This window comes from Leifsonia sp. Y862, from assembly GCF_057669585.1.
Genome location: NZ_JBYHFR010000001.1, coordinates 170,410 through 228,080, shown reverse-complemented (window position 1 = coordinate 228,080; position 57,671 = coordinate 170,410). Strand labels below are relative to the sequence as shown.

Genomic DNA, 57,671 nt, shown 5'->3' with positions numbered 1-57,671 from the left:
TCGGTGATGGTGCTCATGAGCGTGCCTCCTGTGGTGTCGGTGATGTGCTGGTTTCTGAGTTGCGCTGGCTGTCCTGGCTGTCATCGCTGTCCTGGCTGTCATCGCTGCTCTGGCCATCATCGCTGCTCTGGCCATCCGCGCCCTGGGCAGCGTGCCCCTCCTCGCGGAGGCTGCGCCCGGTGAGCGCGAGGAACACGTCGTCGAGCGTCGGTTGCCGATGGGTCACGCCCACGAGCGGGATCTTCGCGGTGTCGAGCGCGCGCACGAGGCGCGGCACCTCCCGGTCGCCGTGCTGCGCGGCCACCGTGACAACGGTGCCCGCGGCCTGACCGCCGATCTGCGTGGCCGCGGTGGCGGCATCCGCTGGAGTGGCGAAGCTCAGGGTGATGGTGTCGCTGGCGACGTTTGCCTTCAGCGCCGCGGCCGTGTCGTCGGCGATGACGGTGCCGTTGTCCATGACCATGACGCGTTCGGCCAGCTGGTCGGCCTCATCGAGGTAGTGCGTGGTGAGGAAGATCGTGGTGCCGAACCGGTCGCGCAGGTCGGTGATGTGCTGCCAGAGGTTGGCCCTGCTCTGTGGGTCGAGCCCGGTCGATGGTTCGTCGAGGAAGAGCAGCTCAGGCCGGTGGATGAGGCCGAGCGCGATATCGACCCGCCGCTTCTGGCCGCCAGACAGCGACTGTACCTGGCGAGTGGCGATGGCCCCGAGGTCGAGGGAGCCGATGAGCTCATCGGCCCGCGCCCTGGTCTCTGCGCGCCCAATTCCGTAGAAGGCACCCTGGCTCAGGAGTTCGTCGCGCACCCGCTGGGTGTGGCCGCCCGACGCGCCCTGTCCGACGTAACCGATGCGCCTGCGCACGCCGGCGGGGTTCTGACGGATGTCGCAGCCAACCACGGTCGCCTCCCCCGTCGTCGCCGCGAGCAGTGTGGTCAGCAGGCGGATCGTGGTGGATTTGCCGGCACCGTTCGGCCCGAGAAACGCCACGAGTTCGCCGCGCTGGACGTCGAGGTCGAGGGAATGCACGGCGTTGACCGTGGCCCCTTTCACCGCGAACGACTTGCCGAGGCCTCGTGCCCTGATCAATGGTGATGAGCTGGTGTGAGTAGTCATAACGACAGACTAAAAACGCTATAGGACACCTATTGTCCTAATAATCGAGATACTGGGAACATGTCCGATACGACGTCGCGCGCCCTCGATCTGCTGTCGCTGCTGCAGAGCCACCGCCACTGGTCATGCAGCGAATTGGCCGATCGACTCAGCGTCACAGAGCGCACCGTGCGCCGCGATATCGACCGCCTGCGCGAACTGGGCTACCAGATCGATGCCGCCCGCGGCCCCATCGGCGGGTATCGACTGGGAGCGGGCACCGGGATGCCGCCCCTGCTCCTCACCGACGATGAGGGCGTGGCCATCGCGATCGGACTCCGGTCGCAGGCAACGGCCACCCTCCGCGGCGCCGAACACACCACACTGAGTGCGCTGGCCAAGCTCGAACAGGTGCTCCCGCCTGCCTTGAAGCGGCGCATCGACGCCCTGCAGTCGCACGCAACGCTCACGCCATCGCCCGCGCCTGGGCCGATCGTCGATGCCGACCTGCTGGCCCAACTCGCGCTGAGCTGCCGCGACGGCGAGCGCCTGCGCTTCACATATACGGATGCCACAGGGGCTGAGACCGTGCGAAGCGCCGAACCTCACATGCTCGTGCCGCAGGGCCGCCGGTGGTATCTCGTCGCCTGGGACAGGGAACGGGCCGATTGGCGCACCTTCCGCGTTGACCGGATCAGCACGCTGTTGCAGACGCGGGTGCTCTTCCCGGTGCGCGACCTCAGCGCTGCGGGCGCCGCCGCGCTGGTTGCCGCTGCGGTGAGCTGGCGCGAAACGTCGTACCAGCTCACCATCACACTGCGGATGCCGCTGGCCGAGGCCCGCGCGACCCTCGGCTGGTGGGGTCGAGACACCGTGGCACAGGACGCCGACCACACGCTCTGGCCGTTCGCCGGGGACTCCCCTGCCGCACTGGCCGGCGCCCTGCTGTGGATACCCGCCGGGGTGGAGTACACCGTGGGCGGTTCGCCGGAGGTGCTGGATTTCATCCGTCTGCAGCTCGGGCGGATTGCTGCCGCGCTGCCCACGGGTGCCGATGGCACGGCTCGCTAGGATCAGCAGAGTGGATTCTTCTGACGAGGCGCACGTTCGGGTCGCGATTCTCGGCCCCGTCCTGGTCGAAGATCGTCGCGGTGTGCTCGTTCCCCCTCATGGCGCGCGCAGCAGTGCCCTCGTGCAGGCGCTCGCGCTCTCGCGCACGCATGGTCTCTCCAGTGCGGCCCTGATCGATGAGCTGTGGGCAGACGAAGCGCCTGTCAACGCGCGGGCTGCCCTGCAGACACTTGTCTCGCGGCTGCGCGCTGTGGCCGCAGAGGGCCTGATCGTCTCGACCGAGAATGGCTATCGCTTGGCTGTTCCCCCAGGCGCCATCGACCTTGACCTCGCTCGTGCACGCCGCGACCGCGCTGATTCGCTGACATCCGCTGACCCGACCGGCGCCCTGATGCTGGTCGAGCAGGCTCTCGCACTGTGGCGCGCAGAGCCGAGCGGCATGTCGACACCGGTACTCGACCTCCATCGTTCGCTCACTCGCGCGCGCGCTTCGCTCCTTGCCGCGCTCGGCAACGACGATGCATCCCTCGCCGTCTGGAATGTCCTGTCTGAGGACTCCCCCTTCGACGAAAGCGTGACCCACGAGCGGATGCGCGCGCTCGCCAGACTCGGACGCCCTGGCGATGCGCTGCGTGCGTTCAGCGAATTCCGGTCCAGGCTGCGTGACGAACTCGGCAGCTCCCCCTCTGCCGCACTGGTGTCGCTCAATACGCGCTTGCTGCAGGACGACGGTGACGTCGCGACGCAGGAACCTCCAGAGTCAGTTCCGACACCCCAGGTACCGACACCCCAGGCATTGATCGGGCTCCGCAACCCGCCGAACCAGCTTGTCGGACGTGAGGGGGACATCCGTCTTATCGAGGTCGCACTCAAGGATTCACGGCTCGTCACGATTCTGGGCGCTGGCGGACTCGGCAAGACTCGGCTCGCTCAGGAGCTGGCGCGCCGTTCGTCGGCCGCTGCTGTGATCGTCGTCGAGTTGGCGAGCATCGGCACCGACGACGACGTCACCTTGGCACTGGCCTCCACGCTCGGGATCAGTGAGCGGGTGCCAGGACAGCGGCTCGCGGATGCCCCCATGAACGATCTTCGTTCGCTCATTCTGCGGCAGCTCAGCGAACGCGACACCCTTCTTGTCGTCGACAACTGTGAGCATGTCATTGATGGCGCCGCACGCTGGGTGGCTGACATCCTGGCGAGCACGTCAACAGTGCATGTGATCGCGACCAGCCGCAGCCCGCTGGCCATCGGCAGCGAACGGGTCTATCCGCTGGAGCCCCTCGCCAGCAGCGCAGAAGGCACGGACGACGCCTCGAGTCTGGGCCCGGCCGTGCGCCTGTTCTGCGAGCGCGCCCGCGCAGCTCGCCCCGGCGTCGCCCTCCCGCTCGACACCATCGCGCGGCTCTGCACTCGCCTCGATGGCCTTCCCCTCGCCATCGAGTTGGCCGCTGCCCGGGCGAGGTCAATGTCTGTCGAAGAAATCGAACGCCGCCTTGAAGACCGGTTCGCGCTGCTCGTCGGTGGCGACCGTGCTGCGGCAGAGCGTCATCGCACCCTGCAGGCGGTCATCGAATGGAGCTGGAACCTGCTCTCCCCCGTCGAGCAAGCAGCTCTCCGTCGGCTCTCGCTGTTTCCAGACGGCTTCGGCGAAGTGGCAGCCCGCCGCGTCGCATTGCTCGATGCTGCGCCCGACAGCCCCGCCGCCGTTCTCGACATCCTCGATGCGCTGGTGTCCCAATCGCTGCTCGGTGTGCATGAAGACGAGACGACCGGCCAGCTCCGCTATCGGATGCTGGAGACGGTACGGGAGTTCGGTATACGCGAACTCGGTCTGGCCGGTGAAGAACAGGCAGCCCAGCTGGCAATCTTCGCCTGGGCGGAGTCGTTCTCGCTCGCCGCATTCCCGCTGCTGGATGGCCACACCCAGCTGGAACAGTACGTGCAGATCCGCATCGAGCATGACTCGCTGCTCTGGACACTGCGGCAATCACTTGCAGCAGGCCGGTCGGATGTCGTGGCGAGCGTGTTCGCCGCGATCGGGTTCTACTGGAATATACGCGGGACGCACAGTGAAGTCGCGGCATTCGCCCCGAGTGTGCTGCGTGTCATGCGCGGCTACGAACCGGATGCCGTCCACGCGGAGTCAACACTGGCCTCCGCACTTCTTGTCAGCACCATTCTGTTGCTTGACAGCAGGCGCATTCGCGACGCAGCCGTCGCCATCAGCGCGCTGAGGAAACTGACAGCCAACGGGCATCCGGTCTCTCGAAGGCTTGATGCTCTTGCCCAATTCCTGCTGCACAGCTCCGACCGACAGAGTGCCGCTGCCGAACTCGCCGCGATGCAGAAGTCCAGCGACCCGTCGACCACCCTGATCGGCCACCTGATCGGCGTCCAGCTCGCGGAGAATGACGGCGATCTGGAGCTGGCCCAACGACTCGGCGCCAGAGCCTGGCAGGTGGCGACGGAGCGAGGCGATGTCTGGATCGCATCCACGTCGGCGATGCTGATGGGGCAACTCGCAAGCCAGAACAACCAGCCGACGGATGCCCTCAGCTGGATTGATCGCGCGACTGCGGGTCTGGGTGCGCTCGGCGCTGACGAAGACGTCAGGCAACTGCTGTGGATCAAGGGCACCAATCTCATTTCGATCGGCAAGCTCGACGAGGCCAGGGCCGTCTTCGACGGATTCAGCAGCAACGCCTCCCCGACGCCTAATGGATTGGACGTTCGCTCGGTGACGATGGCGGGGCACGCCGAGATCGCCAGGGCACTCGGCCGCTTCGATGAGGGAGCCGAGTTGTACGACACGGCGGTTCAGATGCATGTCACCGGCCGGGAGCGCACATCGCCGTGGTTCACCATGCTGTTGGCCGGTCTGATCACGGCTTGGGTGGGCGATGGCACGGGCGAACCGGAGAAGATCGCGGCACTCGCCAGGGTGCTGCGCGCCCGCACGCTCGGCGCGCAGAGGGCCAGGCCCGGGTTGGTCGACAAGCCCGTGCTTGGCACCGCGGCGATTGGCTACGCCGTCTGGGCTTTGACGGTGCCGGCCATGGCCGAGATCGGACTGGAGCTGCTCGTACTGGCCGAGGCCATTCATGGCAGGCAAGACCTGCCCGTGCTGCATCTGGATGCCCACATTACCCGGGCATCAGCACAGCACTCGGCGGAACGGATTGCAGACCTGCGGGCAGCCGCTGCCGCGCTCTCGCTCGATGAGCGCGCCCACCGCGCGCACGACTTGTTGGCCCGTCCTGTGCTTCTGGGGTGAGGCGGCGCAGCCCCAACCTGTAGCGAATACAGGATGAATCGAGCAGATGTCACCGAATACAGGACGGATCGCGCTCTCTGCGGCAACGTTTCCGGTTTTCGCGACATCGCGAACCAGGTGCCCAACCCGCAACGCGTACGCAGCCCGCCTCTCCAGGACGGAGAGACGGGCTCGGCTTGGGTGCGGCTCACGGGAAGCGATTGGGTATCGCAGGATTCCTGAGTGAGGGCTGCCGCCTTTCGCAGGGCCGAAAACGGCGCCCCGCGCCGTTTTAGGCCCTGCGCATGTAAGCCCTCACCGTCAGGGGTGCGAACACCAGAACGATGACGGCCGCGCCGGCCAGCGCGAGTGCGGCATCCACTCCGAAGGTGCCAGAGACTGTCAGCTCACGCACGGCGGTGACCAGGTGCGATACCGGGTTCGCGTTCACGAAGCCCTGCAGCCAGCCCGGCATGGTGTCGACCGGTACGAAGGCGTTCGAGAGGAACGTCAGAGGGAACAGCACGATCATCGAGATGCCCTGTACGCTGCTCGCGCTGCGGGCAATGACACCGAAGAAGGCGAAGACCCAGCTGATCGCCCATGCTGACACGATCACCAGCAGGATCGCGAGGATCACACCGCCAAGACCGGCTTCCGGGCGGAAGCCCATGATGTATCCCATGGTGAAGGTGAGCGTTGACGCGATGGCGTAGCGCACGGTGTCGGCCAGTAGCGCACCGGCCAGCGGCGCGATGCGGGCGATCGGCAGCGACTTGAACCTGTCGAACACGCCCTTGTCCATGTCCTCCCGCAGCTGCACGCCGGTGACGACCGACGTTGTGATGACCGTCTGCACCAGGATGCCGGGGATGATCACCGGGAGGTAGCTCGCCACATCCCCGGAGATCGCCCCGCCGAAGATGTACGTGAACATCAGCGTGAAGATGATCGGCTGCAGCGTCACATCGAACAGCTGCTCTGGCGTGCGCTTGATCTTCAGCAGGCCGCGCCAGGCCATCGTGAAGGAGTTGCGCATGGTCTGCTCGAGGCTGACGCGATTGCCCAGGGTGCGCGTTGCCCCTGGGGCGATGATGGTGGCGCTCATGCGCTGATCCTTTCGGGGGTGGAATCGGTGTCAGTGGAGGAGGCGGCGGTGGCCGCGGTGGTATCGGTCTCCTCGGCAACGCCGTGACCGGTGAGCGTGAGGAACACCTCGTCGAGGGTTGGCTTCTGCAGCGAGAATTCGGTCAAGCGGATGCCGGCCTCACGCAACACCACGAGCAGTTCGGTGACGCGGTCTGGGTTATTGATCGGCACGTTGATGCGGGAGCGCTCTGGCGAAACGGTGCCAGGGACGCCGAGGAGTGAGTGGATGGCGCGCAACGCGTCATCGGCATCCGTCTGGTCGACGAGGGTCACCTGCAGCGAGGCTTCGCCAACAGATGCCTTCAGCTCGTCGGCCGTTCCCTCTGCAACCACGATTCCGCGGTCGATCACCGCGATGCGGTCGGCAAGTTGGTCGGCTTCGTCGAGGTACTGGGTGGTGAGCATCACCGTCGACCCTGTCGCGACCAGACGGCGGATGGTGTCCCACATCTGGGCGCGGGTGCGCGGGTCGAGGCCGGTGGTCGGCTCATCGAGGAAGATGAGGGGCGGTTGCGAGATGAGGCTGGCAGCAAGGTCGAGGCGTCGGCGCATACCGCCGGAGAAGTTCTTGAGGGGGCGCTTGGCTGCTTCGGTGAGCCCGAATTCGTCGAGCAGGTCTGCCGACTTCTTTCGGGCGGCAGCGCGGCCAAGGCCATGCAGGCGGGAGAAGAGCACGAGGTTCTCGGTGGCGCTGAGGTTCTCGTCGACGGACGCGTACTGGCCGGTGACACCGATCAGCTGGCGAACGATCTGCGCTTCCCGCTGTACGTCGTGGCCGAAGACTCGGGCTTCGCCGGCATCCGGTCGGAGCAGGGTTGCGAGCATGCGGATGGTGGTGGTCTTTCCGGCACCGTTTGGGCCGAGCACGCCGTAGACGGTACCCGTGCGAACGTTGAGGTCGATCCCGTCGACCGCGCGGTTCGCGCCGAACGTCTTGACGAGTCCGTGGGCTTCGACGGCCCAGTCTGAGGTGGTTGTGGTTGTCATAGGCACCATGCTGGTCGCGGCGACTTTCATGGCGCTGTCACGGTGCTGTCACCGCGCTATCACTGCTGTCACTGCTGTCACTGCTGTCACCGCTGTCACCGCTGTCACCGCTGTCCAGGTTCGGGTTGGCCGATAGGTTTGCTGCCGCGTTGCCCGCGGGCGCTGAGCGCTAGGCTCCGACGCATGGCATCCGACCAATCGCCCGCGAGCAACAACTTCGACTGGGCGGAAAACACGCAACAAAATGCGATGACCTCTCGGTCGAAGCTCGTCTCGACCTGGGCCGGAATTGGGCTCGTGTTTCTCGCGATTTGTGTCATCGGAGCGCTAACGGTGGTGGGCGGTCTCCACTACCTTTGGCGATGCAGCGCAGCGCTGTTCGGTTGGGACAGAGACGAGATTCTCGAAGGCCAGCTGTGCCTCGCATCGCACGTCAGCGGGTATTTCTGGGCTCCCCTCGTTGCCCTGCTTCTGGCGGGGATCGCGGGGCTCTGCCTCATCGTGGGGTCGGGTCATCCACGACTCGGAATCGGACTTTCGCTTCTATTCGGTGCCCTGAGCGCAACCGCGTATTTCCTCCTCAGTCCCGGGGCTTAGTCCGCAGTAGCATGCGCGCCGGGTTCAGCGCGCCCGTTCCCGCTGGTCGCGCCCGCTGAAGCGGGCGCGACTCGCCGCAGCGGGCGCGGTGACGGCCCCCGGGGCGAGGTCCAGGCGCCGAGTTCACGTGCGCGGGTTCGGCGGGGCTTCAACTTGCGGGGCTTCAGCTTGCGGGGGTCCAATTCGCTGCGTTCCAGTTTTGGGGGCAGCGGTACGCGCGGGAATCCGCCTAGGATGATCACACGCTGCACCGCGGGACGATCCGCAGGTCAGAGACATATTCAGCGATGTTCTCAGCAGCGGAACAACCGGGGGATCACTATTTTCAGCACGACTAACCTGCGCCGCACCGTTGTGGCGGGCGCAGCATCCGTTCTTCTGCTCACACTCGTCGGCTGCGCAAGCGCCCCCGAACCGGTCGTGACAGAGACCATGACGATGGCACCGAAGCCGACCCCGACGAAGACCCCGAGCCCCACACCGACAGCGGCCCCCGTGCCCACCGCCGAACCGGCGCCCGTCGAAGAACCAGAGCTCGTGCCGAACCCGCCGCTCGGCGAAGTCGTGCCGAACGCGCCTGCGCCGCTCGTTGAACCTGGGCCGGCCGTTGAGCTCGGCTCGATTCCAGGGGCGACCGGATCGACGACCACCGACGGCTCCGGCAACCTGCTGACCTACACGGTGGTCAGCGGTGACTCATTCTTCGACATTGCGCAGCGGTTCGACGTTCCCGTGCAGCAGCTGCTGCACATGAACCCGTCGGTGCCCGGCCTCGGCGAGGAGATCTACATCAACCAGGTCATCAACCTGGACTGGACCACCAAGCGCTAACCACGTACTGATTCTCGCGCCGCATTACCCCGTGTTTCACCCGGAGGGGCGGATTCCGCGCCCCGGGCCTAGCGTTGCCGCATGACAGCTTCCGCCGCATCCGCCCCGCTCGATTCCACGCCGCTTGTTTCTACGCAGCTTGTTTCTACGCCGCTTGTTACAACACAGTGGCTGGCTGACCACCTCGGTGAGAACGACCTCGTCGTGCTCGACGCCACCGTGCTGCTCACCAAGGCGCCGAGCGGCGGATCGCGCTGGCTGAGCGGTCTCGACCAGTATCTGGTCGATGGTCACATTCCAGGCGCGGTCTTCGCCGACCTGCTGGAGGTGTTCTCCGACCCGGCCGGAGAATTCGGTTTCGCGCGGCCGAGTGCCGAGCTGTTTGAGCAGGCTGCGGCATCCGTCGGAATCGACAATGCGACATCCGTCGTGGTCTACGACACGTCGGTGGGGCACTGGGCCGCGCGGATCTGGTGGCTGTTTCGCGCCTTCGGCTACGACAACGTGGCCGTGCTCGACGGCGGCTACACGAAGTGGACGGCAGAGGAACGCGCCACCGAAACCGGCTACGTCGAGCCCCGCAGCGTCGCCGACTCGGCCTCCCGCTTCACGGCCGTCGAACGCGACGGCCTCTGGGTGGACAAGGCATACGTCGAGTCCGTGGTGGCCGGTGAAACGGATGCCGCGCTCGTCTGTTCTGCACCTCCGACCGAGTTCTCCGGCGAGGTGAGCTCGCGTCCGCGCGCCGGGCACATCCCGGGCAGCGTGAGTGTTCCGGCGAGCCGATTGGTCGACCGCGAGACCAATGCGTTTCTCCAGGGTGATGCCTTGGATGCCAAGCTCGCCCCCTTCGTCAGCGCACCTCGATTCGTGACGTACTGCGGGGGCGGCATCGCTGCGGCGTCGAGCGCCTTCGCGCTGGTGCGTGCCGGGCAGCAGAACGTCGCCATCTACGACGGCTCGCTCAACGAGTGGGCAGCGGATGCCGCCGCTCCCCTGACCGTGACCGTCTAGCTCTGGGTGCCCATCCGCAAAGTCAGCTTGACGTCACGTCGTGATCTGCAAGGAGCCGAAGGATGCGGCGGGCAACCTCCTGCATGCCGCGGGCGGTCGGGTGGAACGAACTCGACATCTTCGTGATTCTCAGCGGCGTGATCCACGGATCGCTCGAACCAAGCCCATGGGACTGGTTGTACGCCGAGGCGGGAATCACGTCTGCCCCTGTGCGGCGTGACGCCTCCATGAATGCTGCCGATAGCTGTTGGCCCAGCTGGCGGATGTGCTCAATCTCGTCGCCCGTGAATCGGAGCGTGGGTCCTGGCCGGGATTCCTGGGTGAGGATCGGCAGATTGTCGGCCAGGATCACACGGGCATCGGGCGCTCGCTCACGGATGTCCTCGACAATCCGCACCAGCCCGTCGGTGGCGACATCGACCTCCTCCTCCGTCACGGGATGAAGGGGGTTTCGAGCACGGAGGCGCCGGCCGAGGGTGTACGTCAGCTGCGAACTTTTCAGGCGCTCCACAATGCCCGTCGTCATGACCGCGGGCAGGTAACCGAGATCGTTGCCGCCCACGGTGACCGTCACCAGATCGCTGGATGGCCCAACTGCCTGGATCTGTGGTGGGAACGTGTGGTCCCGGCTGCGCTGCGGCAGGTCGAGGACGTTCGCCGTTGTGGCACCTGAAACCGTCGCGTCGACAAGCTCCGCGCCCAGCGTTGCCGCGACGAGGTGCGCGTAGTTTCGCCCCGAACGCATGGCACGCCGGTCCACAACGGGCTTGATTCCCGGTCCCGCGGCGAAGGAGCTGCCCAGGGCGACCATCTTCGAGTACGGCATGCGTGCCTCCCTACCACGGAGCGTGTGAGCGCAAGCCTCATCGGCAGCCCACACATTGTCAAGGCAACCGGGACGCCACGACTCATGTATCGGGCTAGGCCTTCGGCAGCTCCGGCTCTCCCAGGCTCAACATCAGGCGATTCGCCCAGTTGAAGAACGCGGCGCCATGGATGACATCCGCGATCGACAGGTCATCAAGACCCTGCGCACGCAGCTCGGCCAGGTGCTCCCCCGTCAGTGCGGGCGGCGTTGCCGTGAGGGCAACGGATGCCGCGATGATGGCCGTCCAGCGCGGGTCTTGTGGCGCATCCGTTCCCGCATCGAGCAAGCGCTGCACGTCGTCGCCGCGCTTGGAGTGGTGCGTCGCGAAGCGCGAGTGCACGGATGCGCAGAAGATGCAGCCGTTCGACCGGCTGGTGGCTGCGGCAGCCAGTTCTCGGTCGGCGCGGGGCAGGCCGGCCGTGGTGTTGTAGAAGATGTCCTTGTCGGTGCGGGTGCGGGCGCCGAGGATCTCCGGGTCGCGCGCCAGCAGGGAGAAGTACGGTGACTTCGCGCGGGACGCATCGACGAGTCCTGCCCAGTGCCGCTCGGTCAGCTCGGCCTCTGCGAGCGGTTCGAGCCAGGGCACCCAGCCGAGATCGTCTTGCGTGAAGACCTGCGGACGCGCCAGCTCTGGGTACGGGATCGTGGATTCAGACGTCGCGGTCGTCGACGTGGTGGGTGTGGCGGTGTCAGTCATCAGAGGCCCTTCGGGATGTCAGTGGATGCAGCGGGAGACGACGCAGCGATGTCGGCGGCGAGCAGCCGGAGTCCGGCGATCACCCGAACCTGGAAGCTGAGGAAGGCGACCAGCTGCGACAGGGTGACGATGTCGGTCGTCGACCAGCCGGCATCCAGCAGCACCTGCAGCGCATCCGCGCTCGCCTCGCGCGGACGGAACACCAGCAGGTGCGCGTGCTCGAGCGCCGCGACCAGGCGCGACCCGAGTGCGTCGCGGTTCTGGTCAGCGACGAGGTAGCGCGGCCCGTCGACGTTCTCGGCGCTCAACGCCTCCGCCGGGTACACGCCATACGGCCCGGTGGTGGCGCCGAGGACAATCTCGCCCTGCACTGCGGCGGTCACGTCGGTCACGTCTGCTCCAACGCTGTCGCCGGCCGCCCCATCCGCTTCCCGCAGTCGCGCTTCGTAGAACGCACGGGTCTCGGCGTCGTTGTGCAGCCCGATGACGAAGGTGGCGACTGCGAAACGCTCGCGCGCGGTCACCGTTCCGGGGTGCTCCGGCTCAAACAGCGCGTCGTAGCTGGCCTGCGCATTCGCCTTGGTTGCTGGGCGTGCGTCGCGAAGTGCGGCGATGGCAGACCCTGGTTCGACGCCGACGAGCTGGTCGATCACGTCGGCGCGGCCGTCGAGGTCCGACGAGGCGATGCCGGCCGCGACCTCTGGTGTGGTGATGGTCATGGTGTGCTCCAGTACTGGGTCGTAGTGCTGTGGGTGTGGTCAGGAGATCAAAGCGGATGCCGCGCGCCCGGCGCCGCTGGCGTGCGTGGCGGTGCCGGTGGCCGTGCCAGTGCCGCCCACGCGCGCGCCGATGCCGAGCGCCGGTGCGACCTCGGTGGCGATGAGCTCGATCGAACGCAGGATGAGCTCGTGCGGCGGATCGACGGAGTGCACCTGGAACACCACGTCACTCACGTTGTCGAGCGACCGGTCGGCCGCTAGCGATTCGATGACCTCGTCGACGGTGCCGACGTGGGTGTCGAGCGAGACGATGAGTTCATCGAGGGTGTCGCCGGAGATGGTCTGGCCGGATGCCCGGAACCCGGCGATGGCCCTGCGCAGCCCGATTTCGGCGTAGCGCCGCGCTTCGGCGCGATCGTCGGCGACGAACAGGGTGCGCGACGCCATGATGCGCGGCGGGGTCCCTGCAGGCAGCGCCTCGAAGTAGGCGTCGATGATGGGGAGCTGGATGTCGGAGAGCGTTGCGCCCAGGGCATCCGCTGGCCGTGGCTGTGTGCGGGAGAGCATCAGGCCGTCGCCGGCAGCGCCCGCCCTGGCTGCGCCGGCTGCGGAGAACGTTGCCTGCCAGATGCGGCCGAGCAGGTCTGGCGCGGCCGGGTAGAGCCGGTTGGCCGCAGTCGAGGAGACCGACGACGCACCAGCCTGTCGCGCCCCAAACTCCTCGCCGGCGAATGCGTCGCGTACGATCTGCAGGTGCTCGGCGAAGATGCGGCCGCGGTCTGAGCTCTCGTGTCCGAATGCCGTGAACGAGGATGGCGTTCCGCCGGAGCCGACGCCCACCTCGAGCCGCCCGTTGGAGAGCAGATCGAGCACGGCGGCATCCTCTGCGACCCTGATCGCGTTCTCGAGGGGCAGCGTGATGATGCCTGTGCCGAGCCGGATCTCGGAGGTCAACGCCGCGACGTGCGCGAGGAAGACCAGGGGCGATGGCAGACCGCCCTCCTTCTCATGGAAGTGGTGCTGGGCGACCCAGGCCGAATCGAAGCCGAATCGTTCAGCGGTGGTGATCTGCTGGGCCGCGAACCGGTAGCGGTCGCCGGCCGGCACCTCGTCGAGGAGGCGAGTGAAGAAGCCGAGGCGTCTGGTGGTCATACGAGGATGTTCCTTTCGTGGGGCTGCAGTGGTACCTGCACCTGCGCTGGCACCGGGAGCGGCACCGGCACGGCGGCCAGCAGCTCACGGGTGTAGTCGTGGGTCGGGCGTTGGAAGACCTGCTCAGCGCTGCCGCTCTCGACGATGCGGCCGCGGCTCATCACCGACACGGTGTGGGAGATCTGCCTGACGACCGACAGGTCATGCGAGATGAACAGGTAGGTGAGGTCGAGGTCGCCCTGCAGCTGGCTGAGCAGCTCGAGAATCTGCGCCTGCACCGTCACATCGAGCGCCGACACTGCCTCGTCAAGCACAACCACCCGCGGGTCGACGGCGAGCGCCCTGGCGATCGCCACGCGCTGGCGCTGCCCGCCGGAGAGCTCACGGGGCTTCCGCTCGAGGGCGGCAGCCGGCAGGGCAACGCGGTCGATCAGTTCCGCGGCACGCTTCGCCCGCCCCTGACGGTCGGCGAGCGCGAAGTTGCGCAGCGGTTCTGCGACGATCTGGCCGACGCTCTGGCGCGGGTCGAGCGAGGCGAATGGGTTTTGATAGACGAGTTGGATGCGACGGCGCAGCTGCCGAAGCGCCTCACCGCGCAAGGGCGCGACGTCATCCCCATCCACCTCAACGCGCCCGCTCGTCGGCTCCTCGAACCGCACGATCATGCGAGCTGTTGTGGTCTTGCCCGATCCTGATTCGCCGACGATGGCGTGGGTGGTACCGCGGCGCACGCTGAACGACACGTCGTCGACGGCGCGGAAGCTCGCACCGTTCCTGGTCGGAGCCGCGAATTCCTTGACCAGGTTCGTGACCTGGATGGCCGACGGGTTCTCGGCCGCGACACTGCCGGCATCACGCAGGTAGATGGGCGGCTTCTGCGACCGGAACGCAACGGGAGCCAGCGCCGGAGCGTTCGCCAGCAGGCGCCTGGTGTATTCGCTCTGCGGGTTGGCCAGCACCTCACTCGTGTTGCCCTGCTCCTGGATGCGGCCATCCTGCATCACAACCAGCCGACTCGACCGGCTGGCGGCGACGCCGAGGTCGTGAGTGACGAACAGGATCGCGGTTCCGAACTCGGCGCGCAGGTCGTCGAGCAGGTCGAGGATGCGACGCTGCACGGTGACGTCGAGGGCGCTGGTCGGCTCGTCGGCGATGATCAGTTGCGGCTCTAGTGCGATCGCGATGGCGATCAGCACACGCTGGCGCATGCCGCCGGAGAGCTGGTGCGGGTACTGCGCGGCGCGCAATTCAGGGTCGGGCAGGCCGACGCGGGTGAGCAGCTCGACAACGCGGGCAGCGATGTCGCGCCTGGCGCCCTTCCGGTGGATGCGGAGCACCTCGCCCACCTGCGCGCCGATGGTCTTCACCGGGTTCAGCGAGCTGGTCGGGTCTTGTGGCACGAGGCCGATCTGAGCGCCGCGCACGGTTTCGAGTCGTTTGTCTGGCCAGCCGGCGATGTCGGTGCCGTTCAACAGAATGGAGCCATGGTCGATCCGCCCATTCCCCGCAAGCAGGCCGATGATGGCGTGCGCGGTGGTCGACTTGCCAGAGCCGGATTCACCGACGACCGCCACCACCTCACCGGGTTCGATCGCGAACGACACGTCATGCACGACGCGGGCTGTTCCGGCAGCCGTGCTGTACGACACGGCAAGGTTGTTGATCTCGAGCAGACTCATGCGCGCTCACCTCCGATGGACTGGCTGATGCGGTTCGTCGACAACACCACGAGCACGACGAGGATGCCGGGGAAAGTGGTCAGCCACCACGAGGTCGCCACGTAGTTGCGGCCCTCCGCGATGAGCAGGCCCCACTCGGGCGTGGGCGGCGGTGCACCGTAGCCGAGGAAGCCCAGTGTCGAAATGGCCAGGATCGCGACACCGAACTGCAGGGCCGCGAGCGAGATGACCGGCGCGAGCGAGTTCGGCAGCACATGACGGATGAGCACGGTTCCGAAACGCCCACCAGACCCGAAAGCTGCCTCCACATAGTCGGCGCGGCGCACCCGCACGACCTCAGACCGCGACAGCCGAGCAAAGGAGGCGATCGACGCAACACCGACCGCGATCGCGGCGTTCACCGTGCCGAAGCCGAGCAGGATGATGATGGTCAGCGCCAGCAGCAGGCCGGGGATCGACAGCAGCACATCGATGACGCGCATCAGGATGTCGTCGATGATGCCACCGACCGACCCGGCGACCAGGCCAATGGCTGTGCCGACCACGAGCCCAACCGTCACGGCCACGAACGCGCCCGTCAGTGAGTTGCTGGCACCGAAGATGACCCGGGCGAGAAGGTCGCGGCCGAGGGCATCCGTTCCGAACGGATGCGCGCCGCTCGGGGCCTGCAGCTTCTCGGCGGCGACGCCGCTGAGGGGATCGAATCCGGTGAAGACGCCGGGCAGGACAGCCCAGAGTGCGACAAGCACGACCACGGCCCAGGCGAGGATGAGGCCGAGCGACGGGCGACGGCGACGACGGCTCTGCTGCCGTTCTCCGCTGGCGGGTTCAGGAGCAGGCGAGGTGGCGGGAATCCCAGCGACGCCAGCACGTGCACGAGCGGCATCAGCGGCACCAGCGGCATCCGCTGAAACAGCGGCTTCAGAGTTCAGGACGGTCATGCGAGCACGGTGCCTTTCGACTCGGCGGTGGCTGGAGTGGTGGCTGAAGTGACGGCTGGGGTGGCGCCTGTCACGGCATCCGTTGTTGTAGCGCTGCCGGTGCCAGAGCGCGGACGCCCGGTTCGCTTCGGGGCAAGCCGGGGATCGAGCACCGGATAGAGCAGGTCGACGACCAGGTTCACGGCAACGAAGACGAGCGCAGAGAGTACGACGATGGCTTGCAGCACGGGAACGTCCTGCGAGGTGACGGCCTGCTCGGCGAGGCGCCCGATGCCGTTGCGGCCGAAGACGGTCTCGGTCACGACGGAGCCGGCGATCAGCTCGCCGAAGATGAGGCCGGCGATGGTGAGCGTTGGCACGAGGGCGTTGCGGGCCACGTGGCGCCAGAGGATCCACTGGCGGGATGCCCCTTTGGCCTGGGCAACGGCCACAAACGGCTGTGTGTAGACCGCGTCGAGGCTGCGGCAGAGTATCTGGGCCAGTGGGGCGGAGATCGGGATGGCCAGGGTGAGGATCGGCAGGATCAACAGCTGCGCTTCTGTCCCGCCGATCACGGGCACGAGCCGCAGCTGGAAGGAGAACACCTGCACGAGCAGGATGCCGAGCCAGAAAGTCGGGATGGAGATGAACAGGCTCGGGGCCGAGAGCAAAACGCTCCGCAGCCAGGAGAAGCGTGTGTAGCTGGCGGTGAAGGCGATGGCTGCGGCGAGCAGGATGGCCAGCAGGAAACCGCCGGTCGCGAGTTTCAGCGTCTCTGGGAGCCCCTCGGCCAACCGTTCGATCACCGGGGTGCCGGTCTGGATCGAGTACCCGAAGTCGCCGCGGAGGAAGCCGAGCAGCGTGTGCAGGTACTGGATGACGGCCGGCTGATCCACACCGTAGCGCTCCCGGATCTCCAGGATCTGGGCCGGTGACAGACCCAGCTCCGGATTCTCAAACTTGATCATGACCGAGTCGCCCGGCAGCGACTGCAACAGCACGAACGTGATCGTGAACGCCGCCCACAATACGAGGGCTGCCTGCCCTACTCGTCCGGCGACGTACCTGAGCGTGCTCATATCCGCCCCTTTCCTTGTCGTTCGTGTCTGTGGGTATCTGGCCCATCCCGGTGGTTGAGGAAGGCGCGAGCGTGCGAGCCCCTGTCTCGAAACCAGGCGAGTCGGGATCGACTCACGCGGTTTCGAGACGGCCTGGCGGCCTCCTCAACCACCGGAGTGGATGGTGGTGCGTGTTACTTGTTCAGCCAGACGTTGTAGAAGCTCGGGCGGCCGACCGATTCGAAGGTCACGCCCTTCACGTACGTTGCGGCGCCGTACACCTGCGGTTCCTCGAAGAACGGAATCGCGTAGCCCTGGTCGATGATGTACTCCTGGGCTGCGGCGACATCCGCGTTCCTGGCATCCAGGTTCGGTTCGGCGGCTTCAGCTTCGAGCAACGCGTCGAGCTGTGGGTCGTTCGACAGGATGACGTTGCGGTTCTTGGTGTGGAACTGGCTCTTGATCACGTCCTGGTCTGCACGCCCGACCATCGAGTGGTTGAGCGCCGTCTTCTCCGCGTCCTTGATGTCGGCCGCGAGCGATCCAGAGTCAGCCGGCTTGACGTTCAGCAGCACGCCGATCTTGGTCCACTGCTGCGCCACGAGTTCGAGCGTCTGCTTCGACAGCGGCTGGGCGGACGCGACGAACACGTTGAGCGAGAGCTGCACGCCATCCTTGACCCTGATGCCGTCATCCCCGGCGACCCAGCCAGCGGCATCCAGCAGCTTGTTGGCCTTCTTGGGGTCGTACTCGAGCTTGTCGGAGAGATCTTCGTAGCCGAGCGCGCTCTGGGACAGCACCGAGGTGGCCCGCGGGTAGTTCTTCGTGAAGATCGTGTCGACGATCTCCTGCGTGTCGGTGCCGGCCTGCAACGCCTTCCGCACGTTGATGTCCTGCAGGATCGAGTTCGCGGGGCGCAGGAACAGCCCGTTGTTCACGCCGCGGGTCTGCGGCGCGTACAGGTCGAACCCTGCTGCTTCAACGGATGCCTCATCAAACGCCTGCACGTACCGTACGTAGTCGGCCTGGCCCGAGAGCAGCGAGCCGATGCGCACGCTGTCTTCAGGGGTGACGATGACCTTGACCTCATCGAGGTACGCGCGGCCCTGGTGATCGCTCGACGGCGGTGCCCAGTCGTAGTCCTCGCGAGCCGCGAGGTCGATTTCCTTGTCGACGATCTGGTTCGACACTGTGAACGGGCCGGAGCCGACGATGTTCTTCAGCTGGCACTGCTCTTCGTAAGGCAGCGCGAGGGTGGCCGGAGATACCAGGCCGGACTGGATCACCGAGGTGCCCTGCAGGAATCCGGGCGACGGCTGCGTGAAGACGAACTTCACGGTGTGATCGTCGATGACCTCGCTGTGGTCGTAGTTGTTGATGGCCTCAGAAACGGTGAGTTTGAGCTCAGCGTTTCCCTTGCCATAGGTGTCGAAGTTCGCGGCGACCGCTGCGGCGTCGAGCGGGGTGCCGTCTGAGAAGGTCACGCCGTCGCGGATGACGAAGGTGTACTCGGTTGCGGAGTCATTGATCGTCCATGACGAGGCGATCCAGGGCTCGACCTCGAGCGTTTCGGGGTCCTGGTAGGTGAGCTTGTCGGTGATCTGGTTCACGATTCCGCCGTTCGGGTAGAACCCGGTTCCCGGCAGGTAGAGGCAGGTCGGAGCCTGGTACTCGAGGTACGTGAGCGAGCCGCCGGTCACCGGTTCGCCGGCCGACGCGCCCGACGTTGACTCCTGGGACGCGGGGGCGGCGCAGGCGCTGAGGATGACGGCAGTGCTAAGCACCGCTCCGGCAATAAGTGAAGTTCGTGTGATGCGAGACACTGTGGATCCTTTCGCTGTGAGGTGTGGGACTGATCGTGGCAACAGATGTCAACACCGGCGAGAAAGGCCGTCACATGGCTACCGCGTTCGTCACGGAACGTCACGTCCTTGCACTCTCGCGATTCGTGGGGATCTGGCGCCACGCCCGGGCGGCTTCGCGCGGGGGTTTCTCCCATTTCGGCGTGCCTACAATGCACTAGTGCACAGATCTCCCACACGCCCCAGCGCAGTGACTTGCGTCGTACCAACTTTCACCCAGCGCACAGCGCAGTGAGACGTGCATCTGCCCCTCTGCCATCTGCCCCTCCGCGAGACGACGCCGAGCAGGAATCTGCACCGTCAGCGCACCGGCAGCGCGTTGCCCTGATCGACGCCGCCCGGTTCGTAGCAGTACTGCGGATGACGCGTGCCTCGTTCTGGCACTACCTGGCGATCATCCTGGTGGTGCAGGGCACCATCGTGACGTGCGTGATTCCCGCCATCACCAGTCTGTTTGAACTGGCACTGGCCTCTGCAGGCCTCTCAAACCTCACCGACCGCAACCTCGGCACCATGCTGGCCGACCCGATCGCCGTATTGCTGTTGCTCCTGATCGCTGCCATCGCGCTGACGGCCGTGAGCCTGCAGGTCTCCACCATCTTCATCGTGGCCAACCGGCAGCAGGCCGGACGATCCCTCGGCATCCGAGGGATCGTCGCGGCTCTGCTCTGGCACCTGCGCAGGGTCTTCCACTACCAGTCCCCCGTGCTGCTGGCCTATTTCTTCCTCGTTGCTCCGCTGGGTGGCCTCGGCCTGCTCTCTGTGCTCACGAGCGGCATCGGGATTCCGCCGTTCGTCACCGGCGAGTACATGAAGACGCCCATCGGCGCCACCGGATACGTCGTCGTCATCATCGCGATCTTCTATGTGAACCTGCGCCTCATCCTCGCGCTGCCGTTGCTGGTCGTCTCCGGACGCACGCCGCTCCGCTCACTCGGCAGGAGCATCCTCGCGACCCGACGCCGGTCCTGGCAGCTGCTGGTGTCCGTCGGCGGCCCTGTGCTCGTTGCCGTGCTGGTGTCGTCGCTGGGCATTGAGCTGATCATCAGGGTGACCGAGTTTGCCGCAGATCTCCGACCGGGTGCGGCCGTTGTGGTGGAATCCGTGGCCATCGGCACCGGCCGTGCCTTCGGCTTCATCGTCGTCGGAATCACCCAGGTGGTTGTCGCCCATATCCTCGTCGCGATCAGCCGTGACCTGCTCGGCATGCCCACCGTCCGGCCGGAGCCGATGACGGTGCGTCCGAGAGGTGCGCGCGCACAGTCAGCTCTCGCCTGGACTGTCTCCGCCATCCTGGTCATGGGCATTGGGATGGATGCGGCTCCCGCGGTCGCCACGCCCGTCGCCGCGGCATCGGACACACTCGTGATCGCCCACCGCGGTTTCATCGGCGGTGGCGTTGAGAACACGATTCCCGCGCTCGAGGCGGCGGCAGCAGCGGATGTCGACTACGTCGAGACCGACTTCCAGCAGACCGAGGATGGCCAGTTCGTCGCGAGCCACGACAGCAACCTCTTCATGGTCGCCGGCATCAACAAGAACATCTTCGACATGACATTCGAGGAAGTCACGTCCACCCGGGTGCGGGTCGGTGGGCACAGCTCCACGATTCCGTCGATGGCGGAGTACGTCACCCGCGCGGCCGAACTCGGTGTTCCCCTGCTCATCGAGCTCAAGGTGCACGGGCACGAGTCGCCCGATTTCGTCGATGAGTTCCTCGCCGAGCTGGATTCGCTCGGTGTGACGGAGAGCAACATCTACCACTCGCTGAGCGCAGAGGCGGTGGCGGAACTGAAGTCCAAACGCCCTGAGCTCCGGGTCGGGTACACGATCGCTATGACGATCGGCGACCTGCCAGATGTCGACTGCGACTTCTTCGTCGTGGAGCAGGCCTCCTTCAGCGAGGAGTTCCTCGCTGAAGCGCACGCCATCGACAAGCCGGTTTACGTCTGGACGGTGAACGGCGAGGAGACCATTCGCGACCTGCTGCGCGTTCCCGTCGATGGCATCGTCACCGACCACCCTGACACCGCCATCCAGTACCGGTCACTCATCGCCGACGAGCGCGGCTTGTCGTTCCAGGTGAGCGATGCGCTGAGCGACCTGAGCGTGTTCCGCTAGCGGGTCTCGAGACGGCCCTGGCGGGCCTCGTGAATTCAAGCATCGCCGACCAACGGCAATCCCGCTGATTGAGGAGCGCCCGAGGAACGAGGCCGCGTCTCGAAATCGAGCCACGCGGGCTGAACGCAGCTGCGCTGCAGTTGCAACACCCGCATAGCTGCGTTCGACCCGCGCAGCGGGTTCTAGAGCCGGTTCACCCCGGTCACCCGCACGACAGCGGCCCCCGCCTCGTCCGAGGCGGCCAGGTCGACCTCAGCGCTGATGCCGAAGTCGTGGTCTCCTGCAGGGTCGTCGAAGATCTGGCGCACGGTCCAGCATCCGCTTGCCACTGTGCCGTCTGGCCGAGTGCCGGTCTCGTCGAAGATGATGAGTGACGCGCTGCGGGCGTTGCCGCCGGTCTGCACCTCGTCGTATTCGTCGAAGTAGTCGTCCATGGCGTTGGCCCATGCGTCAGCGTCGAAGCCGCTGTCCCGATCGAGGTCGCCGAGCGCCTCGTACTGCTCACGGGCAGCGAGCTGCACGCGCCGGAACATCTCGTTCCGCACCAGGATGCGGAAGGCGCGCACGTTCATCGTGAGGCGTTTCGGCGCTGGCGGCAGCACAGCGGTGGCGCCGGCCTCGTGCGCGGCGAGGTCGGGGTGGATCAGTTCTTCCCACTCGTCGAGGAGGCTGGAGTCGACCTGGCGTACCAGTTCGCCGAGCCATTCGATGAGGTCGAGCAGGTCTTCGGTCTTCGCCTCATCTGGCACGGTCTGCCTGGTTGCCCGGTAGGCATCCGACAGGTAGCGGAGCACGACGCCCTCGCTGCGGGCGAGCTTGTAGTACGCGATGAACTCGCCGAACGACATGGCCCGCTCGTACATGTCGCGCACAACAGACTTGGGCCGCAGCTCAAAGTCCGCAATCCAGGGCTGCGACAGCTTGTACGTGTCGAAGGCGTAGGTCAGCAACTCATTCAGCGGCTTGGGATGCGTGATTTCGTCGAGCAGCGCCATCCGCTCGTCGTATTCGATGCCCTCAGACTTCATGGCGGCGACGGCCTCGCCGCGCGCGTGGAACTGTTGCCCTGAGAGCACCGGACGCGGGTCATCGAGGGTCGCTTCGACGATGGAGATCATGTCGAGCGCATAGTTGCCCGTGCCGGTCTGCACAGTGGGGTCGGGGTCGAGCAGCTCGAACGCGGCGAGCGCGAAGGGCGACAGCGGCTGGTTGAGGGCGAAGTTCGGCTGCAGGTCGACGGTGAGACGGATGATGGTCTCCCCCATCTTCGCGTCGGTCACCTGCTCGACGATCCCGGCGGCACGCAGCGTCTTGTAGATGCCGAGCGCACGCTTGGCCAGTTCGAGCTGGCGCTTCCACGGCTCGTGGTTGTCGAAGACCAGCGAGTACACGTTGGCGAACGCGTCGCCGCCTCGGGCGATCACGTTGATGAGCATGGCGCTGGTCATCTGCATGCTGGAGGTGAGCGTCTCAGGCTCGGCCGCGACGATGCGCTGGAACGACGGCTCTCCCCACGAGACAAAGCCCTCAGGCGCCTTCTTGCGGATGATCTTGCGGCGCTTCTTGGGGTCGTCTCCGGCCTTCTCGATGGCCTTGAGGTTCTCGCTCTCGTGCTCTGGTGCCTGCACGACGACGGTGCCAGCGGTGTCGTAACCCGCGCGACCCGCACGCCCGGCGATCTGGTGGAACTCGCGAGCGTTCAGCTGGCGCATCTTCGTGCCGTCGTACTTGGTGAGCGCGGTGAACAACACGGTGCGGATCGGCACGTTGATGCCGACGCCGAGGGTGTCTGTGCCGCAGATCACACGGAGCAGGCCGCGCTGGGCCAGCTGCTCAACGAGACGCCGGTACTTCGGCAGCATGCCGGCGTGGTGCACGCCGATGCCCATCTTGATCAGGCGCGACAGCGTCTTGCCGAAGCTTGTCGTGAACCTGAATTCCTTGATCAGCTCCGAGATGGCATCTCGCTGCTCTCTCGTGGCCACCTTGGCGCTGGCCAGCGCCTGCGCGCGCTCGAGGGCGGCGGCCTGCGAGAAGTGCACGACGTAAATCGGTGACTGGCCGGTGCCGAGCAGGTCTTCGACCGTCTCGTGGATCGGCGTTGTCTCGTAGTAGTAGTGCAGCGGTACCGGGCGTTCGACACCCGTGACGACGGCGGTCTCACGGCCGGTGCGGCGCTTCATGTCTGCAGCCAGGTCGGTCACGTCACCGAGCGTGGCCGACATCAGGATGAACTGCACCTTCGGCAGCGTGAGCAGCGGCACCTGCCACGCCCAGCCGCGATCAGGGTCTGAGTAGAAGTGGAACTCGTCCATGACGACCTGGTCGACGGGAGTGTCCTCACCGTTTCGGAGGGCCAGGTTCGCGAGGATCTCCGCGGTGCAACAAATAATGGGAGCGTCGGAGTTGACGGAGGAGTCCCCCGTCATCATGCCGACGTTCTCCGCACCGAACACCTCGACCAGAGCGAAGAACTTCTCACTTACCAGCGCTTTGATGGGCGCGGTGTAGAAGGAGCGCTTGCCGGCGGAGAGCGCGGCAAAGTGAGCGCCGATCGCGACCAGCGATTTACCGGTGCCTGTCGGGGTGCTGAGGATGAGGTTCGCGCCGGAAACGATCTCGATGACCGCTTCTTCCTGCGCCGGGTACAGAGTGAGCCCCTGGCGGCCGGCCCAGAGCTCGAACGCCTCAAACAGCACATCGGGATCGGTTACGTGCGGCAGTGCTTCGAGTGTTGACATGATCCTTCGATCTTGCCTTACCCGGGCGTACTGTCGGAGCAGATCTGTTGGTTGAGAAGGAGTTCTCATGGGATTTGATCAGTATCACGAGCCGGCGAATGAGCTCTCGGCCGAGACCCGAACGTTCGCGCGCATGTGCGCCAACCTCACCGAAGAGGCGGAAGCCATCGGCTGGTATGAGCAGCGGATGTCACTTGAACCGGATGCCGTCTCCCACGCCATCATGGCCGACTCGCTGGGGGAAGAGTTCAAGCACTTCAGCATGGACCTGGAATTCTTGCTGCGGCAGAAGCCGCTCTGGCGCGAGACTGCGCGCGGCATCCTGTTCCAGGACGGCGACATCGTCGAGAACGGCGAACGCTCAGAGGCGGAGGCCGGCGCGAAAGCGGATGGCGGCTCGACGGGCGGCAGCAGCTCGAACAGCGGCAGCTCGAGCAGTGCGGCTGGGTCTGGCGGCCTTGGCGTTCCCGCTGGAGACAGCCGGTTTAACGGGACAGGCGTATCGCGCGCGACTGGCGGCAACCCTGCGGTGAGTGCCAGACGCGACGCAGCCACACAGGGCGCCGACCTTGGTATTGGAAGCTTGAAAGGCACGGGATTTTAGCCATGGACCATTTGTTGCGCGCTCACGCCCCGATCTCCGATGCCGGTTGGGCGCTGCTCGATTCGGAGGCAAAGCAACGACTGATCGCGGCGCTCGGCGCTCGTAGGCTCGTTGACTTCGCCGGTCCGTTCGGCTGGGAGTACTCAGCGACGAACCTGGGGCGCACGGAGTCGTTACCGATCTCGCCGGTCGAGGCGGTCACCGCCAGGCGGCGCCAGGTGCTTCCGCTGGCGGAGATCCGGGCAGAGTTCACCGTCTCCCGCGAAGAATTGCTTGATTACGACCGGGGCGCCGTCGACACGAATCTCGACAACCTCGACGACGCGGCCATGCAGATCGCCCTCGCCGAGAACATTGCTGTGTTCCACGGCTGGATGGCGGCGGGAATCGTCGGCATCTCAGAGGCGTCCCCGCACACGCCGGTGCCGCGGGTCGAGGACTTCTACGACTATCCGCAACGGGTGGCCAAAGCCGTCGAGGTGTTGCTGTCGAGCGGGGTGAGCGGCGCGTACGGGCTCGCCGTTGGCCCAGCGCACTACACGGCGATCATCGAGACGGCCGAGCACGGCGGCTATCCGCTGTTCGACCACGTGCGCAAGATCCTGGGCGGGCCGATCGTGTGGGCGCCCGGTGTGCGCGGGGGCGTTGTCGTCAGCCTGCGCGGCGGGGACTTCCTGTTTGAATCTGGCCAGGACCTCTCGGTCGGCTACGAGTACCACGACCCAGACGATGTGCACCTCTACCTTGAGGAGACCTTCAGCTTCCGGGTGGCGACCCCAGAAGCGGCGATCAGCCTGGATGCGTCCTAACGCCCCCATCAAAATCGTCGTTCCGCTCCGCTGGGCTGTCTCATACTTAACGGTGCGCATTGTGATTCGAGCAGAAGGCTATGCGGCATCGAAATTCCACGACCGAATGGACGGATGATCGCATGGCCAACAACGTTGAACGTCGTCGAGCAGACGTTGAAGAGGTCGAGCTAGTCGGCGGATCTGAAAAGCGCCATCTCGAAGTGGTCGGCTACGACGAGAGCTGGCCCGATATTTTTCTTGACCACCATGCACGAATGCGGAAGGCGCTTGGAACGGCGGATGTCGAGGTCGAACACATCGGATCGACATCCGTTCCCGGACTGGCAGCCAAGCCGATTGTCGACATCCTGGTCACGGTTGACGACATCACCGCAGAAGAGGACTATCTCGTTCCTCTCTTGGCCGCGGGATATGAGTTGCGCACTCGTGAGCCAGGCCACCGTCTGGTGCGCACGCCAGCACGCGATGTGCATATCCACATCCTGGAACGAGGCGACCACGCTGCAGACAACTACCTCCTCTTCCGCAACCATCTCCGCGCGGATTCGGACGACCGCGCTTTATACGAAGACACAAAGCGAGCATTGCTGAATCAGGGCTTCGACGACATGAATGCATACTCCGATGCCAAGACCGACGTGATTGCGGGCATCATGAGTCGGGCGCTCTCGGCTGGAGCCTAAGTCGACCTGCAACACCTCGTGCAACGTTCCGGCGATTGAGGAGCGTCCGAGGAACAGGCCCGCGCCCGTGCTCCTGGGCTCTGTCGGCAGTTCCGCCCGACCACTCTGAAACCGAGTTGGGAGTGGGGCGGCTGCCGATTGGATTTCCCGTCGATACGTTTCGCGATGTAGCACCGCCCCGGACGTTTGTTAGTTTTACTTCCGTCCTGAATGGAACCTGCTTGGTCTCGCGGTCGACATGCTGTTCCTTGGGGGTGTCGCATAACCAGCGGCGAATACTGCGAATCAAGCCGGACGTTATGCGACTCGCTGCGACACGAAATTTCGGTGATATTGCAAAAGCGCTGGTGGAACAAGCGCAGCCCTCGTCCCCGCCCCGATCGCCGAACTGGTCTGGACCTGCCTCTACAACCGGCCCGATCAACGAACCCTGAACGCTGAGAGCTCCTGGCTGTTCACCGGGACACTCGCCGGGCAACACATCCACCCCGACGCGCCCATGCAAGTCATCAACCGGCCGGCAAGAACGCAGCCGCTCCCATGGCCAGATACGTCCAGCTCAAGTCCCCGCCCTCCATCCGCCGGTTGACGACCACGAAGCTATCGACTGAGTAACATCTCATGAGATATCCGGGCGAACTTGTCGCGTTTCGAGAGTATAAGAGCATGAACCACATCCTCATCCCGGCAGCAATCGCTGTGCTTGCCGTTGGCACGGTCTGGAGCGTTATCGGCTGGGTTCTGTGCAACTACGTCGAGTCGGTGCCCGTCATTGCCGGCCGATGGGTCCTGGGGACAGGCTTCGGGGTACTCGCCTTCGGCGTACTGCTTTACATCTGGCCAGTGCTCTTGATGTTCTTCGTACGGCCGGCATAGTCTCCAGCCAGTCGGAACCCGAAGTTCTAACACATTCACAACGAATCCGCTGGAGCCCTCCGTCGCGCTCAGTGGTGTGAGAGCGTCGAAGTATGAGCAGACACGTGGATCATTCCCGAAAAGCGTGGACGGCCGTCATCGGCGTCATTGTCTCCGCCACACTCTCGGGGTGCGCCGGGGCGCCATACATCGACTGCTCGGCTGTCGGCTACATTAACACTTTGTCCGTGCAGCTGACCGGCGACGCCAGCCAAATCGAAGAGGTGCGCCTATGCGATCTCGACGGCTTCTGCTCTCAACTCGGTCACGGAATACAGCCGGTCGAGACGTCCTCCTCTCCGCTCGTCGGCGGCGTCACTCCAACCGTCGCATCTACCTCACCGTTGGACGACCTCTCGCCATACACGGCCAGCGGAAGCGGGAACTCATGGTCGTTCCGGATGCCCAACCAGCCTGAACAGGGCACGATCACGGCCTACTATGCCGACGGCTCCGTGGCAGCAGAAGTTGCCACAGACTTCGTCTGGATTCGCAGCACCGCTGAATGTGGAGGCCCAGCCGAAGCCGGTCCAATTGTTCTCCCTTTGACCTGATCCCGTAGCTCATCACGAATCGAGTAATGAAAAGAATGCGGCCAAGAGCGCTCACAGATGGTGAGGAAAATCGCCCGACCACGGGCGCAGTGTGTCATAGTCTCTGCGCCTCATAACCCATGGGTTATGAGGCGCATCGCTGCAGCGTTGCCAGGTCAGGGTGCCCGGAGTGAGGCCTGACTTTTCCTGCGCATTGCTTATGATCCCCGCGAGTAGGCCCTCGTGGCTGGAATCCAGAGCAGGATCGCCGCTATGAGTGCAATCGCGGAGATGAAGTACTGCATTGGGTCAATGTTTAGGAAGGCCGTAAGGATCTGAGCGACGAAGTAGAGGACGGCCCAGACCGCCGCAGATGCGGATCGCTGCAATACGGCAAGGCCCACCCACACGGGCAGTACGACGAGAAATATGGCCGTCAGCAAAAGGGCTATCAGAAGTACCACGGTGGTCGACTCGTCGAAATCGAAAAGGAGCACGAAGACTCCTGTCACGAACGTGACCAGGTTGAATGCTCCGGCTACGAGCAGCGCCGAGGCACCGAGCCAGAGGGTCAACGGTCGTTGGCTCATTTCTTTCGAGGGCACATCGAGTCTGGGCGTCCGCGACGCCTTTATGAAACCGTGTCCATCGAACATGTAGTCCTTCGATTTCTCCACTTTGAGGTCAGGTAGCGACGTGTCCTGCGGCCGAAGTTTCGCGTCGAAAGCCAATGATTCCTAAATAGGCGAGCACTGTCGTCCCGCAGATTCCAAAGAATCCAGCCAAAAAGGGTGCGTCCACGCCGAAGCCGCCGCTGAAACTGACGACCGCATACCCCGCCACCGCCAGCGTCACAAGGAGGATATAGGACAGTCGCACGAGCCAGCCGATCGGCGAACGCACAAGGGACAACAAGATCAAGGCGGTCAACGGCGCAAGCATTAGCCCGCCGAAAAGCAACGCGGGCGCCACGCGCACATCACGACCTGGGCAAGGCCCCATGAGAAGACAGACCGTTGAGAATCCCTGAGCCATCCAAAAGATCAACCAGGTAACGACGACGATAGCGACGGCAGGTAGCCATATCCTGAAGCGAAGTTTAGTCTGTATGCCAGAAGCCATGTCAAGAGTGTCCCATCATGACCCGCCGAATGCTCGATCGGAATACGAGAACTGAGCATCTGAATTCAGACTCGGCCTTTCACTACTTCAACGGCGATCCGGGAGACGGCTTCGTACCAATCAGCAATGTTGTCGGCCGCGCGCTTGTCGTGAGTTGGCCTGCCCCGCACTGGAGTTGGCTGGGCAGCTATCCCGCGACGTTCACCGGCATTGACGAGTAAGCGAGTGCCAAGGCCGCTCTCTGAGATTGCCGCAGTGCGCTGATGAGGATCGGGCCCTAAGCCCATGCCCGCCGGCCAGACACTGATTCATGGCCGCCAAAGCCGTTTTGCGGAAAGCTGGAGGCACGGTTGCGAGCGGACGGCCGCGACCAAGCAACCTTCGCCTTGCAGAACGTTATAGAGATGGCACGAGCGCCGGCGCAGGCGATCACTACGCTGATTTGATGACGAACACACGGGATGAACTGGTCGAGAGCCGACCCTTGTGGCATTGGACGGCACCCGCTGCTGTGGTCACCGTCGCATCCGTTTGGCTGACCTGGGCGACGCAGCCGCTACCGATAGAGTGTCCGGCGATGCCTCCGGCGCCGACTGGCTGTGCCGTCGACGTGGGAACAGATCCCGCCGTTATCGGCAGTGCTATCCTCTTCATTTTGTTCACGGCACTGTTGGTCACCGGCGCGGTAGTTCAACCCGGCCGTCGCGACAGTGCACTCCGAGTCAGCTTGATCGTGGTTGTTGTAGCCGGTGTCTTAGTACCGTTGTGGTCGCTTGGGTCTGTTGGCTTCCCGTTCGCAGGGATCCTGGGTTGAAATCGAACCCGGCATTCAGATTTCTCATGGTGATCCTCGTCGTACTTGTGGCGTTGGTGATCGTGGTCGTCGGGCTTCTATTTCTCAATCTCATGCCGTTCGCAGAGCCGGTCAGTGCTTTGAGTTCCACTCCGCTCCTATAGGGGTGATGGACCCGCATCTAGCCGGTCGATAGTGTGTGATGCCAAAGCAGAAAGCAGGACATCATGTCCCAGGCCTCGCAGTTGGAAACACCACCGGCAGCGCCTTCAGTACCTGGCGCGGAGATCCTCGCCCGTGTTCGGCGTTTACTCGTGGTGGGTCTGCTTGCTGCCTTTGGGTACTCGATGCTTGTGCATGCCAGTAAAGGCTATTGTCCAGGCGGAGTGAATGCCGACGGCAGCTTCATCGACGCTGCCGGGAACGCGACTGATACCGCGCCGATCTGTGTATCCCTTACCCTTTATCCCAGCGCATTGGTCTTTGTCGCAATCGCTGTGGTCGCGTTCGGTGCGCTCACGCTGGTACTTCGCCGCGCGACAGACATTTCCTCAGCCATCCGGTATCTCGATCGGGCGGCTGCCGCTATTGCGATCCTCACCGTTGCGTCGGTCGTTATCAGCCAGATTTGGTTTGCCATGATCCCAATCACTGACTGGGACGGAACAGGGACGTTCTTCTACCCCTTCCCGTTCGGATCAGTGGACTTCGAAACTGAACCGATGTCGATGGGCTAGCCCTTACCCGCGTGGACACCGTCGCCCGCGTTTGGCTGACCTGGGCGGCGCCGGCGATGCTTCCGTCGGCGACTGGATGTGCCGTCGACGTGGGATTAAATCCCGCCGTTATCGGTAGCTCTGGCCTCTTCCTTTTGTTGAAGAACGGCGCGGACTATGGTCTGAGCATGGCCCGGCGAGACGCGCTGTTGTTCGGGCGTACGACCTACCGAATGATGGAGTCGGCGTGGCGAAAACCGGTCTCGGGTGGGTGGCCTGACTGGATGGAAGAGTGGGAGATCCCCTTCGCTGAGACCATAGACCAGGCGAAGAAGTACATCGTGTCTAGCACGCTGAGCAAGGTCGATTGGCGGTTTGCGCGAGCGCATTCAGCTCGAGCTCGTGGATCGCCACGACTTCCGGTCGGGAGTGGTCGCTCTACGATTCCGGCCCCTGGAGAAAGGAAGCGCTTAACGCGCCCCGCGGGTCCGGCGCCCCGCGAGCATGGCCGAGCGGTCGAGGCCAAAGATCCGTCTGGCAGCAAAACCACCGATAGTCGTTCCCGCTGCGAGTCCAATGCCTGTCGCCAGCGCAATCACCATCGCGGGAAGGGCCTCTGTCACTCCGTTCGCGGAGTCCATCAACGCATACAACGACCGGTAGACCGCGAGCCCAGGAATCAGGCCGATGATGCCCGCCATAGTCATTGCGCTCTCCGGCACTTTGACCCAGCGGAAAATGAGGTACCCGATCACGCCCGCCACAATGCCGGCGATCCCCGGCGCGAGCCCCGGCTGGGAGGCAAGGGGAAGTACCAGCGAATACACGGCGAAAACGAGACCGGCCAAGGCGCCCATCAGTAGTACGTAGCGCAGTCGCACGTAGGAGGTGAGCGCGAATCCCACGCCGATGAGCGCGGAGCCGACTACGCCGGGAACGAGACCAATCTCGCCACCGAGCGATGTCCCGATCGTCACGGGCAGTCCCATCCGCATCGCAGCGCCCAGAACGATCGAGATGCCGACGGCGAGGCCAAGAGTGAGCATGAACACTTCCATACCGCGTGCGGTCGCCGTGACGTAATACCCGTCGATGGCGTCGCGAGCGGATGCGGTGAGGCCGACGCCGGAGAGAAGCGTGATGATCCCCGCGATAACAATGACGGTGGGGCTATTGGATCCCGGCAGTTCGATGCCCATCGACCGCAACCAGAAGATGAATACCGCGATGCTGGTCGTTGCCATGGCCGCCGCAATCTGGGCGAAGAAGTCGGGTACCAACAATCGTCCGAGCTTGCGGGTGATGAAGTCCGAGAGAATTGCCGTTGCCGCCGCGATGAACACCAGGACGAAGCTCACGTCGAACATAACCACAACTCCGGCAGCGAGAACGGCCTTGCCTGCGGTGACCACCCAGCGGCGGTACGGATGCGGGCTGGTCAGAATCGAGCTAAGACTCTCACGTGCTTCCTCGACACCGATCCGACTATCGGCGCGGGTTATCTCGTCGATCAGCAGGTACACATTCTGCAGCCGCGAGTAGTCCGTGGTTCGCACCTTCACGACTCGCATCACCGACATGGGGTCTTCATTCATCCCGCGATGGATCGAAACGGTAAGAGATGTGAACGTGATGTCCACGTGCATTCCGCTGACGCCGTATGCAGTGCTGACCCTCAACACGGTGGCCACAACGTCAGCAGCAGAAGCGCCAGTGGCCAACATCGCCTCCCCTGCACGCAGGCACAGGTCGATCACTAATCTGGCGTGCCGTTGCGGCATCTGGTCGTCAGCGGTGACGATGGATATGACCTGGGTGGGAGCATCGATCGTGCGAATGGCGTCACCAGCCAGCCGCGAGATGGATCGGCTCACGCGATCTCGAAGGACGTCACGCCGGTGGTTGGTGCTGTTGGTCACGCGTTCAGGTTACGGGCTGATCACGCCCCCAGCAGTCTGGACTCACGGACAGGGAAGAGGCGATTGATCCTCACGTCCCACGCGTCCACCTGGTCTTCACCGGTGACCGAGCCGTGCTCCACCGACCAGCTCGGCGGAGCCCTATGGCTGGCCCTCGGTGACATTTGGACGATCGTGGTCAAGGCCTCGCGATGATGGCGCATCATCAGAGCGAGTTCGTTGGAGAAACGTCAGCGTGCGGTCTAGCAGTAGCGCGGTCGCAGCCGCGTCGTACGACGGCAGCGTGCTGTCGGCGAAATAGTGCTGGTCACCCGGATAGAGGAACAGCTCAGCATCACCAGTCGAGTCGACGAGCGCGCGGGCAGCGTCGATGTCGCCCTCGCCGACGAAGATCGGGTCGGCGTCCATGCCATGCACCTGCACAGGAACGCCATCCGGCCAGGCAGAGCCGAACTCAGAGACGGGAACACAGGAAGAGAACAGTAGAGCGCCTCGTGCGCCCACGCGGGTCTGCGCAAGTATCTGTGCGGGGAGCACACCTAGCGAGAAACCGGCATAGACCAGTTCGACGGGTAGTCCCTCAACCGCCCGCGTGCCGCGGGCGATCACTTCGCCGAATCCGATCTGCTCGGCATAGACCATCCCCTCATCCACGGTCTCGAAGGTGCGACCTTCATAGAGATCGGGCGTGTGCACGGTATGCCCAGCCTCGCGCAGTTCGTCGGCGAAACGCACGATGCCCGGCGTGAGCCCCAGGGCGTGGTGGAACAGAACGACTTCGGCCATTTCTTCAGCTCCATCTGCTCGCACTGGATGATCGGTGTCTCATAACCTAAGCACCGCGGAACCCCGGAGAGACAGGGAAACGGGTAAAAACGCATCGAGCCAGATGAAAGACTGGACTCATGACGATTACCGCTGCCGCCGACGGTTCTGCTCTCGGAAATCCAGGACCTGCAGGCTGGGCCTGGTACGTCGATGACTCCTGCTGGGGGGCCGGCGGCTGGAAGCACGCCACCAACAACCAGGGCGAGTTGAAGGCCGTGCTCGAGCTCTTTCGGGCCACCGCGCACCTCGACGACGACCTGCTCGTGCTCTGCGACAGCCAGTACGTGATCAACTCGATCACCAAGTGGATGCCCGGCTGGAAGCGTAAGGGCTGGAAGAAGGCCGACGGCAAGGCCGTGATGAACATCGAGTTGCTCAAAGAACTCGACGAGGTATTGGCCGGCCGCCGCTACCGGTTTGAGTGGGTCAAGGGTCACGCAAACCACCCGCTGAACGAGGCTGCCGATTCCCGCGCGCGTGCCGTGTCTGAGGCGTACCAGCGCGGTCTGCCGATTCCCTCAGGCCCCGGTTGGGTGCGAGCCGGCGACCCTGTTGCGGATGCCGCAGCTCCGGCATCCGCTGCCTCGACGGCCAGCGCCACGAAGACGGCCTCCCGAGCAACGGCTGAGCGAGCAACAGCCGAGCGATCCACCGCTGAGCCGCTCGGACTCTTCGACTTTTCAGATGACGATGAAGGCTTCGCCACCCTCTCAGATTCGATGCCGGACGAGTCAGGCAACGACTCAGGTGACTGGACTACGCTCGCTCTCACGCTCAGTTCGACCGAACACGCACGCCTTGTTGCACGAGCACGGGAACGTGGCGTCGGGGTCGAGGAATTTCTGCGCAGCCTGATCTAAGCGCAGGTCCCCGGCTGGCAGCCACTGGGTAGACCCAGGAACAATCAAGGAAAAGGACGCAATGATCGGCTCGGTAATCCTTGACGTGATTCTGACACTGCTGCTCGTGTCGTTCTTCGTCTCCGGATATCGCAGCGGTTTCCTCGGCAGCCTCAGCGCACTCATCGGCGTGGTGGTCGGCGGGATTGCGGCCTACATTCTGGTTCCGCTCGTCAGCGCCTGGATTCCCGCGCCTGAGTGGCGCACTCCAGCAGCCCTGGCCGCAGCCGTGATCCTCGTGCTCGCCGGCCTCAGCCTCGGGCAAACCGTGGGCCACGCGCTTCGCCGCCGTACTCATCGCTCACCGCTGCAGATCATCGACCGACTTCTGGGAGCGGCCGTCGCGACGGTGGCATCCGCTTTGATTCTGGCGATGCTGGCCACCAGCGTTGGCGCGCTGGGGGCGCCGGGCATCTCGCAGGCCATCGCGTCATCCACTGTCCTCCGCACCATCGACACACTGACGCCAACGCCCGTCCAGGCGTTCCTCGCCCAGCTGCGCTCCGCAGCCGTCAATGAGGGGCTCCCCCGGGTCGTCGACGCGTTCACGGGTGAGGCACCGCAGATTCCCACGCTCGACCTCGGCACCGCAGAGTTGAACGCGGCAGCGCAGTCGGTTGTTCGTATCACCGGAAACGCATATGCCTGCGGACAGAACCAGTCAGGCAGCGGATTCGTCGTCTCCGACGACCGGATCATCACCAACGCGCACGTCGTGGCCGGGGTGACCGAACCCGTGGTCCAGGCGCTCGACGGTCAGGCCATCCAGGGGAACGTCGTCTATTTCGACCCGATCGACGACCTCGCCGTGATCGCCGTCGATGGCCTCGACACCAAGCCATTGTCGCTGACACCCAACCTGCCGGTCGGTGCGAGCGCAGTCAGCGCCGGCTACCCGTTCGGCGGCCCATTCACGTCGAACCCCGCGCAGGTCATGGCTGTCACTGACCAACTCGTCGCCGACATCTACGGGCAGAATCCGTCGCCCAGGCAGGTCTACACGCTCGCGGCCGATATTGAACCGGGTGATTCAGGAGGCCCGTTGCTGAGCCTGTCGGGCAGCGTGGCCGGCGTCGTGTTCGCCAAGTCGACAACCACCGACAACGTCGGCTACGCCCTGGCCATGGCTGAGGTGCAGCCGGTAGCCGCTAAGGCACCCTCGTTGAGAGCACCGGTAACGACGGGCGCCTGCATCAGCGACTGACCTGCATCAGCGACTGAATTGAGCGGATGCTCGGCAAGCGACCAGTGTCGCCAGCCGAGCATCCGCTTCGTGGTCTATCTGAACTGCTGTAGAGCTGCTGCCTACTTGCTGCGCGGTGCCATGCTGACAGGCCAGTCATTCGCACGGAAGAGCGCCTCTGTGCCACCGTCGACGACGATGATGCTGCCGCACAGGAAGTCGGCTGCCGGCGACAGCATGAACATGATCCACGCTGCGATGGCCTCAGGGTCGCCGAATCCGCCAACCGGAACCGGGAAGGCTTCGATTGCGGCACGGCCGGGGCCGTCAAGCTGCGACTGCAGCAGCGGAGTGAGAATGGCGCCCGGTGCCATGACGTTCACACGGATGCCGGATCCAGCCCACTCGGGCAGCACAGCCATGCGACGCACCCAGCGGGTGAGTGCAAGCTTCGATCCGCCGTACACAAAGTTCGAGGCGTACTCACCGAAGTGTGCCGTCAGTTCGGGCAGCGTGTCGAGCTTGTCGTTCAGGAAGGCCTCAACGACGTCGTCGGGGATGCCGGGAATCGTTGTCGAGGAGTTGGAGCCGATGACGACGATCTTGCTGGTGCCGGCTGCGGCGAACGAGTCGTGCAGCGCAACGAGGAGTTCGGTCGTGCCCTTGAAGTTGACCTGGGCGATCAGGTTTTCGCGGCCGGGAATCGGGCCGAGGCCAGCGGCGAAGACGCCGCCGTCGAGCTTTCCACCTGAGGCGGCGATGACAGCCTCGGCAGCGGATGCGCGGCCCTCAGCGCTCGACAGGTCGGCGACGACATCCGCATCGCGCAGGTCGATGCCGATGACGGTGTGACCCTCGGCGCGCAGCTTGTCTGCACTTGCCTTGCCCATGCCAGAGGCAGATCCGGTAACGACGTATGTACCCATGGGGAACTCACTTTCAGTTGGTGTGTTGCGTTTTCTTGAGGTGTGGCTTGGCGGCCGCGACCGGCGTCCGATCCTCTGTCTTGACCGTCTCGGCCAGACGATGCGCAAGCGCCGTCAGCGTGTTGACGTCTTTGGGCGCCCAGTCGGTGAGCAGATCGGTCATCATCAGGTCACCGCTTTGGAACAGCTGGACTGCCGCTGCAGATCCGGCGGCGGTGAGGCCGACGAGCGATGACCGGGAGTCGCTCTCGTGAGCAACCCTGGTGACGAGGCCCGCCGCGCTGAGCCGCGAAATCAACTTGCTCGCCGTCGGGGCAGACAATTTGAGTCCAGCGGCGAGTTCTGACGGACGCAGCTGGCCCCGACGACCGAGCAGGTAGACAGCGGAGATGGCGCTGGAATCCAGCTGGACTCCTGAGCGTCGCGCGAATTCCTCGAGGAACGAAGCGGATGTCCACTCAGACACGATCGCGAGCAGCGAGGTGAGCAGGTCTGACTCGTACGGCAGCGTAGCGGTGCGCTCGACCGCGGCGTGTGCGCCGCTCGTCGCCGACGTTGAGCTGTCGTCAATCTTGCGTGCCATGCTGTACGTACTCCTCACGGCCGCGGAATGAATCCAGCAGCAGGAATCTACTTGCCGATGGAAAATAGTCTACTCTTCTCCACACTACGCTGGTGCGCATGACGATCGGATTCAGTCGCGACCTGCTTCGTCCGGCAACGGGCACCGACTCGCACCGCGTCACCTTTGTGGAGTTGTTCTTCGACCTGGTGTTCGTCTTCGCGGTCACCCAGGTGTCCCATGTGTTGCTGCACGAGCAGAGTGCGATCGAACTCGGTCATACCGTCATGCTTATGATCGTCGTGTGGGTGGTGTGGATCAACACCACCTGGGTCACCAACTGGCTGAATCCGGAACGCGGGCAGGTTCGCGCGCTGCTCATTGTGCTGATGCTGCTCGGAATTCTGATGGCCAGCGCCCTCCCAGACGCCTTCACGAGCAAGGCGGTGCTGTTCGCCAGCACACTGGTGCTGATCCAGTTGATACGGAGCGGATTCACCGTGCTCGCGTTCGCGAAGCATCGCCCTGCCCACGCGGTCAACTTCGTGCGCATCGGATTGTGGCAGGTGGTGGCTGGCGCGCTCTGGCTCTGGGGTGCGTTCGCGCCGGAGGACGTGCGCATCTGGATCTGGCTCGTCGCCCTGTTCATCGACAGCATCGGCGCGCGCGCACGCTACTGGGTTCCCGGCCTCGGTCAATCGGGCTACGACACCTGGGACATCTCTGGCGAACATATGGCAGAGCGAGTGAGCCTGTTCTTCATCATCGTGCTGGGCGAATCCATCATCGTCACCGGATCGAGCTTCGCGGAGGCCCCACTCGAGTGGCCATATGTGCTCGCCTTCCTGGCCGCATTCACCGGCACAGTGTTGATGTGGCTGCTGTACTTCGCGCACGGCCAGCAACGCGGCAGCGACTTCATCAGCCACGCAACCGAGCGCGGCTCGATCGCCAGGGTCGCGTACACCTACGTTCCGATCATCATGGTGTTCGGCATCGTGGTGTCGGCTGTGGCGGATGGCCTGGTTCTTGAGGCTCCCGTCGCAGAGCCAGAGGCGTGGACGGCCGGACTCACCTGCGGGTCTGCGGCCCTGTTCCTCGGCGGCAATGTGTTGTTCAGGCGGGCGATCGGCGGGCGCACCCTGATCAGCCACCTCATCGGCATTCTCGCGCTCGTGGCACTCGCCATCGCCTACCTGGCGCTGTCACCGCTGGCCCTCGCCTGGTTGGTGAACGTGGTGCTGCTCGCGGTCCTCCTGTCGGACGAAGTGAGCTGGCGACGAAGCGTGCGCGCCGGCACGGACGACGATGCCAGCGCCAGCCCGGCGGGCACCCCTCCAGCGGATGTCGACCTGTAGCCAGCCGATCGGCATCGGCGTAGCCTCGAATCAGGCATCCGTCAAGGTATCCGTCACCGGAAGGAGCCCATCGTGCCGTACGTCGACGACCCAGATCAGCTACCAGAATTGCCAGAGCCAGGCCCCCGGGATGGCCGGCATGGTGTCGACCGCGATTCAGACTACGACCCATTCCCGCCGCTCAGGATCGAGCCGGGCCGCGCTATCATTCCGCTGCGCGTTCCGATCGCGAATGCGGCAACCCACCTCTCGGTGCTGGTTGACCGGGTGTGGCAGGGCGAAGACGTGATTCTGATGCGCAATGGGCACGCAGTGGCACGACTGACGTCTGTTCTGGCCCGTACGCCGAGCACGACCGTGCCGGTGACGGCCGATGTTGAGCCGGATGCGGCTGCCGCGATGTCGGATGCGGAGGCTGACGCAGAGGAGCAAGGAACCACTCTGGGAGCCGACACCGACGCGAAGCACATTCCGCCGGAGGCAGAGCCAGAACCAGAACGTGAATTCGAGGGCGAAGAGCAGTTGCCTGAGCTTCCAGACCCCGGCCCCCGGGACGGCCGACACGGGGTCGATGGAACCAAGCCGATCAGACGACGGGCGAAGCGGCTGCCACACTAGCTCGCGTCTGCAGGCGGGAGTGGGCGATTTCGCCCACTCCCCTATTCGTCTCTTGGTCTGTTCGTCTACTCGCCGGCGAAGAACGCCGACAGTGCGGCAGACAATGCCACCGGGTCATCCACGTGGCACAGCTCGCGCGCCGAGTGCATCGACAGCAACGGCACACCGACGTCGACGACGCGGATGCCGAGCCTGGTCGCGGTGAGCGGGCCGATGGTGGAGCCGCACGGCACCGTGTTGTTGGAGACGAACTCCTGGAACGGCACACCGGCGGCCTCGCACAGGCGGGTCCAGAGGGCTGCACCGGCGGCATCCGTTGAGTAGCGCTGGTTCGCGTTGATCTTGAGCAGCGGCCCACCGCCCGCGATGGGGCGGTTCACCGGGTCGTGGCGCTCCGGGTAGTTCGGGTGCACGGCGTGGCCGGCATCGGCGGAGACGCACCACGATTCGGCGTAGGCACGCAGCCGATCTGAGACGGTCGCGCCGAGGCCTTCACCGATGCGGGAGAGGATGTCGTCGAGCATCGGGCCGCTCGCGCCGGAGCGCGACTCCGAGCCGAGCTCCTCGTGGTCGAACGCGGCGAGCACGCTGATGTGAGAGGGCGCAGCACTGCTGTCGGCGGTCGCGTTGTCGGCGGCGTCAGTGCTCTCGGCGGTTTCCTCCGCCGTGCCGAGGAGCGCGATCAGGGCGGCGAAGACCGAGCTGAGGTTGTCCATGCGGCCGGCCGCGAACAGTGAATCGTTCAGGCCGAACCGTGCAGGCGGGTTGGTGTCTGCGGTCAGGATGTCGTAACCAACAACATCCGCTGCAGCAACGCCGGCCAGTTGGGCGAGGTGACCGACAAGGTCGGCCTCGCTGGCATCTCCGACGCCGAAGACAGGGCTGAGGTGGCGCTGCTTGTCGAGGGTGAGACCGCTGTTGGCCTCACGGTCGAGGTGGATCGCCAGTTGCGGGATGCGCAGGAACGGGCCGGTGCGCACGAGGTGCGTGGCACCGTCACGGGTGACGAGCCGTCCGGCGAGCTCGAGTTCGCGGTCGAGCCAGGAGTTCAGCAGCGGCCCGCCGTAGACCTCGACGCCGGCCTGCAGCCAGCCGTTCGACCCAGTGGTCGGCTTCGGCTTGAGCTTGAAGCCCGGTGAATCCGTGTGGGCGCCCAGGATGCGGAACGGTGTCGTCGGCAGTGCGCCGGCCGGTTGGATCCAGGCGATGATCGCTCCGTCGCGGATGACGTAGTGCTTTCCGGCGTCGCTCCCCCATGCGTCCGATTCGGAGAGGCCGGTGAACCCGGCGGCGTCGAGGCGCCGGGCAACCTCGGCGGCGGCGTGGTACGAGGTGGGCGATGCGGCGATGAACGCGGCGAAGTCGTCGATGAAAGGTGGCATGACATCCATGGGTCAATCCAATCACGGGCTGGAGCGCGGGCTGTGCAACTCCTGTACGAGTGCTGGACACTGGCGGGATGCTGGCGGCGTGCGGGCCGGATGCTCGTGGCGTGTTGGCCGGAAGCTCGCGGGGCTAGACCGGGGCTCGCCGCTCATGCTTAATGGGAGACATCCGCTGTCGTACAACACGCGGCGTACAACGTCGCCCACTTGCGTGCGCCGAGGCCCACGTCCCACCACGAATCAGATCGGAAGCGAACCACTATGACCATGATTTTTATCAATTTGCCCGTGAAAGAACTCAAGCGGTCCGTGGACTTCTGGACGGCGCTCGGGTACACCTTCAACCAGCAATTCACCGATGAGAACGCCACCTGCCTCGTCATTGATGACAGGCACATCTACGCCATGTTGCTCGTGGAGGACTTCTTCAAGACCTTCACGCCGCGCGAGATCGCAGACACCGCCACATCGGTCGAAGTACTGATCGCTCTGAGCGCTGACAGCAGGGACGATGTCGACACCCTCGCGGATGCTGCACTGGCCAACGGTGGCAGCCCGGCGGCTGACCCACAGGACTTCGGCTACATGTACGGGCGCAGCTTCCTCGACCCAGATGGCCACCAGTGGGAAGTTACCTGGATGGACATGACCCAGACGCCGCCGACTCCCGGGGCCTGAGCCTCGACTGTTCGGCCCCTCGCTGGACCGCCGGCGCGCCCGTTCTTGCCGGTCGCGCCAGCTATAGCGGGCGCGCCCACCGGCAACGGGCGCGGCGACGGCTACATCGCTTTGAGTGAGAACAACTGCGCTTGCTCAGGTGCCAGCAGCGCGCCAGGCAGGCCCACTTCCGCGAGCACGCGACCGCTGAGCGTGACGCTGCCCGCAGCCAGCCAGTGGGGTGGAGCATCCTGGATCGCCCGCGAGAGCATCCGGGGCGCATCCGCGACATCCGCGGCATCCGCGACATCCGTTGTATCCGCAACCTGGGCGACATCCGTTGCTGCGGCGGCCAGCGCAAGCGGGCTGACGACATACGACAGCTCCGGATCAAGACCGGGGAACCGCAGAGGTGCAGGCACCGCAGCACGCGGAGCTGCAAGCGCTACCTGCGCGAAGACAGCTGACCGACGGTCGGCAGCGACGACGCCGTGCAGGGCGAGCGCAGGGTCGCTGCTGTCTGCCCGCACCACGGTGCCGGTGTGCAGTAAACCCCTGAGCGAGCGGTACAGCGCAGACCACCCTGCGATGATCGCGCGTTCGTCCGGCGTCGTCTCGATGAGGTTCCATTCGATGCCGGCAGAGCCGAACAGCGCTGTCGCCAGGCGGAAGCCGAGGTCGGAGGTGCGCCAGGTGGTGTGCGAGGTCGCGGCGCCGAGGTGTCCGCCGAGGTACTCAGGCGGCACCAGGATGCTCGTGTAGCGCTGGATCTCCTGACGCTCAAGCGGGTCGTTCGTGTCGCTCGTCCACACCCGGTCGACTCGCTCGAGGATGCCGAGGTCGATGCGGGCGCCGCCCGATGCGCAGGACTCGATCTCGACATCCGGGTGAGCAGCCCGCAGTGCGTCGATGAGCCGGTAGAGCGCCGTGGTCTGGCGATGGGCTGAGCCGCCCAGCAGGTCGCGGTTGTGATCCCACTTGAGGTAGGCGATCGGGTACTCGTTCAGCAGGGCGTCGAGGCGCCCGAAGATGTAGTCGAAGGCATCCGGATTGCCGAGGTCGAGCACCCGTTGGAACCGCCAGGTCAGGGCAGCGGATGCGCCAATCACCCAGTCGGGGTGCGCCTGGGCCAGCTCGGAGTCGAGGCTGACCATCTCCGGCTCGACCCACAGGCCGAATTCCATTCCGGCGTCGTGCACAGCGGCAATGAGGGGCGAGAGCCCGGACGGCCACTTCTGGGCGTCAACGAACCAGTCGCCGAGTGCACGGCGGTCGTCGGTGCGTCCGGTGAACCAGCCGTCGTCGAGGACGAAGCGCTCGACGCCCACCTCGGCCGCGGCCGAGACGAGGCGCTTCAGGGTCGGCAGGTCGTGGTCGAAGTACACCGCTTCCCAGGTGTTCAGCACGACAGGGCGTGGGCGCGCGATCGTTGACCACGAGCGGATCCACGGATGCAGCCGGTCGCTGAGACCGTCGAGTCCGGTTGCCGAGTACACGGCGACGGTCCACGGCGAGGTGTAGCTGCCGCCAGCGGGCACGCCCAGTTCGCCGGGCGCGAGGAGTTCACCGCTGCCGAGCGTCGCAGCGCCAAGGGCGGAACTCTCCGCCCACTGCCGCTTGTCGCCGCTCCAGGCCAGGTGCGTCGCCCACACTTCTCCGGCACGGAAACCGAAGCCGGGGGTACCGGCCACCATGAGGAAGGAATCGTCGTGGCCTGGACGGCCGTGCCTGGACTCCCTGCTCCACAGGCCGTTCGCCAGCGGGGTGCGCTGCGGGCGGCGCTCGTGGGTCCAGAGCCCAGAGAAGTCCAGAATCTCGCGCGCCCGATCGGGAATGGGGAGCGTCACGTCGAGGGAGGCCAGCTCCAGCGCGGTCGCGCCGGCGTTGGTCAGCGTATGCCTCATGCGCAGCACGCCGTGTTCGGTGAGCTCTAGCTCAGTGGTCACCGAGACCTCTGCGCCGGCATCCGTCAACTCAATGACCAGCGACAGCGGCGAGGTCGCCTGCACGCCGGCGAGGGAGAACGACGCGGCGCCCAGCGACGCGCCGCCCAGCGACGCTGTCACAGGCATGCCGGGGCGGAACCCATCGACACCCGGTCGCCCGCTCCAGCCTTCGGCCAGCGTTGGCAGGATCGAGAGCCGCAGCGGCACGTCGATCGAACTCGGGGAGATTGCCGGAACAACGGCATCCGCGAGCACGGTCAGCTCGCCGGCACTCAGCTCACCGAGATCTGCCCCCCAATGCACGATCGAGGGCACCCGCGTGCCGCGGGCATCAAGAAGAAGGCTGACGCCCGCGGCACGAAGGTGGTGGATCACTTTTCAACTACTCCTTGACAGGAATCGACTGCGCCTTGAGCGCCTTGATGGTTGCAGCCTGACCAGACGCCAGTGCGTCGGCCAGTGTGCCGTCGCCGGAGACAGCGGCCTTGAAGCCGTCTGAGACGTCGTTGTAGGTCTGCGTCATGGTCGGTCCCCAGGTGAAGTCAGGGTTGACCTCAGCGGATGCCGCTGCAAACACATCGTAGATGGGCTGGCCGCCGTAGAACTCGACGCCTTCCTTGAGCACGGGAAGGTTCAGACCGTCCTTGGTGGCCGGGTAGATGTTGGCCGACTTGTTCAGCAGGGTGAGCGCCTCGTCTGAGGTGTTCAGCCACAGCGCGAACTCTGCTGCCTCGTACGGGTGCTTCGAGCCCTTGAAGACTGCTGTCGACGAGCCGCCCCAGTTACCTGCCGCGGTGTCGCCGGCCTTCCACTGCGGCGACTGTGCCACTGCCCACTTGCCCGCGGTGTCTGGTGCTCCGCTGGCGATGGAGTTCGCACCCCACACGGCGGAGTTCCATGACCACACCTGGCTGGAGTTGTACGCGTTGTCCCACTCGCTGGTCCAGGCAGGGTACGTCGAGACGAGGTCGCGGTCGATCAGGTCCTGCCAGTAGTCGGCAACGGTCATGGAGGCGTCGCTGGTCAGGTCGACGGTCCAGTTGGTGCCGTCGTTCTGGAACCAGCTGCCATCGGCCTGCCAGACGAAGCTGGCGAACTGGTTGATGTCGCTCTGCGAGAAGTTGGTGATGTACCCACCGGCAGCGCGCACTTTGACGGCGGCGTCAGCGTACTCGGCCCACGTGGTGGGAACGGCAATGCCGTTGGCTTCGAAGAGGTCCGCGCGGTAGAACAGTGCGGTGGGGCCAGAGTCCTGCGGGATGGCGTATGCCGCGTCATCTTCGCCGAAGCTCACCTGGTTCCAGGTCCAGTCGACGAACTCGTCCTGGGCAGCCGCGACGTTTTCGCAGGCAGCGAGGTTGGTCAGGCCATCCTGAACACGGAAGTTCGGGAGGGCGTCGTACTCGATCTGGCCGAGGTCTGGCGCGTTGCCGGCCTTCAGCTGGTTGAAGAAGTTCTGGTAGGTGCCGCCGTTTCCGTTCGGACCGGTCTGGACGGTGACCTGGATGTCGGGGTTCGCTTTGTTCCACACCTCTGTGACTTCTTCGATACCCGGAATCCACGAGGTGAAGTTCAGCTTCACGGCGCCATCGGATGGCGCGCAGGCGGACGCGTCAGTGCTGTCCGATCCGGTTGATGTTGCGCAGCCTGTCAATGCCAGGCTGGAGAGCAGGACGACGGTGACCGCTCGCTTCTTGAGTTGCATGATTCTCCTCTAATGGGTGATGCAGGTGGGTAGTGCAGACGGGTAATGCAGATGGTGGTGCAGGTAACGCGGTACGTGGAGCAGGAGGTGAGAGCTCTATTTGACGGAACCGGCGCCAAGGCCGTTCTTCCAGAAGCGCTGCAGGAACAGGAACATGATGATGAGCGGGATGATCGACAGCAGGGCGCCGATCAGCACGTAGCCACGCAGTTCGGGGATCTGGTTGACCTGGGAGTTCCAGGCGTAGAGGCCAAGGGTGACCGGGAAGAGGCTCTCGCTCCGCAGCATGATGAGCGGCAGGAAGAAGTTGTTCCAGATGGCGACGAACTGGAACAGGAACACGGTGACGAGGGCCGGGAACATCAGCTTGACCGACACGGTGAAGAAGGTGCGAACCTCGCCTGCACCATCAAGACGTGCGGCTTCCAGCAGTTCGTCCGGCACACTGGATGCCGCATAGATGCGGGTCAGGTAGACACCGAACGGGCTCACGAGGCTCGGCAGGAAGACCGACCAGAAGGTGTCGGTGGCGTTGATCTGGCTGAAGATGAGGAACAACGGCAGCGCCAGCGCCGTGGCCGGAACCAGAACGCCGCCGAGCACGATGTTGAACAGCAGGTCCCTGCCAGGGAACCGGTACTTGGCGAGCGCGTAGCCGCAGGCCGCCGCCAGCAGCGTGGCGATGAGGGCGCCGCCGCCGGCGTACACCACCGAGTTGAGCATCCAGCGCAGGAAGACGCCGTCACGGTAGGCGACCAGGTCGCCGATGTTGGCAAACAACGAGAAGTCGGCGAACCACAGCGGATTCGTGTTGGTGAACTGGGACTGGTCCTTCGTCGCTGCGACGAAGAGCCACCAGATCGGAATGAGGAAGTAGACCGCGGAGATGCCCATGACGAGCATGGCGCCCGACCGGGAGAAAATGCTCTCCTTCGGGCCGCGCAGGCCGGTGTCCTTCTGGCGACGACTGCTGGTGCGGTTGGATGACGGCTTCGTGGCGATGGCCGGTGCCTGCACCGGGGATGACACGCTGGGCGATGGGGCAACAGTGCTCACTAGTCTGCCTTCCGCTGGGTGAACTTGAGAATGGTGAATGACAGGGCGAACGTGGCAACGGCGAGCACGACAGACATGGCGGCGGCCAGGCTGAAGTTCGGCACGGCTGACGTCGAGTAGACCGCAAGGTTCGGGGTGAACGTGCTGGTCACGGCGGAGCTGAACGTGCGGAAGACCTGGGGCTCAGCGAGCAGCTGCAGTGTTCCGATCACCGAGAAGATGGCGGTGAGCGTCAGCGCAGGGACGATGAGCGGGATCTTGATCGACCACGCAATCCGCAGCTGGCCCGCACCGTCGAGTTTCGCTGCCTCGTAAATATCGGTCGGGATGGCCAGCAGCGCCGAGTAGATGATCAGCATGTTGTAGCCGACGAACACCCAGGTGACGACGTTGGCCATGGCCCACAGCACGAGGTCTGCCGACAGGAAGTTGATGTTCGAGGTGACGGCGGTGAACGGTGACAGGTTCGGCGAGTAGAGGAAGCCCCACATGATGGCGGCGATGACGCCCGGGACTGCATAGGGCACGAAGAAGGCCAGGCGGAAGAACTTCTTCCCCCTCACGAGCGGCGAATCCAGCATCAGCGCCAGGAGCAGGGCGACACCGAGCATCACCGGCACCTGTACGACGCCGAAGGTCAGCACGCGACCGATCGATGCCCAGAACGGCCCGTTCTGGAACACGGCGATGTACTGGGTGAAGCCGCCGAACACCTCGTGTGCTTCGCCGAAGGTACCCTCGCGCTCGATGACCAGCAGCGACTGGTATACGGCGTAGACGATGGGCACCAGGTAGAACAGCACGAACAGGATGCCGAACGGCAGCACGAAAGCGAGGATTGCCTTCTTGTGCGGGATGGGCCGCCTGGCCGCTTTCAGGCTGCGCGAGGCATCCGTTGTGGGGACCCCCGTGGTCACTGCTGCAGTCATGCTGCACTCTCCTCTGTTATTGCCTGTTCTTTCACGACGCGAACGGCACCTGCCGGCACCTCAATGCTCGATTCGATCTGAGCGCCCGTGACCAGGTCGATGCCCGTGGCCGGGATGGTGATCGACTCTGTCGAATGGTTGATCACGAAGAGGTAGCTCGCCTCAGCGGATGCGCGACGAACGACTTCGACGGCCCCGTCGCTTTCCGGCCCTACCGCTGTGACACCCGCGTCGACGAGCATGTCGCGCAGGACGTCCTTCAGATCGGTGCGATCGAGCACTGTCGCCAGGTAGTGGCCGATGCCCTGCCCGAATGTGTTGCGGGTGTGGGCGGGGACTCCGGCCAATGGGCCGTCGCTGTAGCGGGCGAGGACCTCGGCACCGGTCGAGCGCAGTCGCTCGGTCCAGAGGCTCGCGGTCGCACCCGAATCGAGGGTGACGCGCGTGGCGGGGTCCAGGGGCACGAACTCGTCAACGCTCACGCCCAGCATCTCGCGGAAGGCGCCGGGGTAGCCGCCGGCGCGCACGCGGTCGTCCTCGTCAACGATGCCGCTGAAGAAGGTGACCAGGGCGTGACCGCCTGCCGCGACGTAGTCGTTGATGTTCGTGGCGTCGGCATCCGTCACCATGTACAGCCCTGGCACGATGACCAGGCGGTAGCCGCTGAGATCGGCGCCTGGGGCGACGACATCGGCCGTGACGCCCAGGTCGCGCAGTGCGCCGTGCGCAGCGTGCATCTGCTCGAGGTAGTCGAGGCTGCGCGACGGGCGAGATTCGCCGTCAGCGCCCCACCACGACTCCCAGCTGAACAGGATTGCGACATCGGCGACGACCCTGCTGCCTGCGACTTCGTCGAGACGGTCAAGCGTGGCGCCGAGTTCGACGACCTCGCGCCAGAGGTCGGTGTCTGTGCCGGCGTGCGGCAGCAGGGCAGAGTGGAACTTCTCCGATCCCTGCAGCGACGCACGCCACTGGAAGAAGCACACACCGTCGGCGCCACGGGCGACGTGGGTGAGGGAGTTGCGGGTCATCTCGCCGGGCTGCTTGGTCAGGTTCAGCGGCTGCCAGTTCACGGCGCCGGTCGAGTGCTCCATGAGAATCCAGGGCGCACCATTGGCGAGGCCGCGGGTGAGGTCGTCGGAGAACGACAGTTCGGCGGTGGGGTCAGCCAGACGGTGATCGAGGTAGTGGTCGTTGGCGATGATGTCCATCTCCGGCGCCCAGGTCCAGTAGTCCATGTTCTTGATGTGCGCTGTGACCATGAAGTTCGTGGTGATCGGAATGCTGCTGTGTCGGCGGAGCACCGCATATTCACTGCGGTAGTGGTCGAGCAGCTCGTCCGAGCTGAAGCGGTGGAAGTCGATGAGCTGGGTGGGGTTGCTCGTTGAGACCGTGAGCATCGGCGGGAGGATTTCCTCGAAGGCGCTGTATCGCTGGCTCCAGAACGACGTGCCCCACGCGGCGTTGAGTGCGTCGATGGTCGTGTAGCGGCGTTCGAGCCACGTACGGAACGCGTCGGCGCTCTCGTCGTTGTAGCAGAGCGCGTTGTGGCAGCCGAGCTCGTTCGACACGTGCCACAGGGCGACAGCTGGGTGCGAGCCGTAACGCTCTGCCACCTTGTCGACCAGCCGGAGCGCGCGCTCCCTGTACACGGGCGAGCTCGGGCACCAGGCCTGGCGACCGCCGGGGTAGCGGGTGGTTCCGTCTGCCATGACCGGCAGGATTTCGGGATGCTTGTGGGTCAGCCACGGTGGAGTCGACGCGGTTCCCGTGCCGAGATTCACCCGGATGCCGTTGGCATGCAGCAGCTCGATGATGGCGTCCAGGCCGTCGAAGTCGTACTCGCCGTCGCGCGGTTCGATGTGCGACCAGCCGAAGATGTTGATCGCGACGAGGTCGACGCCTGCCTCACGCATGAGGATGACGTCGTCGTTCCAGACCTCGCGGCTCCACTGCTCAGGGTTGTAGTCACACCCGTATGCAATGCCGGCGTGATCAAACGCCGGGCGCTCGGCTGGTGGTGTTGCTCGCGAAGTCAATGCTCTCCCTGTCGTGGCCGTGGATTGTGGCCGTGGTGCCGGTCGGCACTGGACGAACCAATGCGGCAACCAGCCGGTCTGTGAACGTGCACAGATGCGACAGTGACGACTCGGCGCTGAGGATCTGGGAACGTTCACACATTAGTGGTGGTTTTCGCAGAGTGTCAACCTGACACTCCCGCTACAGTGGTCAAATGCGCACTGACCAGCCCCGCCAGAAGCGTGCGACGATCATCGATGTCGCCAGGGAAGCTGGGGTGTCACGCGGAACAGTCAGCCGTTTCATCAACGGTGAGCGCTATGTGTCCGCAGAGGCGCAGCGGGTCATTGAGGCAGCCATTGCCAAGGTCGGATACCTCCCTAACGCGGCGGCGCGCAACCTCGTGATGCAGCGTTCACTGGCCGTGGCCTTCGTCGTGCATGAACCAGCCTCCCTGTTCGCCGAAGATCCCAACATCGGCGCGATCATGCTCGGTGCCAACGCGACGCTGTCAGACGCCGACTACCAAATGGTGTTGCTCATCGTTGACTCAGAGCGGGATACCCAGCGGGTCTCGCGCTATCTGAGTGGCGGATTCGTCGACGGCGTCATCATCGTCTCCGCCAGGACCCGCGACCCCATCACCCGGGTTGTCGAGAAGATCGGGTTGCCGACGGCGTTTGTCGGGCATCCGCCGGATGCCGGGAACATGCCATTCGTCGGCATCGACAACCGCGCGTCGGCCAGGGCCATCACCGAGCGCTTGATTGCAACGGGGCGGTCGCGCATCGGCATGATCGCCGCTGCCCTCGACCGTGATTCAGGCGCCGACCGACTGGCCGGATTCCGGGATGCCCTCGGCGACCGGTTCGACGAGAAGCTGGTCGAAAGTGTTCCGCTGTATGAGTTCTCGGCGGGAGTGACCGCGATGCAGGAGCTGCTGCGGCGCGAACCGGAGATCGACGGCGTCTTCGCGGCCTCCGACGCTGTGGCGGCCGGCGCGATGAGTGCCCTGCGGAGCGCAGGACGGAAGATCCCCGGCGACGTCGGCATCGTCGGATTCGACGACAGCACGTGGGCGCTTCGCACCAAACCGACGCTCTCAACCGTGCACCAACCGGCCCAGGGCCTCGGCGAGGCTGCTGCGGCATCCGTGCTCAGTCAGTTGCGCGGCGAGACGCCCCAACTGGGCGGCATCCTGCTCGACACACCCGTCGTCTGGCGCGGGTCGGCGTAAAGGCGCGATCAACGGCACGCGCGGCGTGGGCGGGGCGCAAGCGCTCGCGAATACGAGCAGCGCGTCGCGAATACCGGAAGCACCGTCGCAGCAGGGCCGATTCGTCCTGTTTTCGATGACAGATGCCCGATTCGTCCTGTATTGGCGACCGACTCGGCTCGCCTCTGTCTCACCGCGCCCGTTCTGGCGGATGGCGCCCGCTATAGCGGGCGCGCTCGCCCGGAACGGGCGCGATGGGCGTCCACGGCGGCACCACGCACCCGCGCCGAGCGGTGGCGCAACTGTATGTTGACGCAACTGTCACTGGCACCTGACAAGCTGGACCCATGACTGACGCCGACGAGACATCCGCTGCACCCGACGCTTCAGCCGCTCCCAGTGCACCCGACGCCTCAGAGACTCGCACTCGCGCGCTGGAGATCCTGCGCACGCTGGTCGGCCGCGATGATGCCGACTTCCACGATGGTCAGTTCGAGGCCATTGAGACGCTCGTCGATGAGCGTCGCCGCGCCCTCGTCGTGCAGCGCACCGGATGGGGCAAGTCAGCCGTGTACTTCGTGGCCACCCTGCTGCTTCGCCAGCGCGGCGCAGGCCCCACCATTCTCGTCTCTCCCCTGCTTGCCCTCATGCGCGACCAGGTTGCCGCCGCAGCGCGTGCCGGCGTGCGCGCGATGTCGATCAACTCGTCGAATGCCCACGAGTGGAGTGATGTGCTTCGCGCGCTGCAGGCCGACGAGGTCGACGTGCTGCTCGTCTCGCCCGAGCGCTTGAACAATCCGTCCTTCCGCGACGAACAACTCCCAGCGCTCATCGCCAGGGTCGGCCTGCTCGTGGTCGACGAGGCGCACTGCATCTCAGACTGGGGCCACGATTTCCGCCCGGACTACCGGCGGCTCCGCGACCTGATCGCCGAGATGCCGGTCGGCGTGCCGGTACTGGCCACCACGGCAACGGCCAACAGCCGAGTCGTGACGGATGTCGCAGAGCAACTCGGCACCACAACGCCCACCGCCGCGTCCAGCGGCGCCGCAGAGGTCGTGACGATCCGCGGCCCGCTGGCTCGGGCATCCCTCAGGCTCGGCGTGCTCCGCCTGCCAGACGCTAAGGCCAGGCTCGCCTGGCTGCTCAGCCACATCGATGACCTCCCCGGCAGCGGCATCATCTATGCGCTCACGGTCTCCGCGGCCGAAGACACCGCCCGCCTCCTCCGCGAGGCCGGCCACGAGGTGCGCGCATACACCGGCCAGACCGACACGACAGAGCGCGAGGAGAGCGAGCAGCTCCTGAAGGCCAACAAGGTGAAGGCACTCGTCGCCACCAGCGCCCTCGGCATGGGCTTCGACAAGCCAGACCTCGGCTTCGTACTGCACCTGGGCGCACCGTCGTCCCCCGTCGCCTACTACCAGCAGGTCGGTCGCGCCGGTCGCGCCACCGACAACGCCGACGTTCTCCTCCTGCCAGGCCCGGAGGACGAGGCCATCTGGCAGTACTTCGCCACCTCGTCCATGCCCAGCCAGTCCAGGGCTGAGTCCGTGATCGGCGCACTGCTCGAGAACGGTGGGGCACCCCTGTCGACACCGGCTCTTGAGGCCAGGGTCGACATCCGTCGCAGCCCGCTTGAACTCCTGCTCAAAGTGCTCGACGTCGACGGCGCAGTGCGCCGCGTCAAGGGCGGCTGGGTCGCCACCGGGCAACCCTGGGTGTACGACGCCGACCGCTACCAGCGCATCGCAGCGGCCAGGGTCGCCGAGCAGCAGCACATGCTCGACTACGAGCGCACCACAGAGTGCCGGATGGAGTTCCTGCAGCGCGCCCTCGACGACGACACGGCCAAGCCGTGCGGACGCTGCGACAATTGCGCCGGCATCTGGTATCCAACGGATGTCGCCGGGGCGGCAACCGACATGGCCGCCCACTCCCTCGACCGCGTCGGCGTGGTCATCGAACCGCGCGCCCAGTGGCCAACCGGCGTGGCCAGCCTCGGGGTGAACGTGCGCGGCAACATTCCGCCAGCAGAGCGCCTCTCCCCCGGCCGCGCCGTCGCTCGCCTCACCGACCTCGGCTGGGGCGGACCGCTCCGCACCATTTTCGCCCCTGGTACACCGGATGCCCCGGCGAGCGCCGGGCTGATCTCTGCCGCCGTGCAGGTGCTCGCCGAGTGGAACTGGGAGGAGCGGCCAGCGGCCATCGTCAGCATGCCGAGCCGGGCGCATCCGCTTCTCGTCGGTTCGATCAGCCAGGCTCTCTCCGACATCGGCCGGATTCCACTGATCGGAAGCCTGGAACTCCAAAACGGTGGGCCGCAGGGCGAGGCCGGCGGCAACAGTGCCTACCGGCTGTCGAGCGTGTGGGACAGGTTTGGCATCGGCAGCGACCTCGATGAGACGCTCCAGGCGCTGGCCGGGCGACCGATCCTGCTCGTTGACGACATCGCGGACAGCCGGTGGACCCTCACGGTGGCCGGCCGGCTGCTCCGCCAGCATGGCGCCGGCGCTGTCTTGCCGTTCACCCTCGCGCTCCGGGCATAAGCAACCGCGAGCAGTCGCGCTGGCACAGCTGGCTGGCCTGAACAGCCGCAGTATTTTTCCCCGACGGCGGCGGGTCGGCGTACCATAACCCTCATAAGAATGCTCGGGATCGAGCATGAGATCGCTCCCGATCGAGCGACCGCACTGAGCCAGGCGATGCCGTCTCACGCGACGGCCTTGTGCAAGGGACGTGTTCGCATGAGTACGACAGCCTCTCCGAATTCCCAGCCGACACCATCAGGGCGACCAGGATCATCCGGCGCTGCCGGGCAATCCGGATCACTCTCTGTCGACAGCAAAGGCCTCAATGACGGCAAGCTCGGCCTGACCTCGAGCATTGTCATCGGCGTTGCATCCACGGCGCCCGCCTATAGCCTCGCTGCAAGCCTGGGCTTCATCGTCGCCAGCGGCGGCGCTCTTCTCTCCGGGGTGAAGGCTCCGGGGATTGTGCTGCTCGCGTTCGCGCCGATGTACTTCATCGCTGTCGCATACCAGGAGCTCAACAAGGCCGAACCAGACTGCGGCACCACGTTCACCTGGGCCAGCAGGGCATTCGGGTCGGTGACGGGCTGGATGGGCGGGTGGGGCATCATCGTCGCCGACGTCATCGTGATGGCGAACCTCGCAGCGATTGCCGGCTCGTACACCTTCATTTTCATCGGCGAGTTCGGACTCCCTGACGTCGCCGATCTCGGCAGCAATGTGTTCTGGTCGACGGCGGTCGGGATCCTGTGGATCGCCCTGATGACCTGGATCTGTTACCGGGGCATCGAGATCACGGCCCGCGTCCAGATCATCCTGCTCAGCATCGAGGTGCTGGTCCTCGTCCTGTTCGCCGCCTTCGCACTGATTCGTGTCTACACCGGAACCGCAGAGTCGTATTCGATCACGCCATCGCTCGACTGGTTCAATCCGTTCACCCTCGATTTCGGCAGCATCATCGCGCCCGCGATGCTGACGGCCATCTTCCTCTACTGGGGCTGGGACAGCGCGGTGTCCGTGAACGAGGAGACGTCGAACCCGAGCAAGACGCCGGGTCGCGCCGCTGTGATCAGCACCGTGTTGCTGCTCGTGACCTACGCACTGGTCACCACGGCGACAGTCGCGTTCGCCGGTGTCAGCACGGAGGGTGTTGGGCTTGGCAATGAGGCGAACGCCGAAGACGTGTTCTCAGCCATCGGCCCCGCGTTGTTCGGCGACAGCGTCATTGGCCATCTCTGCGTGCTGTTGCTGGTGGCCTCCATCCTCACCTCGGCATCCGCTTCAACCCAGACGACCATTCTCCCCACCGCACGAACTGCGCTCTCGATGGCGACGTACAAGGCGATTCCTGCGCGGTTCGCACGCATCCACCCGAAGTTCCTGACCCCCACCTGGTCAACAATCGGCTTCGGCATCGTCTCGATTGCGTTCTACCTGATCTTCACGCTGATCAGCTCGAATCTGCTGAACGCCCTGATTGGCTCGATCGGGCTGATGATCGCGTTCTACTACGGGCTCACCGGGTTCGCCTGCGCCTGGTTCTACCGCAAGACGCTCACGTCGTCGTTCCGCAACTTCATCATGCGCGGCCTCTTCCCCCTCCTCGGCGGCCTGATGCTGCTCGCGGTGTTCATCTACGGCACGATCCAGTTCGCCGCGCCCGACTGGCTGACCGACGATGACGGCAACAACGTCACCATCTTCGGCATCGGCGCTGAGGCGGTCGTCGGTATCGGTGGCCTCGTGATCGGGCTCATTCTCATGGGAATCTGGTGGATCAGGCATCCCGATTTCTTCCGGGGACGGACGCTGCCCAGGCGCTGGGACGAGCCTGGAGCACAGCCGACAATCATCGTTCCACCCACCCTTGAGAACCGCTGAGGCCACGCCGGCAACGGGTCCGTTTGGGGTCCCCCTCTATGAACGCCGTGAGCAAACTCATAGTCTGGAATTCAGCGGATGCCTCGCTTCTCGTCGATTCGAAGGAGATTGATATGCAACACACCGATATCCCAACCCGAAGCGAAATCGAAGTTTTGGCTACAACTCGGGAACCGGGATGTGTGTCGATCTACCTCCCGACGGGCAGCCTCCCCACCGAGGCCGATGTCTGGAAAATAGAACTCAAGAACATGCTCAAAGACGCCACAGAGCAGCTCACCGCCGCGGGAACCGATGAAAAAATCATCACCGCGATCACCTCCGCCGTCGCCGCGAAAGTCGATGACCCCACGTTCTGGCGCTACCAGTCGAACAGCCTCGCACTGTTCGTGAATGGCACGTCGTTTTACGCCTACCGCGTTCCGAACCGGCTGGATTCCGCCCTCGAAGTGTCGGACCGGTTCTACATCAAACCCCTGATTCGGGCGGTCACCTTCCCCCAGTCAGCGTTCATCCTGGCACTTGCCCAGAACTCGGTGCGACTGATTGAAATCTCGGCTGCAGCCCCGGCCAACCGGTTGAACGTTCCTGACATGCCAACGGATGTCGCCAACGCGGTGGGCCTCGAATCCGTCAAGGGTCGCACTCAGGACGGTCGCATCCAGGGCAGCGAAGGCCAGAAGGTGCGCATGCGCGAGTACTCGCAGGCCATCGAGGCCGCGATCCATCCCATCCTGGCCACCTCGAGCCGGCCGCTGATTCTCGCGGGCGCCGAGCCTCTGACCAGTATCTTCCGCTCCGTCTGCACGTACCCGCGAATGGTGGAACCTGTCATCGCCGGCAACCCAGAGGAGAAGTCAGACGAGCAGCTCGCCGCCGCGGCCCGTCCATTGCTCGACACCCTCTACGCATCAGTTCTCGCCGACCTCAAGGATCGCTTCGGTACGAACGCTGCGCACGGCCGCGCTGTTATCGATCTCACCGACATCGCCCGCGCCGCCACGAACAAGGCGATTGAGACGTTGCTCGTCGACATCGACCAGCGGGTTCCTGGCTACGTCGATGAGGAGACGGGCGTTATCACGTTGGACACCGACGACGACGCCTCCAATTACGGTGTTGTTGATGAGATCCTCCGCCGCGCACTGCTCTCCGATGCGCGGGTTTTCGCGGTTCGGGCCGAAGACGTGCCCGGCGGCGGTGCCGTCGCAGCGACCGTGCGATTCCCCGCCTAGTCGGCGCGCTCCGCTAGCAGTCACGTACGCTGAGAAACATGATCACTCCTCCCGTCGCCGCTAAGAAGCCGACCGAACGCATCTTTCACAACGATGTCTACGTCGACAATTACGAGTGGATGAGGGACAAGGACAGTCCCGAAGTTCAGGCTCACCTTGAAGCAGAGAACGAGTATGCCAAGGCGCGCACGTCGCACCTCGGCATCCTGCAGGAACTGATTTTCGAGGAGATCAAGGAACGCACGCAGGAAACCGATCTCAGCGTTCCAGTGCGCCGTGGCGACTGGTGGTACTACACCCGAACCATCGAAGGCAAGGAATACGGCATCCACTGTCGCGCGCCGATCTCGGGGCCGGATGACTGGACGCCGCCGGTGTTGGACGTCGAGCCCGGTGCCGGTGCAGCTGGTGCTGGTGCTGGTGCTGGTGCTGCCGCGACAGACAGCGGCGTGCCAGGGGAACAGGTGCTGCTCGATGACAACATCGAGTCCGCCGATCACGAGTTCTATTCGCTCGGCAGCTACGACATCGGCGCGGACGGCGTTCTGCTCCTGTACGGCGTCGATACTGAGGGTGACGAGCGATACACGATCAAGCTGCGCACGATCGAGACGGGCGAGAACCTCACTGACGTCATCGAGAACACCGGCGGGGGTGCCATCCTCGATCGAAGCGGGCGCTTCGTGTTCTACACGACTGTCGACGACGCCTGGCGCCCAGACACCGTGTGGCGGCATGAGATCGGCACTCCGGCCAGCGACGATGTGACGGTGTTCCACGAGCCGGACGAACGGTTCTGGGTTGGCGTCGGCCGCTCCCGCAGCCACAAGTACCTCATGATTGAGGCCGGTTCGAGCATTACGAGTGAGACGCGACTGCTCGACAGCAGCGATCCCACCGGCGACTTCGAAGTGGTCTGGCCGCGCCGCGACGGCGTCGAGTACGACGTCGAACATGCCGTTATCGACGGCGAGGACCGGCTGCTCATCGTGCACAACGACGATGCCGTCAACTTCGAGCTCGTCAGTGTGGCAGCGGACGACCCGCGTGGGATCAAGAAGATGCTGCTGCCGCATCACGATCAGATCCGACTCGAGGGCGTCGACGCCTTCCGGGACTTCGTCGCCGTCGAATACCGACGTGGCGGACTGACCCAGGTGGCGGTTGCCCGGCGCCGCGAGGGCCCGGAAGACAAGGGCGGCCTCACTGAGCTGACGTTCGACGAGAAGCTGTACTCCGTCGGCACCGCGGCCAACCCTGAATGGAACCAGCCGACGCTCCGGCTCGGTTACACGAGCTTCGTGACGCCGTCATCCGTTTATGACTACGAGGTCGCGACCGGCACGCTGACCCTGCTGAAGCAGCAGCCTGTGCTCGGCAAGTTCGATCCGTCGCTGTTCGAGCAGCGCCGGGAATGGGCGACGGCGGCAGACGGCACGCGTATCCCGATTTCGTTGGTGTACCGCAAGGATCTGGTCGAGCTGGGAACACCGGCACCCACCCTGCTGTACGGGTACGGATCGTACGAGCACAGCATCGACCCTGGGTTCGGCATCGCGCGCCTCAGCCTGCTCGACCGCGGCATGATCTTCGCTGTCGCGCACGTGCGTGGCGGTGGCGAGCTCGGCCGACTCTGGTACGAGAACGGCAAGAAGCTGCACAAGCGCAATTCGTTCACCGACTTCATCGCGTGCGCCAACCACCTGATCGACAACGACTACACCGCTCCAGACCGCCTCGTCGCTGAGGGCGGCAGCGCCGGTGGCCTGCTCATGGGCGCCGTCGCCAACATGGCGCCGAGGCTCTTCTCCGGCATCCTGGCCGAAGTGCCGTTCGTCGATCCGCTGACGTCGATCCTGGATCCGTCGCTGCCGCTCACCGTCATCGAATGGGACGAGTGGGGCGACCCGCTGCACGACCCCGGCGCATACGCGAACATCAAGTCGTACTCGCCGCTGGAGAACGTGTGGGAAACGCAGTACCCGCGCATCCTGGCGGTGACCAGTCTCAACGACACCCGGGTGCTCTACGTCGAGCCCGCGAAATGGGTGGCGAAGCTGCGCGAGGTGGGAGCGGATGCCCTCCTCAAGACAGAGATGTCGGCCGGACACGGCGGGGTGTCTGGCCGATACAGCGCCTGGCGCGAGCGTGCCTTCGAGTACGCCTGGATCATCGACGCGGCGGGAGCACATCCCTCTGGCGAGGGCAGGAAGTCGCGGCTCGCGCGGGAGTAGGCCGCGGCGGGTTGGGCGCTGCGCGTGCTGAACGCAGCCGCGCGCATCCTGCAGCTACCGCGCCGCTGCGCACGTACCGCGCAGCAGGTCTCGAGACGGCCTGGCGGCCTCCTCGACCAGCGGGTTCCCGTTGGTCGAGGAACGAGCGCCAGCGAGTGTCTCGAGACCCGGCGAGTGTCTCGAGACCCAGCAGGTCAGCCCGCCTGAATCTCGCTGTAGCCGCGATCGGTGACGATGATGCGCAGCTTGGCCGGGATCTGTTCCTTCATCGCGTCGACGTGGCTGATCAAACCGATCGTGCGTCCGCCGGCGCGCAGGCTGTCGAGCGTGCCCATCGCGATTTCGAGGGTGTCACTGTCGAGTGATCCGAAGCCCTCATCGACGAACAGGGTGTCGAGCGTGATGCCGCCGGCCTGGTTGGTGACAACCTCAGCCAGTCCAAGGGCAAGAGCGAGCGACGCCAGGAAGGTCTCTCCACCCGACAAAGAGTTCGTGGCCCTGGCTCGCCCGGTGTGCTGGTCGAGAATCGTCAGTCCGAGCCCGGACTGGGTGTTCCGGTACTGCACCGAGTCGTCGTGCTCCAGCGCGTAGCGTCCG

The 57,671-nt window shown here is 64.9% G+C and carries 49 protein-coding genes (2 of these 49 only partly in view); 23 read left to right on the top strand and 26 right to left on the bottom strand.

Annotation, left to right across the window (positions count from 1 at the left end):
* Positions 1–17 carry the start of an ABC transporter permease gene (locus tag AC25Z0_RS01035; protein ID WP_488132011.1) on the bottom strand. Its footprint begins 793 nt before the window's first position, so the window shows 17 of its 810 coding nt (coding positions 1–17); the start codon lies at positions 15–17; the stop codon falls past the left edge of the window.
* Positions 14–1,111, bottom strand: coding sequence for an ATP-binding cassette domain-containing protein (locus tag AC25Z0_RS01030; protein WP_488132010.1), 1,098 nt, complete (start codon positions 1,109–1,111; stop codon positions 14–16). The genes AC25Z0_RS01035 and AC25Z0_RS01030 overlap by 4 nt, the downstream gene beginning before the upstream one ends.
* A 60-nt stretch (positions 1,112–1,171) precedes the next feature.
* On the opposite strand from AC25Z0_RS01030, the gene AC25Z0_RS01025 reads away from it, so the two are divergent.
* Positions 1,172–2,161: a helix-turn-helix transcriptional regulator gene (locus AC25Z0_RS01025; protein ID WP_488132009.1), complete on the top strand. Its 990-nt coding sequence runs from the start codon at positions 1,172–1,174 to the stop codon at positions 2,159–2,161.
* A gap of 10 nt (positions 2,162–2,171) precedes the next feature.
* Positions 2,172–5,435 (top strand): ATP-binding protein, encoded by a 3,264-nt coding sequence (locus AC25Z0_RS01020; protein WP_488132008.1) that lies wholly within the window; start codon positions 2,172–2,174, stop codon positions 5,433–5,435.
* A gap of 271 nt (positions 5,436–5,706) precedes the next feature.
* Here AC25Z0_RS01020 and AC25Z0_RS01015 read toward each other — a convergent pair whose 3' ends face one another.
* Both AC25Z0_RS01015 and AC25Z0_RS01010 read right to left on the bottom strand, forming a co-directional pair.
* Positions 5,707–6,522, bottom strand: a complete 816-nt coding sequence (locus tag AC25Z0_RS01015) for an ABC transporter permease (protein ID WP_488132007.1) — start codon at positions 6,520–6,522, stop codon at positions 5,707–5,709.
* Positions 6,519–7,550 carry an ATP-binding cassette domain-containing protein gene (locus AC25Z0_RS01010; RefSeq protein WP_488132006.1) on the bottom strand — a complete coding sequence of 344 codons (1,032 nt, stop codon included), beginning with the start codon at positions 7,548–7,550 and terminating at the stop codon, positions 6,519–6,521. The genes AC25Z0_RS01015 and AC25Z0_RS01010 overlap by 4 nt, the downstream gene beginning before the upstream one ends.
* A gap of 183 nt (positions 7,551–7,733) precedes the next feature.
* Between AC25Z0_RS01010 and AC25Z0_RS01005 the strand changes: the two genes are divergently transcribed.
* The 3 genes from AC25Z0_RS01005 to AC25Z0_RS00995 all read left to right on the top strand — a co-directional run bounded on the left by AC25Z0_RS01005 (position 7,734) and on the right by AC25Z0_RS00995 (position 9,992).
* A complete protein-coding gene (locus AC25Z0_RS01005) occupies positions 7,734–8,147 on the top strand; it encodes a hypothetical protein (protein WP_488132005.1) in 414 nt (137 codons plus the stop codon).
* Between the two features lie 354 nt (positions 8,148–8,501).
* Positions 8,502–8,978: a LysM peptidoglycan-binding domain-containing protein gene (locus tag AC25Z0_RS01000; protein ID WP_488118407.1), complete on the top strand. Its 477-nt coding sequence runs from the start codon at positions 8,502–8,504 to the stop codon at positions 8,976–8,978.
* An 81-nt stretch (positions 8,979–9,059) separates the two neighbouring features.
* A complete protein-coding gene (locus tag AC25Z0_RS00995) occupies positions 9,060–9,992 on the top strand; it encodes a sulfurtransferase (RefSeq protein ID WP_488132004.1) in 933 nt (310 codons plus the stop codon).
* Between the two features lie 22 nt (positions 9,993–10,014).
* Here the strand turns inward: AC25Z0_RS00995 and AC25Z0_RS00990 are convergent, their stop codons facing one another.
* The 8 genes from AC25Z0_RS00990 to AC25Z0_RS00955 form a co-directional block, all read right to left on the bottom strand.
* On the bottom strand, positions 10,015–10,818 hold the full coding sequence (locus tag AC25Z0_RS00990; protein ID WP_488118405.1) for an SGNH/GDSL hydrolase family protein: 804 nt from the start codon (positions 10,816–10,818) through the stop codon (positions 10,015–10,017).
* Positions 10,819–10,912: 94 nt separating this feature from the next.
* On the bottom strand, positions 10,913–11,557 hold the full coding sequence (locus AC25Z0_RS00985) for an alkylhydroperoxidase domain protein (RefSeq protein ID WP_488132003.1): 645 nt from the start codon (positions 11,555–11,557) through the stop codon (positions 10,913–10,915).
* Positions 11,557–12,276, bottom strand: a complete 720-nt coding sequence (locus AC25Z0_RS00980) for a CMD domain protein (RefSeq protein ID WP_488132002.1) — start codon at positions 12,274–12,276, stop codon at positions 11,557–11,559. The genes AC25Z0_RS00985 and AC25Z0_RS00980 overlap by 1 nt, the downstream gene beginning before the upstream one ends.
* Before the next feature lie 39 nt (positions 12,277–12,315).
* On the bottom strand, positions 12,316–13,428 hold the full coding sequence (locus AC25Z0_RS00975) for a putative FMN-dependent luciferase-like monooxygenase (protein ID WP_488132001.1): 1,113 nt from the start codon (positions 13,426–13,428) through the stop codon (positions 12,316–12,318).
* Positions 13,425–15,107: a dipeptide ABC transporter ATP-binding protein gene (locus tag AC25Z0_RS00970; RefSeq protein WP_488118401.1), complete on the bottom strand. Its 1,683-nt coding sequence runs from the start codon at positions 15,105–15,107 to the stop codon at positions 13,425–13,427. Before AC25Z0_RS00970 ends, AC25Z0_RS00975 begins: the two co-directional genes overlap by 4 nt.
* A complete protein-coding gene (locus AC25Z0_RS00965; RefSeq protein ID WP_488132000.1) occupies positions 15,104–16,048 on the bottom strand; it encodes an ABC transporter permease in 945 nt (314 codons plus the stop codon). Before AC25Z0_RS00965 ends, AC25Z0_RS00970 begins: the two co-directional genes overlap by 4 nt.
* Positions 16,045–17,106, bottom strand: a complete 1,062-nt coding sequence (locus AC25Z0_RS00960; RefSeq protein ID WP_488131999.1) for an ABC transporter permease — start codon at positions 17,104–17,106, stop codon at positions 16,045–16,047. Before AC25Z0_RS00960 ends, AC25Z0_RS00965 begins: the two co-directional genes overlap by 4 nt.
* A gap of 173 nt (positions 17,107–17,279) precedes the next feature.
* Complete coding sequence (locus AC25Z0_RS00955) at positions 17,280–18,908, bottom strand: TIGR04028 family ABC transporter substrate-binding protein (RefSeq protein WP_488131998.1); 1,629 nt, start codon at positions 18,906–18,908, stop codon at positions 17,280–17,282.
* Between the two features lie 399 nt (positions 18,909–19,307).
* Between AC25Z0_RS00955 and AC25Z0_RS00950 the strand changes: the two genes are divergently transcribed.
* Positions 19,308–21,068 (top strand): glycerophosphoryl diester phosphodiesterase membrane domain-containing protein, encoded by a 1,761-nt coding sequence (locus tag AC25Z0_RS00950; RefSeq protein WP_488131997.1) that lies wholly within the window; start codon positions 19,308–19,310, stop codon positions 21,066–21,068.
* Between the two features lie 182 nt (positions 21,069–21,250).
* Here the strand turns inward: AC25Z0_RS00950 and AC25Z0_RS00945 are convergent, their stop codons facing one another.
* Positions 21,251–23,809, bottom strand: a complete 2,559-nt coding sequence (locus AC25Z0_RS00945; RefSeq protein WP_488131996.1) for a DEAD/DEAH box helicase — start codon at positions 23,807–23,809, stop codon at positions 21,251–21,253.
* A gap of 67 nt (positions 23,810–23,876) precedes the next feature.
* Between AC25Z0_RS00945 and AC25Z0_RS00940 the strand changes: the two genes are divergently transcribed.
* The 5 genes from AC25Z0_RS00940 to AC25Z0_RS00920 all read left to right on the top strand — a co-directional run bounded on the left by AC25Z0_RS00940 (position 23,877) and on the right by AC25Z0_RS00920 (position 27,377).
* On the top strand, positions 23,877–24,413 hold the full coding sequence (locus tag AC25Z0_RS00940; RefSeq protein WP_488131995.1) for a ferritin family protein: 537 nt from the start codon (positions 23,877–23,879) through the stop codon (positions 24,411–24,413).
* Between the two features lie 2 nt (positions 24,414–24,415).
* Positions 24,416–25,222 (top strand): family 1 encapsulin nanocompartment shell protein, encoded by an 807-nt coding sequence (locus AC25Z0_RS00935; protein WP_488131994.1) that lies wholly within the window; start codon positions 24,416–24,418, stop codon positions 25,220–25,222.
* A 122-nt stretch (positions 25,223–25,344) separates the two neighbouring features.
* Positions 25,345–25,908, top strand: coding sequence for a GrpB family protein (locus AC25Z0_RS00930; protein ID WP_488118393.1), 564 nt, complete (start codon positions 25,345–25,347; stop codon positions 25,906–25,908).
* 666 nt (positions 25,909–26,574) lie between these two features.
* A complete protein-coding gene (locus AC25Z0_RS00925) occupies positions 26,575–26,784 on the top strand; it encodes a hypothetical protein (RefSeq protein WP_488131993.1) in 210 nt (69 codons plus the stop codon).
* A gap of 92 nt (positions 26,785–26,876) precedes the next feature.
* The gene (locus AC25Z0_RS00920; protein WP_488131992.1) at positions 26,877–27,377 is read left to right on the top strand and encodes a hypothetical protein; all 501 of its coding nucleotides are present in this window, start codon (positions 26,877–26,879) and stop codon (positions 27,375–27,377) included.
* Between the two features lie 197 nt (positions 27,378–27,574).
* On the opposite strand, the gene AC25Z0_RS00915 is transcribed toward AC25Z0_RS00920, so the two are convergent.
* Both AC25Z0_RS00915 and AC25Z0_RS00910 read right to left on the bottom strand, forming a co-directional pair.
* Positions 27,575–28,087: a hypothetical protein gene (locus AC25Z0_RS00915; RefSeq protein WP_488131991.1), complete on the bottom strand. Its 513-nt coding sequence runs from the start codon at positions 28,085–28,087 to the stop codon at positions 27,575–27,577.
* The gene (locus AC25Z0_RS00910) at positions 28,041–28,478 is read right to left on the bottom strand and encodes a hypothetical protein (protein ID WP_488131990.1); all 438 of its coding nucleotides are present in this window, start codon (positions 28,476–28,478) and stop codon (positions 28,041–28,043) included. The genes AC25Z0_RS00915 and AC25Z0_RS00910 overlap by 47 nt, the downstream gene beginning before the upstream one ends.
* 17 nt (positions 28,479–28,495) lie before the next feature.
* On the opposite strand from AC25Z0_RS00910, the gene AC25Z0_RS00905 reads away from it, so the two are divergent.
* Complete coding sequence (locus AC25Z0_RS00905) at positions 28,496–28,699, top strand: hypothetical protein (RefSeq protein WP_488131989.1); 204 nt, start codon at positions 28,496–28,498, stop codon at positions 28,697–28,699.
* Between the two features lie 799 nt (positions 28,700–29,498).
* Positions 29,499–30,008 (top strand): hypothetical protein, encoded by a 510-nt coding sequence (locus tag AC25Z0_RS00900; protein WP_488131988.1) that lies wholly within the window; start codon positions 29,499–29,501, stop codon positions 30,006–30,008.
* 449 nt (positions 30,009–30,457) lie between these two features.
* Here AC25Z0_RS00900 and AC25Z0_RS00895 read toward each other — a convergent pair whose 3' ends face one another.
* Together AC25Z0_RS00895 and AC25Z0_RS00890 are read right to left on the bottom strand one after the other, a co-directional pair.
* Positions 30,458–31,906: a threonine/serine exporter family protein gene (locus tag AC25Z0_RS00895; protein WP_488131987.1), complete on the bottom strand. Its 1,449-nt coding sequence runs from the start codon at positions 31,904–31,906 to the stop codon at positions 30,458–30,460.
* 141 nt (positions 31,907–32,047) lie between these two features.
* Positions 32,048–32,692 carry a dienelactone hydrolase family protein gene (locus AC25Z0_RS00890; RefSeq protein ID WP_488131986.1) on the bottom strand — a complete coding sequence of 215 codons (645 nt, stop codon included), beginning with the start codon at positions 32,690–32,692 and terminating at the stop codon, positions 32,048–32,050.
* 119 nt (positions 32,693–32,811) lie between these two features.
* Here AC25Z0_RS00890 and AC25Z0_RS00885 point away from each other — a divergent pair, with 119 nt between their 5' ends.
* Together AC25Z0_RS00885 and AC25Z0_RS00880 are read left to right on the top strand one after the other, a co-directional pair.
* Positions 32,812–33,594, top strand: coding sequence for an RNase H family protein (locus AC25Z0_RS00885; RefSeq protein WP_488118386.1), 783 nt, complete (start codon positions 32,812–32,814; stop codon positions 33,592–33,594).
* A 61-nt stretch (positions 33,595–33,655) separates the two neighbouring features.
* The gene (locus tag AC25Z0_RS00880) at positions 33,656–34,837 is read left to right on the top strand and encodes a MarP family serine protease (RefSeq protein WP_488131985.1); all 1,182 of its coding nucleotides are present in this window, start codon (positions 33,656–33,658) and stop codon (positions 34,835–34,837) included.
* 101 nt (positions 34,838–34,938) lie between these two features.
* Here the strand turns inward: AC25Z0_RS00880 and AC25Z0_RS00875 are convergent, their stop codons facing one another.
* On the bottom strand, positions 34,939–35,742 hold the full coding sequence (locus AC25Z0_RS00875; RefSeq protein WP_488131984.1) for an SDR family oxidoreductase: 804 nt from the start codon (positions 35,740–35,742) through the stop codon (positions 34,939–34,941).
* 13 nt (positions 35,743–35,755) lie between these two features.
* Positions 35,756–36,325 (bottom strand): MarR family winged helix-turn-helix transcriptional regulator, encoded by a 570-nt coding sequence (locus AC25Z0_RS00870; protein ID WP_488118383.1) that lies wholly within the window; start codon positions 36,323–36,325, stop codon positions 35,756–35,758.
* A 98-nt stretch (positions 36,326–36,423) separates the two neighbouring features.
* On the opposite strand from AC25Z0_RS00870, the gene AC25Z0_RS00865 reads away from it, so the two are divergent.
* Both AC25Z0_RS00865 and AC25Z0_RS00860 read left to right on the top strand, forming a co-directional pair.
* Positions 36,424–37,662 carry a low temperature requirement protein A gene (locus AC25Z0_RS00865; RefSeq protein ID WP_488131983.1) on the top strand — a complete coding sequence of 413 codons (1,239 nt, stop codon included), beginning with the start codon at positions 36,424–36,426 and terminating at the stop codon, positions 37,660–37,662.
* A 72-nt stretch (positions 37,663–37,734) separates the two neighbouring features.
* On the top strand, positions 37,735–38,280 hold the full coding sequence (locus AC25Z0_RS00860; protein WP_488131982.1) for a type II toxin-antitoxin system Phd/YefM family antitoxin: 546 nt from the start codon (positions 37,735–37,737) through the stop codon (positions 38,278–38,280).
* A gap of 65 nt (positions 38,281–38,345) precedes the next feature.
* Here AC25Z0_RS00860 and AC25Z0_RS00855 read toward each other — a convergent pair whose 3' ends face one another.
* Complete coding sequence (locus AC25Z0_RS00855) at positions 38,346–39,671, bottom strand: M18 family aminopeptidase (RefSeq protein ID WP_488131981.1); 1,326 nt, start codon at positions 39,669–39,671, stop codon at positions 38,346–38,348.
* A gap of 261 nt (positions 39,672–39,932) precedes the next feature.
* Between AC25Z0_RS00855 and AC25Z0_RS00850 the strand changes: the two genes are divergently transcribed.
* On the top strand, positions 39,933–40,343 hold the full coding sequence (locus AC25Z0_RS00850; RefSeq protein WP_488131980.1) for a VOC family protein: 411 nt from the start codon (positions 39,933–39,935) through the stop codon (positions 40,341–40,343).
* A 101-nt stretch (positions 40,344–40,444) separates the two neighbouring features.
* On the opposite strand, the gene AC25Z0_RS00845 is transcribed toward AC25Z0_RS00850, so the two are convergent.
* The 5 genes from AC25Z0_RS00845 to AC25Z0_RS00825 all read right to left on the bottom strand — a co-directional run bounded on the left by AC25Z0_RS00845 (position 40,445) and on the right by AC25Z0_RS00825 (position 47,997).
* Complete coding sequence (locus AC25Z0_RS00845) at positions 40,445–42,643, bottom strand: alpha-galactosidase (protein ID WP_488131979.1); 2,199 nt, start codon at positions 42,641–42,643, stop codon at positions 40,445–40,447.
* Between the two features lie 7 nt (positions 42,644–42,650).
* Positions 42,651–43,973, bottom strand: coding sequence for an ABC transporter substrate-binding protein (locus AC25Z0_RS00840; RefSeq protein ID WP_488118377.1), 1,323 nt, complete (start codon positions 43,971–43,973; stop codon positions 42,651–42,653).
* Positions 43,974–44,069: 96 nt separating this feature from the next.
* The gene (locus AC25Z0_RS00835) at positions 44,070–44,876 is read right to left on the bottom strand and encodes a carbohydrate ABC transporter permease (RefSeq protein ID WP_488133098.1); all 807 of its coding nucleotides are present in this window, start codon (positions 44,874–44,876) and stop codon (positions 44,070–44,072) included.
* Positions 44,877–45,028: 152 nt separating this feature from the next.
* Positions 45,029–45,958, bottom strand: coding sequence for a carbohydrate ABC transporter permease (locus AC25Z0_RS00830; protein WP_488131978.1), 930 nt, complete (start codon positions 45,956–45,958; stop codon positions 45,029–45,031).
* Positions 45,955–47,997, bottom strand: a complete 2,043-nt coding sequence (locus AC25Z0_RS00825; RefSeq protein ID WP_488131977.1) for a beta-galactosidase — start codon at positions 47,995–47,997, stop codon at positions 45,955–45,957. Before AC25Z0_RS00825 ends, AC25Z0_RS00830 begins: the two co-directional genes overlap by 4 nt.
* A 194-nt stretch (positions 47,998–48,191) precedes the next feature.
* On the opposite strand from AC25Z0_RS00825, the gene AC25Z0_RS00820 reads away from it, so the two are divergent.
* The 5 genes from AC25Z0_RS00820 (at position 48,192) to AC25Z0_RS00800 (ending at position 57,074) form a co-directional block, all read left to right on the top strand.
* Positions 48,192–49,214, top strand: a complete 1,023-nt coding sequence (locus AC25Z0_RS00820) for a LacI family DNA-binding transcriptional regulator (RefSeq protein ID WP_488131976.1) — start codon at positions 48,192–48,194, stop codon at positions 49,212–49,214.
* Positions 49,215–49,540: 326 nt separating this feature from the next.
* Entirely contained in the window at positions 49,541–51,742 is a 2,202-nt protein-coding gene (locus AC25Z0_RS00815) for a DEAD/DEAH box helicase (RefSeq protein ID WP_488131975.1), read from the top strand.
* Positions 51,743–51,940: 198 nt separating this feature from the next.
* Positions 51,941–53,605: an APC family permease gene (locus tag AC25Z0_RS00810; RefSeq protein ID WP_488131974.1), complete on the top strand. Its 1,665-nt coding sequence runs from the start codon at positions 51,941–51,943 to the stop codon at positions 53,603–53,605.
* A gap of 47 nt (positions 53,606–53,652) precedes the next feature.
* Complete coding sequence (locus AC25Z0_RS00805) at positions 53,653–54,840, top strand: baeRF11 domain-containing protein (protein ID WP_488131973.1); 1,188 nt, start codon at positions 53,653–53,655, stop codon at positions 54,838–54,840.
* Between the two features lie 38 nt (positions 54,841–54,878).
* The gene (locus AC25Z0_RS00800) at positions 54,879–57,074 is read left to right on the top strand and encodes a S9 family peptidase (protein WP_488131972.1); all 2,196 of its coding nucleotides are present in this window, start codon (positions 54,879–54,881) and stop codon (positions 57,072–57,074) included.
* A 194-nt stretch (positions 57,075–57,268) separates the two neighbouring features.
* On the opposite strand, the gene AC25Z0_RS00795 is transcribed toward AC25Z0_RS00800, so the two are convergent.
* On the bottom strand, positions 57,269–57,671 hold the final stretch of the coding sequence (locus tag AC25Z0_RS00795) for an AAA family ATPase (RefSeq protein WP_488131971.1). 2,834 nt of this gene lie beyond the right edge of the window; the window shows 403 of its 3,237 coding nt (coding positions 2,835–3,237); its start codon lies beyond the right edge, outside the window; its stop codon occupies positions 57,269–57,271.

Coding starts and splice junctions, on each gene's coding strand:
- AC25Z0_RS00995 (WP_488132004.1), top strand. CDS start 9,060: ATGACAGCTTCCGCCGCATCCGCCCCGCTCGATTCCACGCCGCTTGTT.
- AC25Z0_RS00830 (WP_488131978.1), bottom strand. CDS start 45,958: ATGACTGCAGCAGTGACCACGGGGGTCCCCACAACGGATGCCTCGCGC.
- AC25Z0_RS00970 (WP_488118401.1), bottom strand. CDS start 15,107: ATGAGTCTGCTCGAGATCAACAACCTTGCCGTGTCGTACAGCACGGCT.
- AC25Z0_RS00840 (WP_488118377.1), bottom strand. CDS start 43,973: ATGCAACTCAAGAAGCGAGCGGTCACCGTCGTCCTGCTCTCCAGCCTG.
- AC25Z0_RS00925 (WP_488131993.1), top strand. CDS start 26,575: ATGAACCACATCCTCATCCCGGCAGCAATCGCTGTGCTTGCCGTTGGC.
- AC25Z0_RS00935 (WP_488131994.1), top strand. CDS start 24,416: ATGGACCATTTGTTGCGCGCTCACGCCCCGATCTCCGATGCCGGTTGG.
- AC25Z0_RS00875 (WP_488131984.1), bottom strand. CDS start 35,742: ATGGGTACATACGTCGTTACCGGATCTGCCTCTGGCATGGGCAAGGCA.
- AC25Z0_RS00835 (WP_488133098.1), bottom strand. CDS start 44,876: ATGCTCGTCATGGGCATCTCCGCGGTCTACTTCCTCATTCCGATCTGG.
- AC25Z0_RS00885 (WP_488118386.1), top strand. CDS start 32,812: ATGACGATTACCGCTGCCGCCGACGGTTCTGCTCTCGGAAATCCAGGA.
- AC25Z0_RS00890 (WP_488131986.1), bottom strand. CDS start 32,692: ATGGCCGAAGTCGTTCTGTTCCACCACGCCCTGGGGCTCACGCCGGGC.
- AC25Z0_RS00905 (WP_488131989.1), top strand. CDS start 28,496: ATGACCCGCCGAATGCTCGATCGGAATACGAGAACTGAGCATCTGAAT.
- AC25Z0_RS01025 (WP_488132009.1), top strand. CDS start 1,172: ATGTCCGATACGACGTCGCGCGCCCTCGATCTGCTGTCGCTGCTGCAG.
- AC25Z0_RS00930 (WP_488118393.1), top strand. CDS start 25,345: ATGGCCAACAACGTTGAACGTCGTCGAGCAGACGTTGAAGAGGTCGAG.
- AC25Z0_RS00870 (WP_488118383.1), bottom strand. CDS start 36,325: ATGGCACGCAAGATTGACGACAGCTCAACGTCGGCGACGAGCGGCGCA.
- AC25Z0_RS00940 (WP_488131995.1), top strand. CDS start 23,877: ATGGGATTTGATCAGTATCACGAGCCGGCGAATGAGCTCTCGGCCGAG.
- AC25Z0_RS00850 (WP_488131980.1), top strand. CDS start 39,933: ATGATTTTTATCAATTTGCCCGTGAAAGAACTCAAGCGGTCCGTGGAC.
- AC25Z0_RS00975 (WP_488132001.1), bottom strand. CDS start 13,428: ATGACCACCAGACGCCTCGGCTTCTTCACTCGCCTCCTCGACGAGGTG.
- AC25Z0_RS00880 (WP_488131985.1), top strand. CDS start 33,656: ATGATCGGCTCGGTAATCCTTGACGTGATTCTGACACTGCTGCTCGTG.
- AC25Z0_RS00945 (WP_488131996.1), bottom strand. CDS start 23,809: ATGTCAACACTCGAAGCACTGCCGCACGTAACCGATCCCGATGTGCTG.
- AC25Z0_RS00980 (WP_488132002.1), bottom strand. CDS start 12,276: ATGACCATCACCACACCAGAGGTCGCGGCCGGCATCGCCTCGTCGGAC.
- AC25Z0_RS00985 (WP_488132003.1), bottom strand. CDS start 11,557: ATGACTGACACCGCCACACCCACCACGTCGACGACCGCGACGTCTGAA.
- AC25Z0_RS00990 (WP_488118405.1), bottom strand. CDS start 10,818: ATGCCGTACTCGAAGATGGTCGCCCTGGGCAGCTCCTTCGCCGCGGGA.
- AC25Z0_RS00960 (WP_488131999.1), bottom strand. CDS start 17,106: ATGAGCACGCTCAGGTACGTCGCCGGACGAGTAGGGCAGGCAGCCCTC.
- AC25Z0_RS01010 (WP_488132006.1), bottom strand. CDS start 7,550: ATGACAACCACAACCACCTCAGACTGGGCCGTCGAAGCCCACGGACTC.
- AC25Z0_RS01030 (WP_488132010.1), bottom strand. CDS start 1,111: ATGACTACTCACACCAGCTCATCACCATTGATCAGGGCACGAGGCCTC.
- AC25Z0_RS00855 (WP_488131981.1), bottom strand. CDS start 39,671: ATGGATGTCATGCCACCTTTCATCGACGACTTCGCCGCGTTCATCGCC.
- AC25Z0_RS00920 (WP_488131992.1), top strand. CDS start 26,877: ATGAGCAGACACGTGGATCATTCCCGAAAAGCGTGGACGGCCGTCATC.
- AC25Z0_RS00865 (WP_488131983.1), top strand. CDS start 36,424: ATGACGATCGGATTCAGTCGCGACCTGCTTCGTCCGGCAACGGGCACC.
- AC25Z0_RS00950 (WP_488131997.1), top strand. CDS start 19,308: ATGACGCGTGCCTCGTTCTGGCACTACCTGGCGATCATCCTGGTGGTG.
- AC25Z0_RS00810 (WP_488131974.1), top strand. CDS start 51,941: ATGAGTACGACAGCCTCTCCGAATTCCCAGCCGACACCATCAGGGCGA.
- AC25Z0_RS00965 (WP_488132000.1), bottom strand. CDS start 16,048: ATGACCGTCCTGAACTCTGAAGCCGCTGTTTCAGCGGATGCCGCTGGT.
- AC25Z0_RS00815 (WP_488131975.1), top strand. CDS start 49,541: ATGACTGACGCCGACGAGACATCCGCTGCACCCGACGCTTCAGCCGCT.
- AC25Z0_RS00820 (WP_488131976.1), top strand. CDS start 48,192: ATGCGCACTGACCAGCCCCGCCAGAAGCGTGCGACGATCATCGATGTC.
- AC25Z0_RS01015 (WP_488132007.1), bottom strand. CDS start 6,522: ATGAGCGCCACCATCATCGCCCCAGGGGCAACGCGCACCCTGGGCAAT.
- AC25Z0_RS01005 (WP_488132005.1), top strand. CDS start 7,734: ATGGCATCCGACCAATCGCCCGCGAGCAACAACTTCGACTGGGCGGAA.
- AC25Z0_RS00900 (WP_488131988.1), top strand. CDS start 29,499: ATGTCCCAGGCCTCGCAGTTGGAAACACCACCGGCAGCGCCTTCAGTA.
- AC25Z0_RS00800 (WP_488131972.1), top strand. CDS start 54,879: ATGATCACTCCTCCCGTCGCCGCTAAGAAGCCGACCGAACGCATCTTT.
- AC25Z0_RS00910 (WP_488131990.1), bottom strand. CDS start 28,478: ATGGCTTCTGGCATACAGACTAAACTTCGCTTCAGGATATGGCTACCT.